Annotated in this window: 46 protein-coding genes (2 of these 46 cut by a window edge); 41 read left to right on the top strand and 5 right to left on the bottom strand. The window is 57.1% G+C overall.

All coding sequences use genetic code 11. The features are described from left to right. From RBI05_RS08330 to argH, 19 genes are all read left to right on the top strand, one after another. Positions 1 to 92 carry the 3' end of a glycosyltransferase family 2 protein gene (locus RBI05_RS08330; protein WP_150459470.1) on the top strand. 1,204 nt of this gene lie to the left of the window's left edge, so the window shows 92 of its 1,296 coding nt (coding positions 1,205-1,296); its start codon lies off the left edge, out of view; it ends in the stop codon at positions 90 to 92. A 1-nt stretch (position 93) separates the two neighbouring features. After that, positions 94 to 1,443 (top strand): glycosyltransferase family 2 protein, encoded by a 1,350-nt coding sequence (locus tag RBI05_RS08325; protein WP_310550750.1) that lies wholly within the window; start codon positions 94 to 96, stop codon positions 1,441 to 1,443. A gap of 30 nt (positions 1,444 to 1,473) precedes the next feature. Further along, the gene (locus RBI05_RS08320; RefSeq protein ID WP_310550749.1) at positions 1,474 to 4,308 is read left to right on the top strand and encodes a LicD family protein; all 2,835 of its coding nucleotides are present in this window, start codon (positions 1,474 to 1,476) and stop codon (positions 4,306 to 4,308) included. Continuing rightward, entirely contained in the window at positions 4,286 to 5,386 is a 1,101-nt protein-coding gene (locus RBI05_RS08315) for a CatB-related O-acetyltransferase (protein ID WP_310550748.1), read from the top strand. The genes RBI05_RS08320 and RBI05_RS08315 overlap by 23 nt, the downstream gene beginning before the upstream one ends. A gap of 15 nt (positions 5,387 to 5,401) precedes the next feature. Continuing rightward, a complete protein-coding gene (locus tag RBI05_RS08310; protein WP_150459467.1) occupies positions 5,402 to 5,827 on the top strand; it encodes an adenylyltransferase/cytidyltransferase family protein in 426 nt (141 codons plus the stop codon). Positions 5,828 to 5,838: 11 nt separating this feature from the next. Then, on the top strand, positions 5,839 to 8,151 hold the full coding sequence (locus RBI05_RS08305; protein ID WP_310550747.1) for an HAD family hydrolase: 2,313 nt from the start codon (positions 5,839 to 5,841) through the stop codon (positions 8,149 to 8,151). A 12-nt stretch (positions 8,152 to 8,163) separates the two neighbouring features. After that, on the top strand, positions 8,164 to 8,886 hold the full coding sequence (locus tag RBI05_RS08300; RefSeq protein ID WP_150459465.1) for a phosphocholine cytidylyltransferase family protein: 723 nt from the start codon (positions 8,164 to 8,166) through the stop codon (positions 8,884 to 8,886). Between the two features lie 242 nt (positions 8,887 to 9,128). Continuing rightward, positions 9,129 to 9,326 carry a cold shock domain-containing protein gene (locus tag RBI05_RS08295; RefSeq protein ID WP_150459464.1) on the top strand — a complete coding sequence of 66 codons (198 nt, stop codon included), beginning with the start codon at positions 9,129 to 9,131 and terminating at the stop codon, positions 9,324 to 9,326. A 185-nt stretch (positions 9,327 to 9,511) separates the two neighbouring features. Further along, entirely contained in the window at positions 9,512 to 10,063 is a 552-nt protein-coding gene (gene hpf / locus RBI05_RS08290) for a ribosome hibernation-promoting factor, HPF/YfiA family (RefSeq protein WP_150459463.1), read from the top strand. Positions 10,064 to 10,315: 252 nt separating this feature from the next. Then, on the top strand, positions 10,316 to 12,823 hold the full coding sequence (secA, locus tag RBI05_RS08285) for a preprotein translocase subunit SecA (RefSeq protein WP_150459462.1): 2,508 nt from the start codon (positions 10,316 to 10,318) through the stop codon (positions 12,821 to 12,823). A gap of 150 nt (positions 12,824 to 12,973) precedes the next feature. Beyond that, positions 12,974 to 14,087 (top strand): peptide chain release factor 2 gene (gene prfB, locus RBI05_RS08280; protein ID WP_150459461.1). Its coding sequence is split into 2 segments (ribosomal slippage): positions 12,974 to 13,045 and positions 13,047 to 14,087, totalling 1,113 coding nucleotides; the frame shifts between segments, so codons are not numbered across the junction. A 3-nt stretch (positions 14,088 to 14,090) separates the two neighbouring features. After that, positions 14,091 to 14,975: a YitT family protein gene (locus tag RBI05_RS08275; protein ID WP_150459460.1), complete on the top strand. Its 885-nt coding sequence runs from the start codon at positions 14,091 to 14,093 to the stop codon at positions 14,973 to 14,975. 106 nt (positions 14,976 to 15,081) lie between these two features. Beyond that, positions 15,082 to 16,131 (top strand): N-acetyl-gamma-glutamyl-phosphate reductase, encoded by a 1,050-nt coding sequence (gene argC / locus RBI05_RS08270; protein ID WP_310550746.1) that lies wholly within the window; start codon positions 15,082 to 15,084, stop codon positions 16,129 to 16,131. Between the two features lie 23 nt (positions 16,132 to 16,154). After that, the gene (gene argJ / locus RBI05_RS08265) at positions 16,155 to 17,381 is read left to right on the top strand and encodes a bifunctional glutamate N-acetyltransferase/amino-acid acetyltransferase ArgJ (protein WP_310550807.1); all 1,227 of its coding nucleotides are present in this window, start codon (positions 16,155 to 16,157) and stop codon (positions 17,379 to 17,381) included. Positions 17,382 to 17,409: 28 nt separating this feature from the next. Next, a complete protein-coding gene (argB, locus tag RBI05_RS08260; protein WP_310550745.1) occupies positions 17,410 to 18,243 on the top strand; it encodes an acetylglutamate kinase in 834 nt (277 codons plus the stop codon). Positions 18,244 to 18,318: 75 nt separating this feature from the next. Further along, a complete protein-coding gene (locus tag RBI05_RS08255; RefSeq protein ID WP_310550744.1) occupies positions 18,319 to 19,527 on the top strand; it encodes an aspartate aminotransferase family protein in 1,209 nt (402 codons plus the stop codon). Next, positions 19,524 to 20,483 carry an ornithine carbamoyltransferase gene (gene argF, locus RBI05_RS08250; RefSeq protein WP_310550743.1) on the top strand — a complete coding sequence of 320 codons (960 nt, stop codon included), beginning with the start codon at positions 19,524 to 19,526 and terminating at the stop codon, positions 20,481 to 20,483. The genes RBI05_RS08255 and argF overlap by 4 nt, the downstream gene beginning before the upstream one ends. Before the next feature lie 32 nt (positions 20,484 to 20,515). Then, entirely contained in the window at positions 20,516 to 21,760 is a 1,245-nt protein-coding gene (locus RBI05_RS08245) for an argininosuccinate synthase (protein WP_310550742.1), read from the top strand. 147 nt (positions 21,761 to 21,907) lie between these two features. Next, positions 21,908 to 23,323, top strand: a complete 1,416-nt coding sequence (argH, locus tag RBI05_RS08240; RefSeq protein WP_310550741.1) for an argininosuccinate lyase — start codon at positions 21,908 to 21,910, stop codon at positions 23,321 to 23,323. A 177-nt stretch (positions 23,324 to 23,500) separates the two neighbouring features. On the opposite strand, the gene RBI05_RS08235 is transcribed toward argH, so the two are convergent. Then, positions 23,501 to 24,286 (bottom strand): alpha/beta hydrolase, encoded by a 786-nt coding sequence (locus RBI05_RS08235; RefSeq protein ID WP_310550740.1) that lies wholly within the window; start codon positions 24,284 to 24,286, stop codon positions 23,501 to 23,503. Positions 24,287 to 24,397: 111 nt separating this feature from the next. On the opposite strand from RBI05_RS08235, the gene RBI05_RS08230 reads away from it, so the two are divergent. Genes RBI05_RS08230 through RBI05_RS08220 form a run of 3 tightly spaced genes read left to right on the top strand, consistent with a single transcriptional unit; the run spans position 24,398 to position 27,298 of the window. Next, entirely contained in the window at positions 24,398 to 24,940 is a 543-nt protein-coding gene (locus RBI05_RS08230) for a type IV pilus modification PilV family protein (RefSeq protein WP_310550739.1), read from the top strand. Next, complete coding sequence (locus tag RBI05_RS08225) at positions 24,924 to 25,445, top strand: PulJ/GspJ family protein (protein ID WP_310550738.1); 522 nt, start codon at positions 24,924 to 24,926, stop codon at positions 25,443 to 25,445. The genes RBI05_RS08230 and RBI05_RS08225 overlap by 17 nt, the downstream gene beginning before the upstream one ends. Before the next feature lie 11 nt (positions 25,446 to 25,456). Continuing rightward, a complete protein-coding gene (locus RBI05_RS08220; protein WP_310550737.1) occupies positions 25,457 to 27,298 on the top strand; it encodes a hypothetical protein in 1,842 nt (613 codons plus the stop codon). A 123-nt stretch (positions 27,299 to 27,421) separates the two neighbouring features. Here RBI05_RS08220 and RBI05_RS08215 read toward each other — a convergent pair whose 3' ends face one another. Then, positions 27,422 to 31,981 (bottom strand): DUF5057 domain-containing protein, encoded by a 4,560-nt coding sequence (locus RBI05_RS08215; RefSeq protein WP_310550736.1) that lies wholly within the window; start codon positions 31,979 to 31,981, stop codon positions 27,422 to 27,424. Between the two features lie 402 nt (positions 31,982 to 32,383). Between RBI05_RS08215 and gspE the strand changes: the two genes are divergently transcribed. The 8 genes from gspE (at position 32,384) to RBI05_RS08175 (ending at position 40,907) form a co-directional block, all read left to right on the top strand. Beyond that, the gene (gene gspE / locus RBI05_RS08210; protein ID WP_310550735.1) at positions 32,384 to 34,051 is read left to right on the top strand and encodes a type II secretion system ATPase GspE; all 1,668 of its coding nucleotides are present in this window, start codon (positions 32,384 to 32,386) and stop codon (positions 34,049 to 34,051) included. A gap of 21 nt (positions 34,052 to 34,072) precedes the next feature. After that, positions 34,073 to 35,128, top strand: coding sequence for a type IV pilus twitching motility protein PilT (locus RBI05_RS08205; RefSeq protein ID WP_223879944.1), 1,056 nt, complete (start codon positions 34,073 to 34,075; stop codon positions 35,126 to 35,128). Further along, entirely contained in the window at positions 35,115 to 36,323 is a 1,209-nt protein-coding gene (locus tag RBI05_RS08200) for a type II secretion system F family protein (protein ID WP_150459447.1), read from the top strand. The genes RBI05_RS08205 and RBI05_RS08200 overlap by 14 nt, the downstream gene beginning before the upstream one ends. Before the next feature lie 147 nt (positions 36,324 to 36,470). Then, entirely contained in the window at positions 36,471 to 36,932 is a 462-nt protein-coding gene (locus RBI05_RS08195; RefSeq protein WP_310550734.1) for a type II secretion system protein, read from the top strand. A gap of 127 nt (positions 36,933 to 37,059) precedes the next feature. Continuing rightward, a complete protein-coding gene (locus RBI05_RS08190) occupies positions 37,060 to 37,809 on the top strand; it encodes a prepilin peptidase (RefSeq protein WP_310550733.1) in 750 nt (249 codons plus the stop codon). A gap of 16 nt (positions 37,810 to 37,825) precedes the next feature. Continuing rightward, the gene (gene pilM / locus RBI05_RS08185; protein WP_310550732.1) at positions 37,826 to 39,433 is read left to right on the top strand and encodes a pilus assembly protein PilM; all 1,608 of its coding nucleotides are present in this window, start codon (positions 37,826 to 37,828) and stop codon (positions 39,431 to 39,433) included. Continuing rightward, positions 39,417 to 40,100, top strand: a complete 684-nt coding sequence (gene gspM, locus RBI05_RS08180; RefSeq protein ID WP_310550731.1) for a type II secretion system protein GspM — start codon at positions 39,417 to 39,419, stop codon at positions 40,098 to 40,100. Before pilM ends, gspM begins: the two co-directional genes overlap by 17 nt. A gap of 213 nt (positions 40,101 to 40,313) precedes the next feature. Then, positions 40,314 to 40,907: a DL-endopeptidase inhibitor IseA family protein gene (locus RBI05_RS08175; protein ID WP_310550730.1), complete on the top strand. Its 594-nt coding sequence runs from the start codon at positions 40,314 to 40,316 to the stop codon at positions 40,905 to 40,907. 136 nt (positions 40,908 to 41,043) lie between these two features. On the opposite strand, the gene RBI05_RS08170 is transcribed toward RBI05_RS08175, so the two are convergent. Next, positions 41,044 to 42,501 carry a VanW family protein gene (locus RBI05_RS08170; protein ID WP_310550729.1) on the bottom strand — a complete coding sequence of 486 codons (1,458 nt, stop codon included), beginning with the start codon at positions 42,499 to 42,501 and terminating at the stop codon, positions 41,044 to 41,046. Between the two features lie 268 nt (positions 42,502 to 42,769). Here RBI05_RS08170 and ftsE point away from each other — a divergent pair, with 268 nt between their 5' ends. The 6 genes from ftsE (at position 42,770) to RBI05_RS08140 (ending at position 50,126) form a co-directional block, all read left to right on the top strand. After that, positions 42,770 to 43,456 (top strand): cell division ATP-binding protein FtsE, encoded by a 687-nt coding sequence (gene ftsE, locus RBI05_RS08165; protein ID WP_150459441.1) that lies wholly within the window; start codon positions 42,770 to 42,772, stop codon positions 43,454 to 43,456. After that, on the top strand, positions 43,446 to 44,360 hold the full coding sequence (gene ftsX / locus RBI05_RS08160) for a permease-like cell division protein FtsX (RefSeq protein ID WP_150459440.1): 915 nt from the start codon (positions 43,446 to 43,448) through the stop codon (positions 44,358 to 44,360). Before ftsE ends, ftsX begins: the two co-directional genes overlap by 11 nt. Positions 44,361 to 44,403: 43 nt before the next feature. After that, positions 44,404 to 45,735: a murein hydrolase activator EnvC family protein gene (locus tag RBI05_RS08155; RefSeq protein WP_310550728.1), complete on the top strand. Its 1,332-nt coding sequence runs from the start codon at positions 44,404 to 44,406 to the stop codon at positions 45,733 to 45,735. 198 nt (positions 45,736 to 45,933) lie between these two features. Then, positions 45,934 to 47,394: a S41 family peptidase gene (locus RBI05_RS08150; protein WP_310550727.1), complete on the top strand. Its 1,461-nt coding sequence runs from the start codon at positions 45,934 to 45,936 to the stop codon at positions 47,392 to 47,394. A 76-nt stretch (positions 47,395 to 47,470) separates the two neighbouring features. Next, the gene (locus RBI05_RS08145) at positions 47,471 to 48,769 is read left to right on the top strand and encodes a PDZ domain-containing protein (protein ID WP_310550726.1); all 1,299 of its coding nucleotides are present in this window, start codon (positions 47,471 to 47,473) and stop codon (positions 48,767 to 48,769) included. Between the two features lie 166 nt (positions 48,770 to 48,935). Continuing rightward, positions 48,936 to 50,126 carry a cation:proton antiporter gene (locus RBI05_RS08140; protein ID WP_310550725.1) on the top strand — a complete coding sequence of 397 codons (1,191 nt, stop codon included), beginning with the start codon at positions 48,936 to 48,938 and terminating at the stop codon, positions 50,124 to 50,126. A 74-nt stretch (positions 50,127 to 50,200) separates the two neighbouring features. On the opposite strand, the gene RBI05_RS08135 is transcribed toward RBI05_RS08140, so the two are convergent. Both RBI05_RS08135 and RBI05_RS08130 read right to left on the bottom strand, forming a co-directional pair. Beyond that, positions 50,201 to 51,385 carry a copper amine oxidase N-terminal domain-containing protein gene (locus RBI05_RS08135; protein WP_310550724.1) on the bottom strand — a complete coding sequence of 395 codons (1,185 nt, stop codon included), beginning with the start codon at positions 51,383 to 51,385 and terminating at the stop codon, positions 50,201 to 50,203. An 88-nt stretch (positions 51,386 to 51,473) separates the two neighbouring features. Then, on the bottom strand, positions 51,474 to 52,655 hold the full coding sequence (locus RBI05_RS08130; protein ID WP_310550723.1) for a copper amine oxidase N-terminal domain-containing protein: 1,182 nt from the start codon (positions 52,653 to 52,655) through the stop codon (positions 51,474 to 51,476). Positions 52,656 to 52,946: 291 nt separating this feature from the next. On the opposite strand from RBI05_RS08130, the gene RBI05_RS08125 reads away from it, so the two are divergent. The 5 genes from RBI05_RS08125 to RBI05_RS08105 all read left to right on the top strand — a co-directional run. Further along, positions 52,947 to 55,946, top strand: coding sequence for an efflux RND transporter permease subunit (locus tag RBI05_RS08125; protein WP_310550722.1), 3,000 nt, complete (start codon positions 52,947 to 52,949; stop codon positions 55,944 to 55,946). 315 nt (positions 55,947 to 56,261) lie between these two features. Further along, positions 56,262 to 56,732, top strand: a complete 471-nt coding sequence (locus tag RBI05_RS08120) for a DUF5085 family protein (RefSeq protein WP_310550721.1) — start codon at positions 56,262 to 56,264, stop codon at positions 56,730 to 56,732. A 31-nt stretch (positions 56,733 to 56,763) separates the two neighbouring features. Further along, the gene (locus RBI05_RS08115; protein WP_223879942.1) at positions 56,764 to 57,042 is read left to right on the top strand and encodes a bacteriocin; all 279 of its coding nucleotides are present in this window, start codon (positions 56,764 to 56,766) and stop codon (positions 57,040 to 57,042) included. A 22-nt stretch (positions 57,043 to 57,064) separates the two neighbouring features. Beyond that, the gene (locus tag RBI05_RS08110) at positions 57,065 to 57,346 is read left to right on the top strand and encodes a class IIb bacteriocin, lactobin A/cerein 7B family (protein WP_150459431.1); all 282 of its coding nucleotides are present in this window, start codon (positions 57,065 to 57,067) and stop codon (positions 57,344 to 57,346) included. Between the two features lie 63 nt (positions 57,347 to 57,409). Beyond that, positions 57,410 to 57,671, top strand: the 5' portion of a protein-coding gene (locus tag RBI05_RS08105) for a hypothetical protein (RefSeq protein WP_150459430.1). Its footprint extends 83 nt past the window's final position; the window shows 262 of its 345 coding nt (coding positions 1-262); the start codon lies at positions 57,410 to 57,412; its stop codon lies beyond the right edge, outside the window.

Genomic DNA, 57,671 nt, shown 5'->3' with positions numbered 1-57,671 from the left:
TAATGGCAACTCTTGACACGTTGGGTTTTCAACAAATTTGGCCCATTGAGTACCGACGCTTTCAGTTATTTAATACTTCAAAGGAGAACTAGGATGAAATCCATTAGTGTCATTATCCCTGTCCATAATTCAGAACGATATCTGCGGGAATGCCTTGACAGTATAAGCCTTCAAGCGCTGCCTGACATGGAGTTTCTATGTATTGAGGATTCTAGTACAGATCAAACCCGGGAAATCATCAAGGAATATAAAGCAAAAGATGGACGTTTTTGTATGATTATCGATCCGGATAGCAGCTATGGACACAAAATTAATCGTGGAATTGAAGAGGCGTCGGGAAAATACATCGGGATCGTAGAATCTGATGACAAGGTCGACCAGGATATGTTCGCAACGCTTTTTCGGTATGCCGAAGATAATAAAGCCGACTATGTTAAGTCTGATTTCAAGCCGTTTGTTACCGAACGTAAAAGGGATATTCACCTTCAACTGCACATTGTGAACACCCCGTCTTTCTACAAGACTATATTAGATATATCCGCTGATCCGCTTTTTATAGTCAACGTTGATATTGCCATTTGGACCGGAATATACAATAAAAGTTTCCTTCAAAGAAATCAGATTAGATTAACAGAATCACCGGGGGCTTCCTATCAGGATACCGGCTTTTTCTTTTTTACTTCTCTGTATGCACAGAGAGCGTACTTCCTGGATGAAGCCTTCTATTGGTATCGTACAGACAATGCGGCATCCTCTACCAAGGACCTTAATAAGGCTTTTGCTATTATAGAGGAATTTAAACAGATCAGAGAGCAACTTCCCGAAGAATTGAACCAAGTGGCTAAAGTGCTTTCTGCGCTTGCGGTTAGAAAATATATCGCATATGAATGGAATCTCAGCAGATTGGAGGGGGAACTGCAAGAGGCGTTTCTCGAAGAAATTCGGGAAGAACTGATGCGTGACTGGAATGATTCTAATCTGGATATGAGTCTGCTTCCTGCTGATCTGAAAACCTTTTATGATTTGGTGGTTGCCGATGAAAAAGAGGCTTTGCTTAATTATAATGAGCGAAATAGAAAAGAAAAAACTCGCTCCCAAGAAATTGCGACTATTTTAAAGTCTAATAAAGATGTTGTTTTATTCGGCGCAGGAAATGTAGGGCGATATTTCATTCTGCTTGCGAAGACTCTGCAATTTCCTCATATACTAGCACTCTGCGATAATAATTCGAAACTTTGGAACACTGAGATTGAGGGGTATTCTGTGATTTCGCCAGCAGAGGCAGTAGCCCGCTATTCTAAAGCCGATTTTGTCGTAGCGGCGTTTAAACATACGGATGAAATGTCTGATCAGTTGGCGGGATTTGGTGTACCTAGTAATCGAGTAAGTATCTGTAATGCTTACGCTAATATTTATTATATTCTGGACTACATTAAAAGTTAGTTAACGTTTTGGAACAGGAGCGTATGATATATGGCCACGCTGCACAGAACCACGAAGGCAGATGTTTCTGCTGCAAACCCGACTGATCGCGATATACGCGCTTATCTGGAACAGTATCCTGCGGGCCGGTTTGATGAAGTGCTTCGCCAAGATTCCAGATGGGAAGTATTTTATCACCTGAGTGATATGAGAACATCGATTCTGAATTGGTATAAATTTGATGCAGAGGCGGAGGTTCTGGAGATTGGCGGCGAGTTCGGGGCACTCAGTGGTATGCTCTGTGAACGATGCGCACATGTAACAACTGTAGAGGAATCCTTGTTCCGGGCGGAAGCGATCTGTCAGCGTCATGCGAACCGCAGTAACCTGGATGTCTATGCAGGACATGTGATGGAACTGGAATTAGATCGATCCTTCGATTATATCGTACTGGTGGGAATGCTTGAGCAAGTGGGCGGCGGGTCCACGAGCCTGAATCCTTATATAGACTATCTGAGCAGACTTCTGCCCTTACTCAAGCCTCAGGGTAAAATTCTGCTGGCCGTAGAGAATCGCTACGGTCTTCGTTATTTTGCCGGTGCACCCGAACCGCATACCGGCAGGCCTTTTGACGGGGTGAATCATTATCCGAAGGGAACGAAGGGGTATTCCTTCAGCCGCCAGGAAGTGAAAGAAATCTTGAAGCTTGCGGGCTTAACCTATCATCAATTTTATTATCCGCTGCCAGATTACAAGCTGACGCAACTGGTATATTCCGAATCCTTTTTGCCGGAGAAGAATCTCCAGGAACGTCTGATCCCCTACTATCCTAATGCTGAATCGCTCGTAGCGTATGAACTGGACCTATACAATGATGTGATTGATAATGGTGTATTCGAGTTTTTTGCCAACTCCTTTCTCGTGGAGGCTTCTTTGAGTAAGAACTTAAGCCCAGTCATCTATTCGGCAATTTCAGGAGACCGGGACAGAGGGCGTGCCTTCGCCACAACCATTTATCGGAATAACCAGGTGAAGAAGACACCGTTATATCCCGAAGGTAGGCCAAGTATGGTGCAATTGTATAAGAATATGCTCGACCTCCGGAGTCATGGATTGGAGATTGTTCGACATAGTCTGGAGCGCATGTCCTTAGTCATGCCTTATATGTCTGCTCCGACACTGTCCAAATACTTGAAAGAGATCGTCTCTAGAGATTCTGCTGAATTCATTCGGCTCTTCGATCAACTCTATGGTTTGATTTTAATTTCTTCTGAACAAGTCTCCTCGGAACAAAGCGCATTCCGACCGGAGGGTGGAGACCAGGTGGACTTTGGCCCTGTGCTGCGCCGGGCTTATTTGGAATTGATTCCTTTGAACAGCTTTTATGAGAGCGGTCGAATTATTTTTTTTGATCAGGAATTTGTTGAAGAGAATTATCCGGCCCGTTATGTGTTGTTTCGGGCGCTTCATTATATGTATGCCTTTGCTCCAGATGCTGAATATGCGGTTCCATTGAACGGCCTGAAAGAACGATACGGACTTAAGGAGGCATGGAGTTTTTTTCTGGAGGAAGAAGGCCGGTTTCTATCTAATGTACGAAGACATGATCAGCATGAGCATTTCTACAGATGGACCCGGATCGATTACGAACGAATCTTGCGTAATACAGAAGAAATAGGGTCACCGAAGGGGGGAAATGAACCAGCCCCTGTTACCGATAAGATAAGAAAAGTACGCAGTGTGCAGCTGAAGTTGCTATCCAGCCTTCTGGAAGTCTGCGAGAAGCATGATTTGCGGGTATATGCCATCTACGGAACCCTTCTCGGAGCGGTTCGACATCAGGGCTATATTCCTTGGGATGACGATATCGATATGGCCATGCCCCGGGCGGATTATGATCGTCTGAAAGCTATCGCCGCTTCTGAATTTCCCGATTCGTATGTTTTGCAGACACCGGAAGAAAGTGTAGATAGCTTCTATGGAGGATTCATGCGGTTGCGTGACAGCAAAACTACAGGTATTAGCCGGATCGATCTGGGCCGGAGAGGTCATCAGGGTATCTGGATTGACATCCTGCCGATGGATAGCTGTACCCGAAATCCGCAGAAACTGAAAAAGAAGTTGCGAAGCATCCGGACCGCCCAGCGTCTGCTGTATAGCCGTGTCTACGGCCATGAATTCCGGCAGTTTCGGGACATGACGGGCTGGACCTGGAGAGGTTATCGTATGGTGGCAAGTCTGTTCTCGCACCGCCAGCTCGTCCAGAGACTGGAGCGGGCAATAACGCAATTACCGGATCCAACCTCTGACTACCTGGCGATCTTCACTCACTATAACTATTACCAACCGTTGAATCGAAGCGATTTTGAGGAAAGGGTTATGCTGGAATTCGAAGATCAGACAATTCCGGTGCCAATCGGCTATAAGCGTTGTCTGGAAATGACAATGGGTAAGGACTATATGAGCTACCCTCCGATGGAGCAGCGCAGGCCCAAGCACAAGGGAATTTATCATCCTGAAATTCCTTACCAGGAGTTTTATCGGTTATTCTTTGATTTGTTTGGAGGCAGTGATGGTAAGCAGCTGGTGATTTTTGGCGCGGGCCTTATGTTCGAACATTACATGGACAAACATGGGGAAAAGCACCGGCCGGATTTTCTCATAGATAATGATTCGGCCAAGTGGGGGACTTGCCGACAAGAAATACCGGTATGCTCTCCGCAGAAGCTTGCTGATATTGCAACTGACAACCTCCATCTGATTATTTGCAGTGTGCATTACCGGGCCATCGAGAAGCAGCTCCAGGAGATGGGAATCCAGGATTATCGGGTCTATGTCCAGGATGTGGATTGGATTACCAGAGATGAAGAAGGGGAAAGTCGGTGAGTCTGCTATGATCGTTAACTTGTCTGTAGCGATTGATGAAATTACGGAAGGTATATCTGAATATTTGATTGATATAGAAGAGGGAGGTCCCGGATTTCCGCTTGCAACCATCGGGAGATACAGCTACATCAGCAGAGATGGAGACCGGCCTGGAACGATCTCGTCAGGTCTCAAGTGGAGAATTCCCGCTGGTTGGATTGCCCATAATCTGCAAATTGGACAATTCACCTCTATTGCGTACGGTTCCAACTTCACGTTGGGTATGGCGCATAACTATGCCAATTTATCTACCGGAGTATCCCGTTTATTTGGAAGACAGGATGCTGTCTCGAATTTCTCGGAACTATGCAGATGCAAGGGGCAAATTCTAATTCAAAATGATGTTTGGATTGGTCATGATGTGACTGTTATGCCTGGCGTAACGATTCACAATGGCGCCGTCGTTGCAGCTAATTCTCATGTAGTCAATGACGTTCCGCCGTATGCTATCGTTGGTGGCAACCCTGCCCGGATCATCCGGTATCGATTTAGCGAAGACATCATTAAGAAGCTCCAGACCATTCAGTGGTGGAATTGGGATGATCGGAAAATTTCAGAGAACAGCGCTTTTTTTACAGATACGAACGTAGAACGCTTCTGCGAGCTCTTCTATGAGGAGGGGCTGAAAAAGAAAAGCCATGTCCCTGATATCCCCCTTCCGCAAGGTGAACTGAAGTACGTATTTTTTGGGGATTTTGCAGAACCCTTTAGTCTGTGGCAACGAATCATTAAAGAATTCGTTCATACGTTTAGGACCGATCAAGAACGGATGCTGATTATCCTAGTTGAGGAGCAGTTCGCAGCTGCATCGCCTCAGATTCTCTCCTTGTTGGCGACGTATATCGACAAGTTAATCCAAATGGAGAAAGCGACGTGCTCGGTGCAAACCTGCCTCTGCCCGGAAGAGCAGGAACGGGCGGTATTTCGAAAGGCAGACTATTGGATTACGAACCGGACGAAGAAAACCATCCTTCATTCGGAGTATGCTTATGAGAATGGAGTCAAGATGATCTCCGGCGTGGATTGCCCGGTATTCTAACAAGGAGGTACAACCATGAAACCGTACAAGACAGGGTATGTGCCCGGTGTATTTGACTTATTCCATGTTGGTCATTTAAATCTTCTTCACCAGTGCAAGGAGCTTAGCGAGTATTTGATCGCCGGTGTGCTGACGGATGAATTGGTCCTTCATTTTAAAGGAAGAGCACCATACATTCCATTCGAGGAACGTCTGGCCATTGTCGAGTCTATCAAGTATGTCGATCGGGCGGTTGCGGTATCTTATCACAACACGGTAAAGTGGGATGCCTGGCAGTTGTATCGCTACGACTGTCACTTTTCAGGCGATGACCATAAGGACGATTGGCAAGAGGAGCATGCCCAGTTACGTGAGGTTGGCTCGGATATGATCTTCTTTCCTTACACCCAAGGGACGAGTTCCACTCAGATCAAGAAATTGATTGACCAATCCCTGATTTAGCGGAGGCCCTTATGTACAGTTTTGACGTATTTGATACGCTGATCACCCGAGCTACTGCAACACCTAAGGGGATCTTCGCTCTGATGCAAGAGAAACTCCGGTATGAGAGCGAATTTGCGGATATTCCCGAATATGTTCGCAGTAATTTCTTTCTTCTTCGGAGTCATGCAGAGCAAATGGTTTGGACGATTCGGGAATCGGAATGGATAGAGGAAATCACGCTCATCCAGATTTACGATGCTTTATTGACGACCGGAAGCCTAACAGCAGAAATGGCGCTACGGTTGCAACAACTAGAACGAGCGATAGAGTATGAGTACACGCTTCCGATCCAATCACGAATAGAATGGCTGAAGACGCTTATCCGTCAGGGAGAACGGGTTATCCTAATCTCTGATATGTACCTCGACCACGAGCTTATACAAGCGATGCTGGTCAAGGCGGATCCGATCCTTGCCGATCTACCGCTCTATATTTCGTCGGATTACGGACAGGCCAAATGGACGGGCAAACTGTATAAGCGCGTCGCTGAACTGGAAAGAGTAGAGTTCAGCGAATGGACCCATTGCGGCGATAATCTGGAAGTGGATATTCAGAGGGCTGCCGAGCTGGGAATTAGAACCAAGCACCTACCTTTCAGTCCATTGACGACTTATGAACAAGCAGCGCTTGAGCGAAGCGAAGACGATGCCTATACACAATTGTCAATAGGGGCTTCCCGCTATGTTCGCGTATCCGAGCAGACTGCGGAGACGGCAAAGACCGCTGCGGCCATTGGTTCTTCCTTGGGTGGACCTATTCTGTTTTCCTATGTATGGTGGCTTCTTGAGGAGAGCTGCGATAAAGGAATCAGCCGACTGTACTTTATTGCTAGAGATGGTTACGTTCTAAAAGGCATCGCAGACCGGATTATCAGAGAGCGGCAGCTTGATATCAAGACCCATTACCTTTATGGATCTCGTCAAGCGTGGCGGATGGCTTCCTTCGGTCCGGGCAACGATGACTTATACCGGTTCATCGGCTGGTCTTATTCGCAAAATTTGCAGAGTGTCGCTGGCTTAGCAGATATATTGCAACTATCCTTTGATGAATTGGAGCCCTTCCTCCCTTTTGCAGCACGAACGGTCAAGAAGCCGTTATCGCAGATCGCCTTAGCTGAAATTGCTAAGAGATTGAACTCCAATCTGACTTTCAAAACGTTTCTGCAGAATAAACACCGTCCGAAGCGTGAGCTGGTTGCGCGTTACCTGCAGCAAGAACTGGATCTTACCAATAACCAGTTTGCCTTTGTCGATCTGTCCGGCGGAGGTTTTACACAAAGCTGCTTAGCCGTTATTATGAAGGATTTTTACCCAGAGACCATCCGTACTTTCTATCTACGAATGGACCGAATGAAGACAAGCGGTAGCTGTATCTATTACAATTTCTTGCCCAGCTATCTAGGGCCCTCGGGACTTCTGGTAGAAATGCTGTGCAGGGCTATGCATGGTCAAACTATAGGTTACAGGGAAGAAGGAGAACGCATCGTTCCGGTCCTGAATGATGCCGGAGAGGTGGATGCACTTTCGAAGCATGGATTTGTGGACTACGTGACCGGAGTAGAGAATTTCACCTCCCGGTTAGCGCATACGATTGAACAATTTGGACACCGCGGGGACCGGCTGGATATTGCAGTTTCTTATCTCAAATATGCTGCGGATACGCCAGATAATAATATTCGTGACTTCTTCGGAAAAATGCCAAATGGCGTCACAGGCCGGGAGTCGGAGCCGGTTGAGTTTGCTCCGATTTTAACTCGCCGCCAGCTTCGCCAGCTCTTTCTATACCGAACTGACGAGCCGATCGAACGTTACTATTCGGGCTCCTATCTGGATTACTCCATTATGCGGGCAAATCTAGCAGACAAGAGGCGAATTGCCTTTTATCGCCGCCAAAACGAGGCATGGTTAGGACGTCTGAACCGTTTTCTTAAGACTTGGCGAAGCGGCAAACGGTACCGCTTGGCAAGCTATTTTCCGGTAGAAGCGTTGGATGAAAGGATTGTCTTGTACGGCGCCGGAAAGATGGGACAGGAGATTAGAGATAAAATTCTGAAGTTCGGTAAAAGCCAAGTGGTGCTCTGGGCGGATCGGGATTATCTCAAATATCGGCAGATGGGCATGAATGTATCGAGTCCTGACGAAATATCGCAAATCAAGTATGATAGTATAGTAATCGGAGTGAAGGACCGCGGTCTGGCAGGAATTATCCGCAGGGACTTGGCGGACAGGGGCCTTCCGGAAGACTCGATCCGATGGGTGGAACCTTGGCCCACGTGGGAGTAGGAGGAACGACTCATGAAGGCGATATTATTAGCAGCGGGTAAGGGAACCCGAATCTCGCGTATGATTGAAAATGTGCCCAAAAGCACGCTGCCGATCAATGGTGTACCGCTTATCCGGCATACCGTCACAATGCTGCTTGAGCATGGCATGGAGATTTATGTCTGCGTTGGCTACCAGAATCATCTGATTCAAAAAGCGCTGCAGGGACTTGAAGTGACTTACTACCATAACCCTTTTTATGATGTAACCAATAGCATTGCCAGCCTTTGGTTTGCCCGGCAGGAGATCAACGATGATATGCTGATTCTAAATGCGGATGTCTTCTTCTCTCCGGAAATTCTCAAGCGAATTCTAAGCGACCGGCATGAGGTAGTTATGGCTATGGACACCGATAGGGTTGAAGTCGGAGACTACTTTTTTCAAACCGTCAATGGATGTGTCAAGAAATACGGGAAGGACCTTCCGCGGGAAGACCGGACCTGTGAGTATGTAGGCATTGCCAAGGTAGAGAAACGTTTCACCGAAACATTCTGTGATCAGATGGAGCAATTGATTCATGCACAGGAGCATGGGAAGTGGTGGGAAGATATTCTTTATACGATGACGCATAATCAGAATATTTATACGATTGACGTAAAAGGCTGCTTTTGGTCTGAAATTGACTACTTTGACGATTATGAGCGAATTTTGGAATATATTGACGGGAAGATCAAAGATTATGACTACGGGGGATAAACGGGGTTAATTATTTTAGAGAGTTTATTAAATATTAGGTTTCAGTGTAGGAGCAAACGGGTATTATATCTTGTCTGTTCCATTTCATATAACAAACGGCTGATATCAGAGGAAATTGTTTGTGGTAATTTATTGTATGTAATCATTTTCTTTTCCAATTGACAATGAAGAAGCCGGGGTGTTATAGTCAGAAATGTGAGCAAGGCTCGCGTTTAATTGATGACGAAGGGAATGTGTAATCAATGGAAGGTAAAGTAAAATGGTTTAACGCAGAGAAGGGCTATGGCTTCATCGAAACTGCGGAAGGCGGCGACGTATTCGTACATTTCTCCGCAATCCAATCCGAAGGCTTCAAGACGCTGGAAGAAGGTCAATCCGTAGAGTTTGACATCGTTGAAGGCGCACGCGGACCGCAAGCAGCGAACGTAGTCAAATTATAATCATCCGGCTTAGCCGACCTACATATAACGGTAGATGGTTAGCAAATGGAGACGACGCTAGCGTAAGAACCCGGGAGGAAATCCCGGGTTTTTTCTTTGTGTGCAGGGACGCCGTTTACACCCTTTTAATGTTTTTACATGTGCCTGACCTTTTGGTATAATAAAGGGGCAAAGGAGGAGTGCCCATGCAATTCAGCATTCGAGGTCAACAAATTGAAGTGACCGACGCTTTGAGAGACTATGTGGAGAAAAAGCTCAGTAGACTTGATAAGTATTTCGATGCACCCCCTGCCTCTGAAGGTTTCGTTACGCTGAGCGTACTGCGCGGCCTTCATACAGTGGAAGTTACGATCCCGCTGAACGGAGTGACGCTTCGCGCCGAAGTCCGCAGCGAAGACATGTACGCTTCCATTGACGGTGTGGCGGACAAGCTGGAACGCCAAATCCGCAAGCACAAGACCAAGCTCAACCGGAAGTTCCGTCAGGAAGGCAGCTTGAAGACCCTCTTTGTTGAAGGCGGTCCGAACAGTTCCGTCGCCCTGGAAGATACGGATGAAGAGCTGGAAGTTGTGCGCAACAAGCGCTTCACGCTGAAGCCGATGGATGTGGAAGAAGCGATCCTGCAGATGAATATGGTGGGACATAATTTCTTTGTATTCTCCAATATCGACACTTCGGAAGTCAGTGTTGTGTATAAGCGCAACGATGGCAAGTACGGATTGATCGAACAAGGCTGACAGCCGCTGCGGCAAGCCTGACTTATGAACAATAATGAATCGAGCCCCATCCGCGTGAGGCGGATAGGGCTCTTGTGCGTATATATCCCCAGAACGATATATCTTCGGGGAAAGCCCGCGAATATTGCGGCATCCCTTACAAACTGTTACAATTTATGAAGCAGCGGAATCGTATGTTCAGGCGCGCCCTTTCGTTCTGGTGGGGATGGGCTGAAAGGTTCCACCATCTGTGTTGCATGAAAGGGGTTAACCATGCTAGGACTTGTTAAAAAAATATTCGGCGACACCAATGAACGCGATGTCAAACGTCTGATGAAGACGGTCGATATCATCAATGGACTGGAGCCGGAGTTCACTGCGCTTACCGATGAGGCGCTGAAAGCCAAGACGGCCGAGTTCCGGGAGCGGATCGCCAAGGGCGAAACGCTGGAGGAGATTCTGCCGGAGGCATTCGCTACGGTGCGGGAAGCGTCCAAGCGTACGCTTGGCATGCGGCATTTTGATGTGCAGCTGGTCGGAGGTATGGCTCTGCACGAAGGCCGAATCGCTGAAATGAAGACGGGTGAAGGCAAGACGCTGGTCGGCACGCTGCCGGTCTATTTGAACGCGCTGCTGGGCAAAGGCGTTCATGTCGTTACCGTCAATGATTACCTGGCGCAGCGCGACAGCGCGCAAATGGGACAAATCTATAATTATTTGGGCATGACGGTCGGGGTCAACCTGAACGGCATGGACCATGCCAATAAACAGGAAGCTTATGCCTGCGATATTACGTACGGCACGAACAATGAATTCGGATTCGACTACCTGCGCGACAATATGGTGCTCTATAAGGAACAAATGGTACAGCGTCCGCTGTACTTCTGCATCATCGACGAAGTCGATTCCATCCTGATCGACGAGGCGCGAACGCCGCTGATTATTTCCGGACAAGCCGAGAAGTCGACCGAGATGTATTATGCGGCCGACCGTTTCGTCAAGAAGCTGAATCCGGAAGAGCACTATACGGTAGACATTAAGGTGAAATCCGTAGCGCTGACCGACAAGGGCGTAGCCCTGGCCGAGAAAGCCTTCGGCATTGAGAATCTCTACGATCACAGTCATGTGACGCTGAACCATCATATTGTCCAGGCGTTGAAGGCCAACGTGATCATGCGCCGCGATGTTGATTATGTTGTGACGGACGAAGAGGTTGTCATTGTCGATGAATTTACGGGACGGCTGATGGCCGGCCGCCGGTATAGCGACGGTCTGCACCAGGCGATCGAAGCCAAGGAAGATATTGTGGTGCAGAACGAGAGCATGACGCTCGCAACCATCACCTTCCAGAACTACTTCCGCATGTACCGCAAGCTGGCGGGCATGACCGGTACGGCGAAGACGGAAGAAGAAGAGTTCAAGAAGATTTATGGCCTGGAAGTGCTTCAGGTGCCAACGAACAAGCCCAACCAGCGTGAGGATATGCCGGACGTGGTCTACAAGAGCGAGAACGGCAAGTACAATGCCGTGGTCGAAGCGATTGTAGAGCGTCACCGGAACAACCAGCCGGTGCTGGTCGGTACGGTCTCGATCGAGAACTCGGAGCGCGTATCCGAGATGCTGAAGAAGCGGGCCGTTCGCCATCAGGTGCTGAATGCGAAGCACCATGCGGCCGAGGCGGAGATTATCGCCCAAGCCGGCCAGCCGGGTTCTGTTACGATTGCAACGAACATGGCCGGACGCGGTACCGATATTCTGCTTGGCGAAGGCGTGCCGGAGCTGGGCGGTCTGCATATTATCGGTACAGAGCGGCATGAATCCCGCCGGATTGATAACCAGCTGCGCGGCCGTGCCGGACGTCAGGGCGATCCGGGCTCCACGCAGTTCTACCTCTCCCTGGGAGACGAGCTGATGAAGCGGTTCGGCGCCGACAATGTGCTGAACATGATGGACCGTCTTGGCTTTGAAGAAGACCAGCCTATCGAGAGCCGGATGATTACGCGGGCCATCGAATCGGCCCAGAAGCGGGTCGAAGGCAATAACTTCGACGTCCGCAAGGTCGTCCTGCAGTATGACGACGTGATGAACCAGCAGCGCGAGATTATCTATAAGCAGCGCCGCGAGATTCTGGAATCCGAGAACATCAAGGATATTGTCGTAGAAATGATCCGTCCGGTCATCGAGCGGGTTGTCGAGGCGCACTGCAGCGACGATATTCCGGAGAACTGGGAGCTGCAAGAGGTGGCGGATTACGTCAATTCCAAGCTGCTGGAAGAAGGCGAAGTCACCCGCGACGATCTGTGGGGCAAGGAAACCGAAGAGATTGTGGAATTTATCTTCGGCAAGGTTATGGCCAAGTATGAAGCCCGGGAAGAACGGCTGGGTTCCGAACTGATCCGCGAATTCGAGAAGGTTATCGTGCTGCGCGCGGTTGACTCCAAGTGGATGGATCATATCGACGCCATGGATCAGCTTCGCCAGGGGATTCACCTGCGGGCATACGGCGGTACCGATCCGCTCCGCGAATACCAGTTCGAGGGCTTCGAGATGTTCAATGCCATGACGGCTGCGATTCAGGAAGAAGTCGCAACCTACATTATGAAGGCCCATGTCGAGACCAATCAGGAGCGCCAGTCGGTGGTCGACGAGAAGAAGATCTCGACGAACGGCGAGCCGGTTGAGAAGCGTCCGGTTACCGTGACGGCGACCGTAGGCCGCAATGATCCGTGTCCTTGCGGAAGCGGCAAGAAGTACAAGAACTGCCACGGGCAGAATGCCTGACCGGCAGACAGGCCGACAGCGTATATTTGGCGAAGAGTAATCGGATAAGGGAAGACGGCTGGGCCCCGAGGCTATGACTTGCGGCCCGGCCGTTTTTTGACTATTATAGGGCAGGAATGAAGCCAAGAGCAGAAAGGTGAAGTGATCAGCATGATCGATCCAAGCGTGAAGCAGGATCTTCGGGAAATCGGCAAGAAATTAACCAACCTTAGGGGGTCTCTTTGACTTAGATCTGAAGCAGGAGATGATTGCCAACTTCGAGGAGAAGATGGCGGCGCCGGATTTCTGGGACGACAATGAACGGGCTCAGGGCCTCATTGCCGAGATGAACGCCGTGAAGTCCGTTGTCGATGAATATACGAAGCTGCAGCAGGAATATGAGGATTCCTCCATGATGGCGGAACTGGCCGACGAGGAAGGCGACGAAGAGATGGCCTCGGAGACGGCGCAATCGATCCGGGGGCTGGTGGGACGGCTGGACGAATTCGAGCTGACGCTCCTGCTCAATCAGCCCTATGATAAATTGAACGCGATTCTGGAGCTGCATCCGGGCGCCGGCGGGACGGAGTCCCAGGACTGGGGCCAGATGCTGCTGCGCATGTATACCCGCTGGGCGGAGAAGCGCGGCTTCAAGGTGGAAGTGCTGGATTACCTGCCCGGCGATGAGGCCGGGATCAAGAGCGTTACGCTGCTGATCAAAGGCTACAATGCCTACGGATATCTGAAAGCCGAGAAGGGCGTTCACCGTCTGGTACGCATTTCTCCGTTCGACGCTTCGGGCCGCCGCCATACCTCCTTCGTCTCCTGCGATGTTGTGCCGGAGATCAATGAAGATATTGATATCGAGATCCGCACCGAGGATCTGAAAGTGGACACGTACCGGTCGACAGGTGCGGGCGGACAGCATATCAATACGACGGATTCCGCAGTGCGGATTACCCATATGCCGACCGGCATCGTGGTAACCTGCCAGAGCGAGCGCTCCCAGATCAAGAACCGCGAGCGGGCAATGACCACACTGCGGTCCAAGTTGTACGAGCGCAAGCTGGAGGAGCAGCAGCGGGAGCTGGACGAAATCCGCGGCGAGCAGTCCGATATCGCCTGGGGCAGCCAGATCCGTTCGTATGTGTTCCACCCGTACAGCATGGTCAAGGACCATCGGACTTCGGTGGAGACAGGCAATGTGGGCGCCGTGATGGACGGCGATCTGGATGCTTTTATCGACGGATATTTGCGAAGCCAGATCAAGACCGAGGCTGAATAACGCATGGAGAAAATCAATAAACGCGCCAAGCCGCCGCTGATTCCGCTGAACGGGCCACTCCGCCATACGGTGGATACGCTGCTGATTCTGCTGGGTTCCCTCATTACGGCGCTGGCGTTCAACTGGTTCATGCTTCCCAACGAGATCGCGTCGGGAGGCGTATCCGGCCTGTCCGTACTGGCCAAGGCCTGGTTCGGGGCCGAGCCGGCTTTTACTCAGTGGGCGCTGAATATTCCGCTCTTCGTGCTGGGCGTCTGGGTGCTCGGCAAGCAGTACGGTCTGCGGTCGCTGCTCGGCAGCATTGTGCTGCCGCTGTTCATCTACATCAGCAAGGACGGTCCGGTACCGACCCATAACCCGCTGCTGGCCTCCATCTATGGAGGGATCGGCGTCGGTCTGGGACTCGGGCTCGTCTTCCGGGGACGGGGTTCCACGGGCGGGCTGACCATTCTGGCACAGGTGATTCAGAAGCTGACCGGACTGACGTTCGCGGTATCGGTGGTGCTGCTGGATGCGACGGTGATCTCGCTGGCCGCATTCGTGCTCGGCATGGAGCAGGCGATGTATGCGCTGATCGGATTGTTCGTAACCGGCAAAGTCATCGACGCTCTGGAGGTCGGCTTCAGCTACACCAAGGTGGCGTATATCATATCCGATTACACGGAGGCTATCTCCGAGGCCGTGCTGCATGACCTGGACCGCGGCCTGACGAAGCTGAACGCCGAGGGCGGCTACACCGGCAACAGCCGGGTGGTGCTCATGGTGGCGGTCGGTCAGAATGAAATTACCCGGCTGAAGACGATTGTCCGCTCTGTCGATCCCGGGGCCTTTGTCATTATCAGCGATGCCCATGAAGTGCTGGGCGAAGGGTTCAAGAGAGAAGCGTAGTTTTCCGAAAGGGAAGCGCGCTTCTCTTTTTTATTGTATTTATATAAATCAAGACGTATAATAATACATATTTATGGGCACGGCACGGACAAAGGAGACGAGGGACATGGAGAGCAAGACCAGAGTCGCGATTGTCGGTTCAACCGGTTACGGCGGGGTAGAACTGATCCGGCTGTTGCAAAATCACCCGAAGGCGGAGATCACCTCCGTGATTTCATCCTCGAGCGCCGGTGCGGCGCTGGAAGAGGGATTTCCGCATTTGACCGGCGTCATGGACCGTCCCCTGGACGGCGTGGACGCGAAAGAGATGGCGCAGCGCGCCGATGTCGTATTCGCGGCAACGCCTTCGGGCGTTAGCGCGAAGCTGGTGCCCGGGCTGCTGGCAGAAGGATTGAAGGTCATCGACCTCTCCGGCGACTTCCGGCTGAAGGACGGCGCCGAATATGAGCAGTGGTACAAACACCCTGCGCCGCCGGCGGAACTGCTGGAGCAGGCCGTCTACGGGCTGTGCGAGGTGTTCGGCGACCGGGTGAAGGAGGCAGGCTTCATTTCCAATCCCGGCTGCTATCCGACGGCGACGCTGCTCGGTCTGATTCCGGCGCTCCAGGCGGGCTGGATCGACCCCGGCAGCCTCATCATCGACGCCAAGTCGGGCGTATCGGGCGCCGGGCGCGGAACCAGCCTTCAGGTGCATTATGCGGAGATCAATGAGAATTTCAAAGCCTATAAGCTGAACAAGCATCAGCACATTCCCGAAATTGAGCAGGCGCTGGGCGAAATTGCGGGAGAGCCGGTCACGGTAACCTTCACCACCCAGCTCGTCCCGATGACCCGAGGCATTATGGCGACCTGCTATGCGAAGATGAAGAGGAATTACAGCGAGCAGGAATTTATCGACTTGTACCGGAACTATTATACAGGTAGGCCCTTTGTGCGCATCCGCGGCGCGGGCATCTGGCCGGCGACGAAGGAAGTGGCGGGATCGAATTACTGCGATATCGGCTTTGCGGCAGACCCGAGGACAGGCCGGATCACGATTGTATCGGTGATCGACAATCTGGTGAAAGGCGCGGCGGGCCAGGCGATTCAGAACCTTAATTTGATGATGGGATGGGAGGAAACGCTCGGGCTCGGCTGCACTCCGGTGTATCCGTAAGCGTCCGTGCGGCACGAGACATGATTGGACAAGAGCGGTATACCGTCGTCGAAGGCGGAAGCGTAACAACACCGAAGGGCTTCAAGGCAGGCGGACTGCACTGCGGACTCAAAAAAACCGACCGCAACGACCTGGCGGCCATCCTGTGCGAAGTTCCGGCAACCGCCGCCGCCGTCTATACGACGAATCTGTTCCAGGCGGCGCCTCTCCAGGTGACGCGCGAGAGCCTGGCGGACGGACGCCTCCGGGCGGTCGTCGTCAACAGCGGCAACGCCAACGCCTGCACAGGCGAGCAGGGCGAAGCCGACGCCTATGAGATGCGGTCGGCAGCCGCCCGCCACCTTGGCGTAGCGGAGCGCGACGTTGCCGTCGCCTCGACCGGCGTGATCGGCGAGTTGCTGAAGATGGACTGCGTCCGCAGCGGGCTGGCGAAGCTGCCGGAGAAGCTGGACGGAGGCGCAGCGGGGGCCGAGCAGTTCAGCCAGGCCATTCTGACGACGGACCTCGTCAAGAAGGAGTGCTGCGTCCGCCTTACGGTCGGCGGAGAGGCCGTCACCATCGCCGGCGCCGCCAAAGGGTCCGGGATGATTCACCCGAACATGGCGACGATGCTCGGCTTCGTGACCACCGACGCGGCCGTGGCCGGGGAAGACCTGCTGGCGCTGCTTCGGGCGGCGACGGATACGACGTTCAACATGATTACCGTTGACGGCGACACCAGCACGAACGATATGCTGATCGCGCTGGCCAGCGGACTGGCGGGCCATGAGCTGCTGAACCGGCAGCACCCGGACTGGGCGGCTTTTGCGGAGGCGTTCACGCATGTGTGCCGCCATCTGGCCATGGCCATCGCCCGGGACGGCGAAGGCGCCGCGCACCTCATCGAGGTGCGGGTAAGCGGAGCCGCCGACCGGGACGCGGCCCGCGCGATCGCGAAGACGATCGTCGGCTCCAGCCTGGTCAAGTCGGCCGTGTTCGGGGCCGACGCGAACTGGGGCCGGATTATCGCGGCGGCGGGACGCGCGGGGGTTCCGATGTCGACGGACCGCGTAGACATCGCCCTGGGCGGGATCGAGGTGCTGAAAGGCTCGAGACCGGTCGCTTTTGACGAGGCGGCGGCACTTGCGTACTTGCAGGGCGATACGGTGGAGATTACGGTGAAGCTCGCCGACGGCGAGGGAGAGGCCACGGCCTGGGGCTGCGACCTCACGTATGATTACGTGCGGATCAATGCGGCTTACCGGACCTGAGCGGACAGAAGCGGGGGGAGCGGGCAGGATGCCACAGCAGACGGAAGGATTCGGGGCGGCTCGGGGCACAGCCCCCGGACGGTTCATTATGAAATGCGGAGGCAGCACGCTTGCGGCGCTGCCGGATTCGTTTTTTGCGGATTTAAAGAGTCTTCTGGAGCAAGGAATCCAGCCGGTCATCGTGCACGGCGGCGGTCCGGCGATTTCGGAGAACCTGGGCAAGCTCGGCATCGAGAGCGCATTCGTCAACGGCCTGCGGGTGACGACCGAAGAGGTGCTCGACGTCGTGGAGATGACGCTTGCGGGCAGCATCAATAAGGCGGTCGTCCGCCGCATTCTGCGTGCGGGCGGCCGGGCGCTGGGCTTATCGGGCGAAGATGGCGGCCTCCTGGAAGCCGCGCCGGTGGAGAACAGCGCCGAGGTCGGACTCGTGGGGCATGTCGTGAAGGTGAAGACGGACATTCTGGAAGGTATACTGAAGATGGGATACATTCCCGTCGTCGCGCCAATCGGCATCGACGGCTCGGGTCAGCGGTACAACGTCAACGCCGATACGGCAGCGGGGGCGGTAGCTTCCCATATGGAGGCGCCGACGCTGATTGTGGTTACGGACGTTCCCGGCATTATGGCGGCGGACCCGAAAGGGAAGAAGGCAGTGCTGCCGTCGGTAACGACCGGTCAGATTGAAGCGCTGATCGGCAGCGGCGAAATCTACGGCGGCATGATTCCGAAGGTGCGGGCGGCCATCGACTGCATTCAGGGAAGCGTGTCCGAGGTGATTATTGTGGACGGCAAGGAACCGCAGATCCTGAGCCGCGTGCTGTCGGGCGAAGCGGTGGGGACGCGGATTGCGAAGGAATAGCGGCGGGAGTCAAGCCGGAAGAATTCAGGCGGGCAGCCGTTGGAGCGCCGCCGCAGAGGGAGCGTGAATGCAGCAATGGGCAAACTGGAGCATATTTTTCCGTCCTATGCCAAGTACGATCTGACGCTGGTCAAGGGTAAAGGAAGCTGGGTGTGGGACGATCAGGGGCGGAAGTACCTGGATTTCACCTGCGGTTTGGCGGTCACCAGTCTCGGACATGCGCCCGAGCGGATTGCCGAGAAGCTGAAGAGCCAGATCGACACGCTGTGGCATGTGTCCAATCTGTTCCATCATCCCGGCCAGGACCGGGTAGCGGAACTGCTGACCGGGAACAGCTGCGCGGATCAGGTATTCTTCTGCAACAGCGGAGCGGAGGCGAACGAGGCCGCCATCAAACTGGCGCGCCGGTACCACCAGAAGGTCAGAGGCGAGAACCGCTATGAGGTCATTACGTTCGAGCAGTCGTTCCATGGCCGGACGCTGGCGACGCTGACGGCGACGGGACAGCAGAAGGTCAAGGAAGGGTTTCTGCCGCTCCCGCAGGGCTTTGTTACGGTGCCCCTGCATGATCTGCCGGCTCTCCGGGCGGCAATCGGCCCGAATACGGCGGCGGTGATGCTGGAGATGGTGCTGGCCGAAGGCGGTATCCTGGAGGTGCAGCCGGACTTCCTGAATGCGGTGGTGGAGCTGTGCCGGGAGCATGGCCTGCTGCTGGTGGTCGATGAGGTCCAGACCGGTATGGGACGGACGGGCAAGCTGTTCGCGCACCAGCATTACGGCATTGAGCCGGATATCTTCACACTGGCCAAAGGCATTGCGAGCGGCTTCCCGGCCGGCGTTATGCTGGCCAAGGGATACCTGCGCGAGGCATTCAGCCCGGGAGCGCATGCCTCCACGTTCGGCGGCACGCCGCTCGCCACCGCGGCGATGGCGGCTACGATCGAGACGATGCTGGAGGACCGGGTGCCGGAGCGGGCCGCGGAGGCCGGAGAATACCTGAAGGCGCGTCTGCGCGAAGCGCTGGCCGGCTGCTCCTGGGTGAAGGATATTCGCGGCAAGGGGCTGCTGATCGGCATCGAATGCGGGAGCCCAGTGGGCGACATCATTCTGGCGGGGCAGTCCAAGGGGCTGCTGTTCGTCCAGGCCGGGCCGCAGGTAATCCGCTTGCTGCCGAATCTGTACGTTACCCGGGAGGAGATCGACCAGGCGGTCGGCATCCTCTCCGATCTGATTCATACTTACGCCCGGGAACACGGGGCGGTTGCCGAGGAGGCCCAATTATGAGCAGCTTGACCGAGCATCCCCTGGCGGAATCGCTGAAGGGACGCGACTTTCTGGAATTGAATGATTTTACGGCGGAGGAAATCCAATATTTAATCGACCTGGCAGTGGATCTGAAGCGCAAGCAGAAGAACGGGGAAGCGTACCAGCCGCTGAAGGGCAAGACGATCGGACTGATCTTCGAGAAATCCTCGACCCGCACCCGGGTATCGTTCGAGGTAGGCATGTACCAGCTCGGCGGCCATGCGCTGTTCCTGAGCACCAATGACATCCAGCTCGGCCGCGGCGAGACAATCGCCGATACAGCCGGAGTGATGTCCCGCTATCTGGACGGCATTATGATCCGGACGTTCGGCCACGACAAAGTGGTCGATCTCGCCCGCTTCGCCTCGGTGCCGGTCATCAACGGGCTGAGCGACCTGGCGCATCCGTGCCAGGTGCTGGCGGATCTCCAGACGGTGTACGAGGTCAAGGGCCGGCTGAAGGGTCTGAAGCTGGCCTTCATCGGCGACGGCAACAACATGGCGCATTCGCTGCTCCTGGGCGGAGCCAAGATGGGGATGCATGTCTCCATCGCCGGACCGGAGGGCTATGAACCGGATGCCGCGGTCGTTGCCGAAGCGAAGGAAATCGCCGAAGAGACGGGCGCCGAGATTGTCATTACGCGCAGCCCCGAGGAAGCGGCGAAGGAAGCCGATGTGATCTATACGGACGTCTGGGCGAGCATGGGCTTTGAAGCCGAGCAGAAAGCGCGGGAAGCCGCGTTCCGGGATTATCAGGTGAACGAGGAGCTGGTGAAGCTCGCCAAGCCGGATTATCTGTTCCTGCATTGTCTGCCGGCGCACCGCGGCGAGGAAGTCAGCGAGGGCGTTATCGACGGGCCGAACTCTTATATTTTTGACGAAGCCGAGAACCGGCTGCATGCCCAGAAGGCGCTGATGGCAGCGCTGATGGGTTAATTCTTCAATCGAGAAAGGAAGTCGCTTGTTCCATGGCTAAAGAGAAAATTGTGCTTGCCTATTCCGGCGGGCTGGATACCTCGGTCATTCTGAAATGGCTGAAAGAGACGTATGATGCGGAGATTATCGCCTTCACGGCCGACATCGGCCAGAAGGAAGAATTGGACGGCCTGGAGGCCAAGGCGCTCGCTACCGGCGCTTCCAAGGTCTATATCGACGATCTTCGCGCAGAATTCGCGCAGGACTTCATCTATCCGATGTTCCAGGCCGGCGCTCTGTACGAAGGCCAGTATCTGCTGGGCACCAGCATTGCCCGCCCGCTGATCGCCAAGCGGATGGTCGATATCGCCATTGCCGAAGGCGCGACTGCCATCGCCCACGGGGCGACGGGCAAGGGCAACGACCAGGTGCGCTTCGAGCTGGGCGTTGCGGGGCTCGCGCCGAACATCAAGGTGATTGCGCCTTGGCGTCTGGAAGAGTTCCGCAGCCAGTTCCCGGGCCGGGCGGAGATGATCGCGTATGCCGAAGCGAACGGTATTCCGGTGCAGGCATCGGCAGCCAAGCCCTATTCGATGGACCGTAATCTGCTGCACATCAGCTACGAGAGCGGCGTGCTGGAGGACCCTTGGTTCGACGCGAGCGCGCCGGAGAACAAGGAGATGTTCCTGCTGACGAACGCGCCGGAGGATGCGCCGGACGAAGCGGAATACATTGAACTGGAATTCCTGAAGGGCGACTGCGTGGCGCTGAACGGCGAGCCGCTGACTCCGCTTCAGGTCATGGAGAAGCTGAACGAGCTGGGCGGCAAGCACGGCATCGGCCGGGTCGACATGGTGGAGAACCGCTTAGTCGGCATGAAGAGCCGGGGCGTCTATGAGACGCCGGGCGGGACGATCCTGTTCACGGCGCACCGCAAAATGGAGTCCATCACGATGGACCGTGAAGTCATGAACGTCCGCGACAGCCTGATTACGCGCTACAGCACGCTGGTCTACAACGGCTTCTGGTTCGCGCCGGAGCGCAAGGCGATTCAGGCGCTTGTGGCCGAGAGCCAGCAGAACGTGACCGGCACGGTGCGGCTGAAGCTGTATAAGGGCAACATTATTGCCGCCGGCGTCAAGAGCCCGGTCAGCCTGTACAATCCGAACATCGCGACGATGGAGGCGGACCCGACCCAGGCGTACGACCAGGGCGACGCAACCGGGTTCATCCGGCTGAACGCGCTGCGCCTGAAGGTATCGGCCGGCGTAGCGGAAAGCACGGAGCTGCCGGAATAGAGCGGGAGGGCTGCAAGGCCTGAAGGAAAGAAGGAACGGGAGATACCCGGGACGGGAGCGGAGGCGCTGCCGGCGGCCCGGGTTTTTCCATGAAGAACCAAGGCAAGGTCCGAAGCAGGGTAGCGGACTACAAAGGAGGAGACCGGCGTGAGCAAGCTGTGGGGCGGACGTTTTACGAAGGGAACGAACAAGCTGGTGGAGGAATATACAGCCTCGATCGGCTTCGATCAGGCGCTGGCGGAGGAAGATGTGCAGGGAAGTCTGGCGCATGTGACGATGCTGGGCAAGTGCGGAATTCTGCCGGAGGCGGATGTCGAGACGATCAAGGACGGTCTGAACCGGGTGCTGGAGAAGGTGCGGGCCGGCGAGATCGAGTTCTCGGTCTCCGACGAAGACATTCATATGAACATCGAGAAGAATCTTATTGAGTTGGTCGGGCCGGTCGGCGGCAAGCTACATACCGGACGGAGCCGGAACGACCAGGTGGCGACGGATATGCATCTGTATCTCCGCAACCGGGTGGTGGAGCTGACCGATCTGCTGTTCCACCTCCAGGAGGCGCTGATTGAGCAGGCCAAGGACAATCTGGATACGATCGTTCCGGGCTATACCCATCTGCAGCGGGCGCAGCCGATTCTGTTCGCGCATCATCTGCTGGCCTATGTCTCCATGTTCGGGCGGGATGCGGAGCGGCTGAAGGACAGCTACAAGCGAATCAATGTGCTGCCGCTGGGCGCCGGTGCGCTGGCCGGCACGACCTTCCCGATCGACCGCCATCTGGTGGCGGAGCAGCTCGGTTTTGACGGGGTGTACGAGAACAGTCTGGATGCGGTCAGCGACCGTGATTTCATCGTGGAGTTCCTGGCGAACGCTTCGCTGATCATGACGCATCTGTCCCGGCTCAGCGAGGAGCTGGTGCTGTGGAGCAGCACGGAATTCGGCTTCGTAGAGCTGGACGACGCATTCTGTACAGGCAGCAGCATTATGCCGCAGAAAAAGAACCCGGACGTTCCGGAGCTCGTCCGCGGCAAAACCGGCCGGGTCTACGGCAATCTGATCGGTCTGCTGACCGTTCTGAAGTCGCTGCCGCTCGCCTATAACAAAGACATGCAGGAAGACAAGGAAGGCATGTTCGACACCGTCGCCACGCTGACCGGCGCGCTGCAATTGTTCGCTCCGATGATCGCTACGATGAAGGTGAACAAGGGCCGGATGCGGGAAGCGGTAAATACCGATTTCTCGAATGCGACCGACATTGCCGACTTCCTGGTCGGCCAGGGTCTGCCGTTCCGCCAGGCGCATGAGGTGATCGGCAAGACGGTTCTGTACTGCATCCAGGAAGGCAAGTTCCTGTTGGATCTCAGCCTGGAGGAGTTCAAGCGGTTCTCGCCGCTGTTCGACGAGCGGATCTACGACGTGCTGCAGCCGGAAGCGGTGGTGAACGCCCGCAACGTCTACGGCGGAACCGCGACGCCGCAGGTGCAGGCCGCCATCGGGCGGGCCGAAGCCGCGCTGGAGCAGGCGCGGACCTGGACGGCCGCGCACGGGCCGGCGGCGCTGTAGCAGCAGAGCGCCAGGGGCGCGGGTGTGTCTCTACGGCGCTGCGCTGATTGCGCCGTTCCGCAGGGGCCGGGGCCCTACCGCCGGCCGGAGCCGCGGCCGGCTTCAGCCCGCACAAAAAAGCAGGATGCCTGGGAGCATCCTGCTTTTTTGCATACATTTGCGTACATCGGTATTGCCCTACTTCTTCAATGGCAGCCAAGCCAGCACGTCCTGAATCTTCGCGTCCCAGTAGCCCCATTCATGGTCGCCGGGGCCTTCTTCATAGGTCAGCTCCAGTCCGGCCTGCTCGCAGACCTGCTTGAAGCGCTGATTGTCCTCGTACAGGAAATCCTCGGTTCCGCAGCATTGATAGAGCTTCGGATTTGGTCCGGCCGACTGTCCCCGCTGTTCCGCCAGCCAGAGCAGATCGTTGGGCGTTCCGGCAATGTCAGCGGTTCCATAAATCAGCTCGTATTCTCTCGACTTGGCCGATGCGTTCGCCGGGTTCATGAAATTATGCGCCATATCGAGCGCTCCCGACAGACTCGCCGCCGCCGCAAAGCTCTCCGGCTTCCGCAGCGCCAGCTTGAAGGCCCCGTACCCTCCCATCGACAGACCTGCGACAAAATTGTCCTCCCGCTCCGCCGACAGCGGAAAGAACGAGCGCGCCAGCGCCGGCACCTCCTCGCTGATATAGGTCCAATACTTGCCGCCCCACTCCATATCCGTATAGAAGCTCCGGTGCACCTGCGGCATCACGACCGCAAGCCCCGTTTCGGCGACATAGCGTTCAATGGAGGTGCGGCGCAGCCAGACGGAATCGTCGTCGGACAATCCGTGCAGCAGGTAGAGCGTCGGGTGAAGTCCGCCGCGGGTGTTGTTCTGCATGCCGATCTGGGATGACGTCTGCTGCGGCAGAATCACAGTCATCGACGTGCTGAGGCCAAGAACCTCCGAATAGAATCTGCATTCCATGAGGGCCATTTCTTCTGTTCCTCCTTCTCTTCTAAAAAAACGATCGTGTCCAAGCCAAATGATAGCACAGGATTCTGCCGATATATAGGATAGAATGTGCCTTTTGAGAGGAGAAGAGCCATGCGGCGGGAGGATGGGTTTACACTGATCGAGGTCCTGGCTTCCATCGTTATTCTGTCCATCGTGTCTCTGGTGCTGACGGCGTACTTCACCAATGCGCTCAGCTACACGAAGTCGAACCAGAACAAGACGATTATGGTGAATTTGGCCCGGAATGCGCTCTTCTATATGGAGAAGCAGGATTTTGACCAGATGAAGGATTTCTTTGTGACCGGGAAGCACGCGCTGAAGGGAGACGACTGTAAGCTGAACTCTTGCGTCAAGCCGGAGTATGCGGCGCATTTCAATACGGGAACGCTGGCGTCGGTGCTGCATCCCAACGTGAACGGCATCGAATACAGCATTGATATCGAGTATCAGCAGGAATTGGCGGAGCCCCGTCCGTCGCCCTCTCCGGGTGCGGCAAGCCCGAATGCGATCGACCGGTCGGTGATCCGGCAGTATCTGGTTCCGGTCCGGGTGATGGTCCGTCAGGCGGAGAATGGGAGCGGCAGGGCTCCGGTAGTCGTGGAGGGGTATATCAGCGATGAAGAGATTCGTTAGGCGCGCCGGCGCCCAGGCCGGATTCACCCTGATTGAGCTGATCGCGGCCATCAGCCTGTTCACTATTGTGGCCGGCATTGTCGGTACAGTGACGATGTTCGGCTTCCGGAGCTATCACCAGATTGCGATCGAGAACACGCTGCGCGATGAAGCGGATCTGCTCATGTCGTCGATTATAACCGAGCTGTATACCTATGGGCCGGAAGAGATTGAGAATACCAAGTTCGGCATCCGGCTGATGAAGAGCGGCAGCGATCCGGTGCTGATTCAGATGAACGGCGAGCAGATGCAGGTCGGCGGCCAGACGGCAGGGAGAGATACGGGCGGCGCGCTGAACCTGCATTCCAGTCTGCTGGGCTCTTCGATCAGCGTCCTGCCTGCGGAACACCGAATGCGCGATACATACACCCGGTATGAGAGCGGGCTGATCTCGATTCAGTTGAAGCTGAGATATGCGGGCAGCAGCGAAGACGAGCTGGACGTCACCAGCCAGTTCGGATTTTAGGGGGATAAGGAATGAGGAAGAATCAAGCGGAAGTCCGGAAGACGCGCTCCCGGCGGGACCGACGGCTGTGTTCCGAAGAGGGTTCTGCGCTGGTGCTGGTCATGTTCATCGTGCTGCTGCTGACGATTCTCGGGATGGGCGTGCTGAGCGCGGCCATGAACGGAGCGATTCGCACCGAGACGCGGGAGAACGATGTGCAGAGCCTGCATTTGGCGGAAAAAGGGCTGGATGAAGCCACCGCCTACATCCAGGCCCAACTGGCTCCTCTGGAAGACCTGAATCCCGACGAGCTTCAGGATATTCTGAGCACCCTGGACAAGAAGGGGCTCCATGTCTCCACGGAACTGGGGGCAGGCAGCAGCGGGACGATTGAAGATATTCAATATTCAGGGAAGCAGAACGTTACCGATGCGAACCAGCAGACCCGCCAGTATTACATTGATGTCAAGGCGTCCGCTATGGTCAACGGCGTCAAGCGGACCCTGCAGCAGCGCATTACCATCGACAGCTATCCCGACTTTCTGAAGTATGCCTTCGGGTCGGAGCATGATGTCATTCTGAACGGAGCGCCGCTGCTGAAGGGGAATGTGTATGCCGGGAACGAGCTGATCGTCTCGGACACGGCCCATTATACGTACCACGGGACATCCGGCTTGTCGGAGCCGACCATCTACCCGAAAATCACGAAGCAGGATGAGGCAGCCGCCGGCGGCGGAGAGGTCCATGTCCAGTCCTTGTCGCGCATTCGCTACAAGGACGGGGTTAACGATCCGGTCAGCCTGACGGACAGCAAGGATATGGAGGATACGGCGAACCGGATTCTGGGCATCGATCCGGACCAGATCAAGATCCGGGAACAGAAGAAATTCGTCCAGATCAATGTCGAGGAGTCCGTAGTGGACAAGCTGGTGGAGGCCTACTCGCCGGTGCTGGGGCTGGAGAAATCCGGCGAGAAGTCGCTCGCCGCCGAACTCAGCGCCGCCTACAAGAACGGAAGCCTGAATGGCTGGCTGAATGCCGACTCCCATCTGCGGCAGCTGACCGCCGGTCCGCCGCCGCAGAAGCCGAAGCAGGGCGAGACGGAGAGCGACGACGATTACCGGAAGACCATTGATCGGTACAATGCCGAGCTGGCCGCCTACAAGAACACGTTCATGAATATCAGCCAATCGGGGCTGGTGAAGGGAAATGTTACGATTGACGGGGTGGATTACGCTGGCATCGGCTTTACCGATTCCGCCAAGGGAACCGTCGCGGGGACCTCGCCGAAGTGGTTGATCATCAACGGAGATCTGAACATCCGGAATGCCAAGTCTTCGTTCATCTCCGTGCGCGGCAATCTTCTGGTCACCGGCAACGTGAACATTGAGGGCAAGGTGGCCTTTGATTCCACCGTCTTTGTCCTCGGCCGTACCACCGTCCAGGACGCGGTAATCGACGGGATTGGAGCCGGGTCCGGCAAAAAGGAGCTGGTGCTCATATCCAAAGGCCCCGTGCTGGTGAACCGGATCGATTCATTCACCAACGTAGAACCCTCCGAGATGAACGCCTTCTTCTACACCGACGACACCGCCGATCTGTATGGCGTGGGCTCCATCTTCTGGCTGCGGGGCGGATTCTTCGCCAAAGGGAACCTGACCGTCAATGCCGTCCGGGGCAGCGCCCAGGAGCCGGTGCCTGCGCCTCAGGGTGCCTCTCTGATCTTTACAGAGCCGCAGTCGGCCAGCCTGCGCGAGCGGTTCCGGGTTATCTATAATCACGAGATATATACGCATCAGCAGTCCAGTCTGCCCCGTGTCCGCAAAGTAAATATTTCGGTAGGGCCGCTTCACCTGGTGCCCTCCGGGGAATAGACAAGGGCAGCGGGATTCAAGGCTGCCGCATCCCGGCCACCCGCCAAAATCAAAGAGAGGGCCCGCAGCTTCCGTTAAGCTGCGGGCCCTCTTCTTGTAGGGAAACGCTGAAGAACGAAGGGATCAGTAGCGGTCCCCGGTATTGCTCTGTACCGGACGCGCCTTGATGACGACTTCAAGGGTAGCGGTGATATCGGCCATTCCTGGTGCGGAGTACGTTACCGTTACCGTCGCGGTACCTTTCTTGTTGCCGGTGATGATGCTGCGATTGTCGGCTGTAACCGGGCTTGCGAAGGAGGCAACCGCCGGATTGTTGCTGGTCCAGGTTAACTGGTCCATTACCGATTCAATCGGCACCGTGCTTGGCAGCGTCCAGAGCAGAGAAGACAGGGTGCAGGTCTCGCCGACGAAGCGTTCCACTTTGTCGCTGCTGAACTGAAGGCCGGTCAGCCCGGTAATGCGTACCGGGAACGGCGCGCTGCTTATCTGGGAGCGTGTATCTCTGACGACCACCTGTACGGTACGTCCCGGTGTACGGCCTGCCGTGAGTGTCCCGAGGAGGCCTCCGCTGGACTGTACGGACGCATACCGGCTGTCGTCCTTCCCGACCAGACTCCACTCCAGGCTCGGAGCATCGGCATCGGCCGGCTCTGCCTTGACATTCAGTGCCAAGGAGTTGTTCATCAGAACGGTAGAAGCGCCCTCGATCGTCAGCTTGGTCGGCGGATTGGCGACGGTAATGGTCTTGCTGGCGGACAGGCCGATCAGGTTCTTCTCGCTTGTTACCACGACCTGAACCGTATAGATTCCGGAAGAAGGAGCGCTGAATGTTGCGGTGTTCCCGGCAGCAGTCCGGATATAACCGTTCACTTCCTTGCCGCTTGGATCGAGCACCTTCCAGGTGTATTGGATATTCCGCTCGAATACGGAATCATAGAGAGCAGTCAGAGCAACAGAATCGTTCGGCTTATAGACGCCGTCGCCGCCGGTAATCGACAGGGCGCGGTCTTTAACCGTTACCGTGGCCGAAGCTGTCGCCGGATTGCTGCGGTCAGTGGCGGTGGCTGTGATGACAGCCGAGCCAAGCTTCCTGCCTGTAACATCGCCGGTCATCGGATCGACGTAGACGACGTCCGGCTTGTCGGATGTCCAACGAAGGTTCTTGTTGGTGGCATCCTGCGGCAGAATGATTTCGCCGAGATCCTGAGGCGAATCGTTCAGCAGAATGGTGGTATCGTTCAGCGAGACGGAAGTGACCTTGACTACCGCTGTCAGCGTCAGCTCCTGCGGAGTGAACTGAACCGACCCGGGCGTTGCCTGGGTGCCCATATCAATTGTACCGGTGAACGGAACGCTGTAGAGCTGGGCGCTGGATACCGCCGCGACCGAGCCGGCAATGATCTGGCCGCGAATCTGGCCGTTATCGAAGCTGACCGCTGCCTGCGGGGCCAGAATGGTTCCGCGGAGCTCATTGCGCAGAGTGAGCGCAGCCGCCGACGGGAAGTTATACAGAATCTGTCCTGCCGCAACGCCGGTCAGCCGGGTGTCCAGAGCCATGCGCACATCGCTCAGATCTCCGCCTATGTTCACCACAACCGTTGAACCCGAGGGAACGTCTACAACTACACTGGTAGCGGAGGACAAGTCCTGCGCGCTGACCTGGAACACATACGTCTTGGCGCCGTCGATTCCGGTCAGCCGGATCGTGCCGTAAGCCGACTCGGTTCTTCCGTTGACGGGAAGGCCCGCAAGCTGTGCGGACAGGTTCAGCATATTCTCCTTCAGGGCCGTGAAATCGACCGGACTGGCATTCACGGTCTTCCCGGTAATGCTCGGCGTCGTTGTGCTGGAGATGAAGCTGCCTCCATACACGGCGTTGCCGTTGATTCTAATATTGTTGTTGTAGTACAAATTCTCTCCGGCAATGACCCCGTTCTGCGAGGGTGCGCCGGCTGTATTGAAGGAACCGCCGCCGCTGCTGAAGTCGATGTCGCCGCGGGCGGCGATACGCCCCTCGGACTGGAGATTGCCGCTGCTTGCAATGCTGCCGCTGACGGCAAGCAGATTATAATCGGCTGCCGCTCCAAGCGGGGAAGCCGCAGTTGCGGCATGCAGCTCGTCGAACGACAGCGAAGCTGCTCCAAGCTTGTAGTTATTGAAGCCTTCATCCGCTCTCTGCGGCGATACGGTAACGGTGAAGCGGACTTCCTGTCCCGGATCGGGAGTGAAGACCTTGACGCCGTTCTCGGACGTGAGCGTGTAGCGGATATCGCTGAGCTTCTTCGAGATCGAGTATCCGGCTTCCGGACTGCCGGTCTGATTCAGCTCCGTGGACGTGCCGACGATCTTCAGATAGGCCGGGATTGAATCCTTGAAGACCACATTGGAGATCAGCTGCTTGTCGCCGATGCTGGCCGCGGCAATGCCCGAATCGGAGAATGCGATCGGCTTCGGAATAATCGAATAGGTGATCGTGGTTTCTTTGCCGCGTTCCACTTCATTGTTGACCAGATCGGCCGGCAGCGAGCGGGTTGCGGTCAGACTGGCGGTTGCTTCCTTGACCTTGACGGTAACCGTCTGCGCCGCCAGGGCGCCGTGGCTGTCTTTGACCTGAATGACGATCTGCAGCGTGCCGTCCTCCACAGGCAGCGGGTTCTCGAAATAACGGCTCACCGTCTGTCCCGAGATAAACGACACATTCTTGACGCTTGAGGCGGTAACGAACTTATTGGTGGCCGGGTCCAGATAGTTGACGGAGATGGAAGCCGTCAGATCCCGGTCGTTCAGGTCATAATCCTTGGCGCTGAAATCGACGAGCAGCTTGTCCAGATAGGAGGGCATCGTACTCCCGTCGGTGGGCGAGTTCACGGTAATCTCCGGCGCATGGTTGGCGCCGACAAACGCGCGGTACATCGTATTGACGAACAGCTTCTGCTCCCAGTCCGGGAACCCGGAACTGGTATGGCCGGTACCCGAGAAGGTGATATTGCCTACCGAATACGTATAGAAATGGTTCCGGCTGTCGTTGGTATCCCGGCTGCTGCCGGAAATGTTGTACCACGGGATGACGTCCGTTCTCTCCAGATTCAGCGGGAAGAACTGGTCATGCGTCAGCGCAACCGCATAGCGGGATTGGTTCGAGGGCAGCTCGACCGATGCGAGGTTGAACGGATACTGCGTCAGCAGACCGTCGTTCACCGGCACGACCGTTTTGGAGGTTGCAACGGCGCTGCCTCCCAGATAGGTGCGGGGCATATCCTGGCCGACCAGATCATGGAAGTAATAGCTCCAATAGTTAACGCCGCCGTTGCTTTCCTTGGTCGGCTGCGCCGGATCATTGAAGATCGTATCGTGCGTCAGCATGATGCTCTGCTTGGTCTGTTCCGCAAAAGCCTTGACTGCCTTCGCAGCCGCTTCGGAAATCATCGGGGTCTTCACGCGGTCATACATGTCGCGGAAGCCGAAGACCACCATATCGTAGGTGCCGTTGAGACCGGAGGTCGGATCGGCCGGACTGACACGGGAAGCAATGTAGCTGTTGAACGCGCTCATGTCCTTGACGGTAATCTGCAACTCGTAGTCCTCATTGGAGAGGTACGCAGTCTTCATGTTGCCCGTGTTGAGCAGGCTGCTCTCCGTCAGACCGGCCGGCATGACCTGCAGCACCCTGACCACCGGCTTGAGGCCGCGGAAGCGGATCACGCCGCTGTCATAGTCCTTCAAGCCTGTTGTCGTATCGGTCGCTTCCAATCTCCAGTACAGGGGTCCGGAATAGGTAGCCGGAAGCGAGTAGGAGAGGGTCCCTGTCTGGGATTTCATGACGGCGCTGGCGACTACGCTGCCGCTAGTCAGCGGGAGCGAAGAATCAACGTTCATATACAATTGAACGCGGACCGGCCGGCTGCTTAAATTGGGCGTATTGGTCAGATTAATAGAGAAGTTCAGTTTATCGCCGGCATTATAGACAAAATCGGGAGAAGTCAGATAACTCTTGATCTCGGACTTGTTCGCAATGTCAATCCGCGGCCGCTGGGTAAGGCCGGCCAGATAGGGCGATGAGCTGTCGCTGATTCCGGAAGCGAGCGGACCGAGATCGGCCTCCTTCAGGAATACAACATTGGGCCGGTTGGCTGTTCCCAGATAGTAGGAACCAAACGTTCTGTAGAGGATCCCTTGCTTGGAGGCATCCGCTTTCTGGGCATCGAAAGTCTCTCCCCGGAAGAACACATACAGACCTCTGTTAATGTAATAGTCGGTAATTTCCTTGGCTTTCAGCGCGGTAATATCATTCTCGACAGCCGTTGTGTTGTGGGCCTTGTTCCGGCCGTCAGTGCTCATGCTTCCGTTGCTGTTCACCGCTGTCTTGGTAAAATCGCCGAAGCCGATATAGACGGCATCGTATTTACCGTCCCATGCTTCGCGGAGCGATACGAATTTCTTCATCGTTACCGTATCGACCTTGACATTGGGCAGCTTCTTCAGCGCGTCCAATTCGCTTGCCGAATCGGTCTTGTCTTTCGTCAGGCTGGCGCTGTTCGGATCCGTAATCTCCAGGATGCGGATGGTGTAGCTGTTCGTCGCGTCAACGGACATCGACAGGCCCTGCGTCAGCAGAACCGCCAGCAGAATCGCCAGCGCCGCTCCGCCGAGCGCCACCAGCTTCCTCCGTTTGAACCATTTCATGAGAATCTCCCCGCCTTTCAATAATGAAAATCGCCTGCATAACGATGCACAAAAACAGCCGCTGATAAGTGGCTGGCAAAAAGCATAGGACCGATTCTGTGAAAATATGGATTGTACTGTCTATTATTCTAGGATAATATTCTTAGATAGACAATAGAATTATGCGCTAATAGTCCTTAAAATGTGAAACTTCAGACCCATACCTATTTTTGTTGTTCTTCCACCTGGCAAGCTGTGCTTCCCAGGTCGCTTATATTAAGGACAACTAAGCTGATTTATCGGTTTTTCCTGCTGGAAAATGAATAGGGCCCGGAGGGCTTTTATCCTAAATTTCACAAGGGTCCCATCCGATATAGAACATAAGAAATTGCTACCATCACACGGCATGGAGATGAGTGGATCTTGGCTATTGTAAAAAAAAGACTCGGCGACCTGCTGGTCGAGAATGCGGTCATCTCGCAGGAGCAGCTGGAGGAAGCGCTGGTTGAACAGCGCAAGTCCAAGCGCAAGCTCGGAGATCTGCTGATTTCGCAGGGCTATATCACCGAGCAGCAGCTGATCGAAGTATTGGAGTTTCAGCTCGGGATTCCCCATGTAAGCTTGTTCAAATATCAGATCGACCCGGCCATCACACAGATCATTCCGGAGAGTATGGCCAAGCGCTACCAAGTGCTGCCCTTCATGAAGGAAGGCAGCAAGCTGATGGTGGCCATGGCGGACCCGCTCGACTACTACGCCATCGAAGACCTGCGCATGAGCACAGGCTTCAAGATCGAGCCGGCCATCTCCACGCGGGATGAGCTGCAGCGCGCCATCGCCCGTCATTACGGCATGCGCGACTCCATGACCCAGATGCTCGTGGAGCTGCCGACCCAGGAAGAAATCGAAGAGACGGAGATAACCGACGAGGACTCGCCGATCGTACGGCTGGTGAACCAGATGATTCAGCAGGCCGTCCAGCTCCGGGCTTCCGACATCCATGTCGATCCGGGTGAGAACAATCTGGCGATCCGCTACCGCATCGACGGAACGCTTCGGACCGAACGTCTGATTCCGAAGCAGATGCAGGGCTTCATCACAGCGCGTCTGAAGATTATGGCCAAGCTGAATATCGCCGAGCGGCGGCTTCCCCAGGACGGACGGATCAAGATGCAGTTCGACTACAAGATGGTCGATATCCGCGTATCTTCCCTGCCGACCATGCACGGGGAGAAGATTGTCCTCCGGCTGCTCGACCTGAACACCGGCGTCAAATCGGTCGATACGCTCGGCTTCAGCGAAGCGAATATCGAAGCTTTTAGAGACATGATCGGCCGCCCCTACGGCATTATGCTGATTACCGGTCCGACAGGGAGCGGCAAGACAACCACCCTGTACTCGGCGCTCAATCAGCTCAACCAGGAGAGCGTGAACATTATCACGGTTGAAGACCCGGTCGAGTATCAGCTGGAAGGCATCAATCAGGTCCATGTGAATCCCGCGATCGGGCTGACTTTTGCAGCCGGTCTGCGCTCCATTCTCCGGCAGGACCCCAACATCGTCATGGTCGGGGAAATCCGCGATACCGAGACGGCCGAAATTGCCGTCCGGGCTTCGCTGACCGGCCATCTGGTGCTGTCCACCCTGCATACGAATGATGCGGTCAGCTCTATCTCCCGTCTGCGGGACATGGGCGTGGAGCCTTATCTGATCGCCTCATCGCTGATCGGCGTCGTCGCCCAGCGGCTGGTGCGCAAAGTCTGCGCGGACTGCAAGGAAGAATACACGCCGTCTCCGCAGGAGCTGATCCTGCTGGAGAAGCACGGACACCGGGTGGACAAGCTGTACCGGGGCCGGGGCTGCGGCAGCTGCAACTCGACCGGGTACCGCGGCCGGATCGCGATCCATGAGGTGCTGGTCGTGAATGACCGGATTCGCCAATTGGTCACCGATTCCGCCTCGGTCGAAGAACTGCGGGCAGCGGCTTCGGGAAATGGATTGGTGCCGCTGATGGAAGACGGCCTGCTGAAGGTAACCCAGGGTATGACCACGCTGCAGGAAGTGCTGCGCGAGACGGTCTCGCATGGATAGGGAGAGGAGAGTGACTGTCGGTTGAATGCACGACGGATTATAGAACTTCTTCATATGGCTTATTCATCCGGGGCCTCCGACCTCCATATTTCGGTCGGTTCTCCGCCGGTCCTGCGGATCGACGGCAGGCTTCAGCAGGTGGACGGCGGACCGGTCGGTCCCGGCGAGGCCGAGGAAATGGCGCTTGATCTGCTCGGAGCGGAGCGGGAAGCGGCTTTTCGCGAGGCGGGGGAATGCGATTTCTCTTATCCGATTTCGGGCGGTGTGCGCTTTCGCGTGAACGTATACCGGCAGCGCGGCGGCATCAGCATTGCGGCCCGCAGCATTCCGGCCGTGATTCCAACGCTGGAATCGCTCGGAATGCCGGCCGTGCTGGCTGAACTGGCAGCTAAGCCGCAAGGGCTGGTGCTGGTTACCGGGCCGACCGGCAGCGGCAAATCATCGACGCTGGCGGCCATGCTGAACGATATCAACCGCCGGGAGCGCAAGCACATTGTAACGCTGGAGGATCCGATTGAATTTCTGCACGCCCATGGCACCTGTCTGGTCGATCAGCGGGAGATCGGAAGCGACACGGCCAGCTTCGCGCAGGGTCTGCGCGCCGCGCTGCGGCAGGACCCGGACGTCATTCTGGTCGGCGAGATGCGCGACCTGGAGACGATCTCGGCGGCGGTAACGGCTGCCGAGACGGGGCACCTGGTGCTGGCAACGCTGCATACCTCGGATGCGCCGGGGACGATCGACCGGATTGTCGATGCTTTTCCGGGCCACCAACAGAATCAGATTCGTCTTCAGCTTGCTTCGGTTCTGCTCGCGGTGGTCTCGCAGCGGCTGTTCCCCCGAGCGGAAGGCAAGGGGCGGATGTGCGCGACGGAGGTATTGATCAACACGCCGGCCGTAGCGAATCTGATCCGCTCGGAGAAGACGCATCAGGTGAAGAACATCATGCAGACCGGACGGGCGCTCGGCATGCACACGCTGGAGATGAGCATCCGGGAGTCACTGGCCCGGAATCTGATTCATCCGGCGGCGGCCAGAGCCTATCTGACGGAGGTGAGAAGCGATGCCTCTGTATGAGTATCAGGTCAAGACGATCGCCGGGAAGGCGATCAAGGGCTCGCTTACCGCGCTGGACAAGGCGACAGCAATGGAGGAGCTGCGCAAGCGCAATCTGACGGTATTCTCGCTGAACGAGCGGAAGACGTCGCTGCTTCAGATGGACATCTATATCGGGAACCCGGTGAAGTCGATTCACTTCATCATCTACTGCCGGCAGTTCGCCACGCTGATGCGGGCCGGGGTGTCCATCGTTGACGCCACCCGCATTCTGGCGGAGCAGACGGAGAGCAAGCCGCTCGGCAAAGCGCTGGCGGACGTCGGGTCCAGCCTGCTGCGCGGGGTCGCTTTTTCCCAGGCGATTCAGGACCACAAGAAGATCTTCCCTCCGCTGTTCGTCAATATGATCCGCGCCGGCGAAGAGTCGGGGGATCTGGAAGGTACGCTGGACCGGCTCGCCGTCTTCTTCGAGAAGCAGCATTCGACGACGGAGAAGATCAAGTCCGCGCTGACGTATCCGATTACGGTCGGTGTGATGGCCGTGGCCGCTGTCATCTACCTGCTCTGGGCTATCGTTCCGCAGTTCGTCTCCATGTTCGAGTCCATGAACGCCGAGCTGCCGGCCATTACCAAGATGGTGCTGGTCATGAGCAAAAGCATTCAGGGCCAGTGGTACCTGTGGCTGCTGGCGGTTGTCCTGCTGGTCGCAGCCTACCAGGTGGCTAAGCGCACCGAGAAGGGAGCCTACGCGCTGGATTACGCCAAGCTGAAGATTCCGGTCTTCGGCAAGCTGAACCAGAAGGGCTCCATCGCCCAGTTCACCCGCACGTTCGCTTCACTTTATGCCAGTTCCGTGCCGATTCTGCAATCGCTGGCAATTGTCGAGGAGATTGCCGGGAACAAAGTGATTGGGAAGTACATCCGCAGCGCCGGCGATTCGCTCCGGCAGGGCAAGCCGCTGTCGGAGCCGCTTAAGAGAGCGTGGGTCTTCCCGCCGCTGGTTACGCAGATGATTGCCATCGGCGAGGAGACCGGAGCGCTCGATACGATGCTGAGCAAGGTCGCGGATTTCTACGAGATGGATGTCGAGAACACCGTAGACCGGCTGAAGTCGCTGTTGGAGCCGCTGCTGATTGCTTTTCTCGCAGGGGTGGTCGGAATTATCGTAGCGGCGATTATGCTGCCGATGTTCAGTTTGTACAGCAATATGTCTTGATAAATAGTCAACAGCCTTGAAAGGGGTGACGCCGGGAAGGCGGGGAGAAGCAAGGTTCGCCGCCGGACATGCAATGATAGAGGGTGTCGGAAATTTCCGGGAGTCAGGCTTTTGCTTTGTACTACACATCATTTAGGAGGAAATCAAATGTTGAAAGAAGCGATTCGCAAGAGATTGAGCAAGGAAGAGGGGCAGAAAGGTTTTACGCTGATCGAACTGCTCGCGGTTATCGTAATCCTGGGGATTATCGCGGTCATTGCGATTCCGTTGATTGGGAACGTCATTAGCAATACAAAAGATAATGCAGACGTTGCTACAGCCCGGCAAGTATATGATGCAGCTAGACTTTATGTCACAGGCGAAAAAGGCGGGGATTTTAAAAGTGCAGGGGATATAAAATTGACTGATCTGCAGAGCAAAGGGTACTTGGATAAGCCGCTTACTTTACCAAGCTCAAAAGTAGAAATTACAGAAGCAATTATTCATTTTAATTCTCAAGGTCAGCTCGATAATAAGACAACGACTGGTGCAGATGCTATAACTTTTACTCCTGCGACAGGTTCGGCTATTAAGTATAGTGCTAAACAGGTACTGAGCGCTAAAAAATAACATTTTGTAAGCCAAGGGAATCGGATCATTCCGGTTCCTTTTTTAATCTTACCGAAAAACCGGTATCATCCGATATATAGACTAAACCCCAAGGATTGTTCATCCCATACAGATAGGAATTCAAGCTATGACGATTGCAATCGCCATTTACCTTGCGCTGCTCGGACTTGTGCTGGGCTCGTTCTATAATGTGGTCGCGCTGCGGGTGCCGGCGGGAGAGTCGCTGACTCATCCTCCTTCGCACTGTACGGCTTGCGGGAGACGGCTGACGGCCCGGGATTTGGTGCCGGTGTTCAGCTGGCTGGCGTCGGGCGGACGCTGCCGCCACTGCGGGGCCAAGGTGTCCGTCCTGTATCCATTGGGCGAACTGGCGACCGGACTGCTCTTCCTCTGGTCCTTCCTGACCTTCGGCCTGACCGGGAGCACGCTGACGGCGCTTGCGCTGTCCAGTCTGGCGGTCCTTGTAACGGTGGCGGATCTGAAATACATGCTCATCCCCAACAAGGTGCTGCTGTTCTTCCTGCCGCTGCTCGGTCTGCTGACCGTGCTGTTCCCGCAGGAGCCGCTGTGGTCGCACGGGCTGGGCCTGCTGGCCGGAGCCGCGATTCTTTTCCCGCTCGTCTGGTTCGGCGGAATGGGGATGGGCGACCTGAAGCTGTTCGCGCTTCTGGGCCTTGCGCTGGGCTGGCAAGGGACACTGCTGGCCTTTCTGCTGGCCTGTCTGCTCGGCACCCTGATTATGGGCAGCCTGCGGCTGGCCGGGAAGATCGGACGGAAGCAGCAGGTTCCGTTCGGGCCTTTTCTGGCAGTCTCCGCCCTGATCGCCTATGCCTACGGCCCGCAGATTATCGGCGGGTATCTCTCGCTCATTCGTTAGGAGGATATCGAACTACATGCTGGGATTACACACACCTGCGGGCGGTCTGACGATTGGGCAGACGGGCATCCGCTACATCAGCCTCAAGAACACTAAATCATGGGAGGTCCGCAAACGCCGGTATCTGCCGCTTCCGCCCGGCCTGATCGTGGATAACCAGGTGGCGGACGAAGCCGGCCTGCTGGCCTTGGTCAAGGAATGGGTCAAGCGCGACGGCCTGCGCGGCAGCCGGGTGGCCCTGACGATCCCGCCATCGCAGATTGTTATCCGCAAAATGACGATCCCCAGCGGCAATGAACGCCAGGTGGAGCAGCTCGTCAAGCTGGAGGTGGAGACAGGCCTTCACCTGCCTTTTGAGAATCCGGTCTATGACTATATTACGACCGAAGTGGAAGAGGACAGCAGCAAGCTGCTGGTCTTCGCGGCGCCGCGAAGACCGATTCAGAGCTATGTGGATGTGCTGGAACAGGCCGGACTCCGGGTCGCGAGCGTGGAATTCACGGCCACGGCGCTGGCCCGGAGCTTGTCGGTGGCTCTGGGTGAGAGCTTTGGCGAGACCATGCTGGTCAATCTGGAAGACCACGTGCTGGATGTCTTCATGTTCAAAGACGGCAATCCGCTGTTCATGCGTTCGATTAACCTGGCGGATCTGAACCGTCCGTTCGCAGGTGCGGCCGATCTGATGCCGGGCATGGAGGAAGCCGCAGCGGCGGCTGAACCGGCTCCGGAGCATTTGTCGCCGGAGCAGATGGTAGAGATCACCGCCGAAATCTCGCGGATGCTGAACTTTTACCAATACAGTCTCCATGACGGAAATACGCGGATTCGGCAGGTGCTGGTAGCCGGTTCGCCGTTTGTACGGGGGCAGCTCGTCGAGGAGCTGCGCCAGACCCAGGCGGAGATGGAAGTCGCCATGACGGGGGTCTACCATACGAGCACAGGTGAACCCGACCCCGAGCTGAACGATTACCGGGTTGCATTGGGAGCGGCGCTGCGCGCCCACGGCGTGCTTCCGATCAATCTGCTGCCCCGGGAAGACCGGGAAGCAAGGGTTTTTCCCTATGTGGCAGGCAGTCTCGCCCTCCTGTGGGTGCTCGGAGCCATCGGCGTATCCCTGCTGTTCCTGACGGACCGGGGCAAGGTCGATGAGGGCAAGGAGATGATTCAGGGCGCGGAGGACCGCGGAATCATGCTCCAGGCCGAGATGGCGAAGATGAACGGTACGGCGGGACAGTTGAACCGCAAGGCTGCCATCGGCGAGATCATGAAGTACAAAATGAATATCGTGAACGTGCTGAATGAACTGACCGACGGTCTTCCGGCGGGCAGCGTGCTGCGAACGATGGACTACACCTACCTGACTTCTCTGGATCTGACGGTGCTGGTGCCGTCGATGGAAGACTCGGCCCGCTACCTGGCGGCCCTGCGTGAAATGTCGTTCACGGTCGATGCCTCGATCACCAAGCTGTCCCAGGGCGATCCGAACGCGGAGCCGGGTTCGCCGGCTTCGGCGAGCCGCATGTATACGGCGGTGTATAAAGTCAACCTGGACAAGCGCGGAGCAGGAGACGCAACGGACACTGGCAGTCAGGAGGGAGGAACCGACAGTGGAACAGATCAATAAGTACCGTTCTCCGATTGTGCTGGGCATTCTGGTGCTGTTCCTGGCGCTGCTGGCCTTCTATCTGCTGGGGGCCCGTCCGCTCTCGGAGAAGATCGACCAGCAGCAGGAGGAGCTGGCGCTGCTTAACCAGCAGAACAGTCTGATGGAGAAGAAGATGGATGAGCGCAAGGCCGACGGCTCAGCCGATTCGGAGAAGGCGGAACTGCTGGCCCAGCTGCCCAAGGGCGACAATGCGGAGACGCTGATCCTGCAGCTGCGGCAGATTGAGCTTCATACCGGCGCCCGGCTGAAGGATATCGGATTCGCGGTGAGCGAGCAGAACCCGATCCAGGTCATGAAGGGAACGTCGGTGCCCGAGTACCCGACCGTCAAGCAGCTGACGATGACCGCCGTGGTCGAGGGGAATTACTTGAGCGTCAGCCGGTGGCTGTATGAGCTGTACACGATGGATCGGATTGTCAATGTGGATTCGCTGTCTTTTCAGAAGAACACGGCGAACGGGACATCGGCGGCGGAATCGGGCATTCTTACAGCCAATGTGACGTTCTCGGCGTACTTTGAGGAGAGCGACGAGCCGACGGGACCGGCACAGTCGCTGCCGCAGGCAGACCGCGGCGGGACGACCGACACCGCGCAGGCGGAAGCTCAAGGAACGACAGGAAGCTAATACTGCCGAATGATCATATCCGGATATAGCAGCAGGGGGCCGTCCTTTGGGACGGGCCCCTTTTTGGGCAGGTTGACGGAACTGCCGAAGGCCGCCCCGAATTTTCCGGACAGACCGGGATGATGGCGTTTTCGATCCTGGCCGAAACGGGTATTCATGGGTACGGAGTCCTGCTCCGCTACATAATTCCAATCATTCCAAGGAGGAATGGACATGAACAGAGTGAAATGGTGGATCGGCGCGCTGACGGCAGTGGTAGGCTTGACGGCGGCGGGAAGCGGGGCGCTGGCCGCGCCGGCGGCCGCAACGCAGAAGGCGGCGGCCACGGCGGCGGCCAAGGCGAACCCGGCGATGGTCAACAACCTGACCTCCAGTACGCTGATTCCGCTGGTGCTGTACGCGCGGGAGATTTATTTCTACACGAACCGGGGCGGAAGCCTGGCCCAGCTCGAGACCTTCACGCACAACGGCCAGGAATTCCGCTATCTCTCCCGGGATCTCGGAACCCGTCAGCAGCTGCTTCATTACGTCAAAAAAGCCTACACGCACAACGCAGCAGCGTTCTACGTGCAGACTCAGTTCCTGGAGAACCAGGGCCGCATGGCCCAGGTCAATGCCGACATCGGCAACCTGCTGGAGTTCCACAAGGCCCAGGCGACCATGCTGTCCAAGGATACGACAAAGGCCGCGTTTGAATTGAAGGTCCCGTACCCGAACAATACGCAGAACCCGGAGACCTTGATCGTGAAGCTGAAAAAGGTAAGCGGCTACTGGCGGATCGACATGTCGCCGGACACCTTGTTCTAGGCCCGGTTCAACCGGGCGGCCGGTAATCATCGGAATGGGCCGAATGTGCCTTATCTCTCGCATCAGGTCGGAGACGCTTGCGGCTCCGGCCTTTTTGCCGTTCTCGGTGACAAAAGAGGCCGCGGCTCCCCGGCGTCTACTCCCCGCTTACGCCATCCTCGACCAGCCTCCGCTGCGGCGCGGACGAAGGCGAGGGAGCGGCCGCGCTCCCCGGAGCGACGGCAACCACGCGCTGCTGCGGCCAGTAGGTGTCCCGCGAGACGAGCGTTTTGCCGGTGACCTGTCCGTCCTCCCGGCGGATCAGGTACGTCTCGACGACATAGCCGGCCTTGCCCCGGACGAGTGTCCGGGAAGCGCCGCGGGCGACGGAAGCGTCGATGACCCGCCGTTCGCCCGGCGCCAGAATGTCCACGGTGGAGGAGCGAACCTCATAGACAATGCCTCTTGGAAAGGTGCCGTACATTTTGACGGTCAGCGTCCGGCCCCGCACCTCGGACCGGATGAGCAGATAGTGTCCGGTTGTGTTGCGGAACCGGAAGTTGATCGAGCCCTGCGCGAAGGTCGCATCCTGGCCTTTGGGGAGATAGCTCACCGGCAGCGAGTGATTGCGTCGTTCCACGATGTCCAGACCCAGCCGCAGCGCCGCTCCGTACAAGGTGCTGGACACCTGGCAGATGCCTCCGCCGACCCCGGGCGTCAGCCGGCCGTTGACGATAACGGGGGCCTGGCGAAAGCCGGTCGTGCGGGCAGCCTTGTCGATGGCAAGTCCGTAATCGAAGATTCCGGCAGGGGGGATGAGCGTATCGTTCACCGCCCGGGCGGCCGATTCCACGTTGTATACTCTTCCCGGTCCGCTGGCTCCGAGCGGCGTGCTCATCGACACAATCAGGCGGGAGACGCCCTGGGCCCTAAGGCTCGCCTCGGTGACGGCCGGAGGCAGCTCCGCCAGAGGCAGGTCCAGGACCCGGGGAACGGCATCCTCCGGCCCTCCCGGCTGAGCTTCGGGTCCGGCGGGGGCGTCGATCCCCGGCTCCCGGGGCAGGGAGGCCAGCAGCCGGCTCTCCAGCGCGGTCCAGTCGATCTGGCGCGAAGAGCGTCCCGGCGCGTACGTGATCCGGTCGTCCGGGGTTATCGTCCGGACCGCATTGACCGCCTCGCCGTAGCGGCTGTGCTGCCACTGTGCATTCAAAAGGCCGCGCAGCTTCCCGGAGTTCCATTCGGCTTCAAGCCGCCAGGTTCGGGGGAAGGTCCACCGGGTACGGACACGTTCCCACAGGCCGCCCTCTCCGAGCGAGTCTAGCGCATGCAGCAGGGTGTCTGCGCGGTACACGACGCCGGCTTCCGCCAGGGTCAGGCGGGCGGCTTCGCCCTGGTCGTCCCGCAGCGACAGGGACAGCCGTTCCATCCGGGCCATCGTCCGCTCCAGCTCCGCCCGGGCTTCGGGCAGAGTCCGCCCGCCGAGCTCCAGGCCGGCAAGCCGGACATGCGAAGGGACGGTGCGCTGGCCTGTATATAGAACAGCGCCTCCGTATAGCAGGGACAGCAGCAGCGCAAGACCGGTGCCGGCGACCAGAGCGCCGTGCCATTTTCTCATATCGGGGCTCCTTTACAGCTCACTAATGAAACAGAATGGGCATTGAAGGTCTTTCTGGGGGAATCATCCAGCGTCCGGGCGAAACGGTGCTTTCAGCTGGCCGAGGCGGCGGATGGCCGGGCTATACCCATGTATATGCCGGTCTTCGCCCAAACTTTCGGGTACTCAACCGATAGGGGATTTGTTACAATGGATATGTTGTGGCAATCTTGCCCTGCCTTCATTCGCAATAATTCTACGGGATAAGACATAATCGGGAAGTGATACAGTGATCGAGATGCAGGATGTATGGAAGACCTATCCGAACGGTACCCACGCGCTTCAGGGGGTATCGGTCAAGATCGACCGCAATGAGTTCGTCTATGTGGTCGGCCCTTCGGGTGCGGGCAAATCGACGTTCATGAAGCTGATTTACCGGGAAGAGACGCCGACCAAGGGGCAGATCTCCGTGGGCGGGTTCAATATCGGCAAGCTGAAACTCCGTAAAATCCCGTACGTCCGCCGGAACATCGGCGTCGTGTTCCAGGATTACCGGCTGCTGCCGAAGCTGACGGCCTTCGAGAATGTGGCTTTTGCCATGGAGGTTATCGAAGCGCCGAAGAAGCAAATCAAGAAACGGGTGAACGAGGTTCTGGAGTTGGTGGGACTGCGTTCGAAGGCCAACCGCCAGCCGTCCCAGCTCTCCGGCGGAGAGCAGCAGCGCATTGCCATTGCCCGGGCGATCGTCAACAATCCGTCCGTTATTGTAGCGGACGAGCCTACCGGCAACCTGGACCCCGAGACGTCATGGGGAATTATGCAGCTGCTCGACGAGATCAATTTCCGCGGCACCACGATTGTTATGGCGACGCATAACCGCGACATTGTCAACAAGATGCGCAAGCGGGTGCTGGCCATCGAGCACGGACAGATAGTCAGAGACCAGTTGAGAGGGGAATACGGCTATGAATTTTAGGACCTTCTTGCGCCACATGCGGGAAGGCTTCAAGAACGTATTCCGCAACGGCTGGATGTCCCTGGCCTCGATCACGTCCATCGTTGTCTCCCTGCTCGTGCTCGGCGTGTTCATTCTGCTGGTGCTCAACGTCAACGAGCTGGCGGACAAGGCCGACAGCGCGGTGCAGATCAAGGTGCATCTGGAGCTGAACGTCGACGAGAAGCTGCGGCAGACGCTGCAGGCCGAGATTGGAGCCATGCCGGAAGTCAGCAAAGTGGAGTTCATCTCGAAGGAGCAGGGGATGAAGGAGCTGCGCGAGGACCTGGGGCCCGACGCCGAGACGGTACTCGGAAGCTTCGACGAAGCGAACAACCCGCTGAACGAGGCGCTGCTCGTCGAGGTGGTTAAATCGACAACCGTCGGGGAAGTAGCCGCCAAAATCGAAAAACTCAACACAATTCACCCGGAGAAGCCGATATATAAAGTGAAATACGGCAAAGGGACGATCGAGACGCTGTTCAAGGTGACGCGGACGATCCGAAATGTCGGCTTTGTTTTTGTAGCGGGGCTCGGCGTGATGTCGATGTTCCTGATCTCCAACACCATCCGGGTTACGATTCTGGCCCGCCGCCGGGAGATTGGGATTATGAAGCTGGTGGGAGCGACGAACTCATTCATCCGCTGGCCGTTTTTTGTCGAGGGAGCGCTGATCGGAGTATTGGGGTCGGTCATTACAGTGCTTGTTCTCTACATCGGTTACACCGGGTTGTCGGAGACGGTCAAGAGCGATCCGCTGATCGGCTCCAGCCTGATTCCGTTCTCTGATATCTGGCTGCTGCTGAGCGGTCTCATGATTGGACTCGGCGTCCTGATCGGCGTCTGGGGAAGCACCGTGTCGATCCGCAAGTTCCTGAAGGTGTGAAGCATACAATTCGATTCGGAAGATAAAGGATGGGGAGCGAGATTTGAAAAAGATTGTTGCCGCCGGGTTAGCCGCGTTGCTGCTGTCTGCCGTCATATTCCAGCCCTCTGACGGATATGCCAAGAAAACGACGGTTCAGGAAATCGACCAGCAGTTGAAGAAGCTGCAGGAAGAGGTCAAGAGCGCCAAGGTCGCCCAGGAGAAAGCTGCGGCGAAAGGGCAGGAAGCCCAGCACTACAAGAACAAGACTACGCTGAATCTTCAGACGGTTCTCGACCAGATCGCGGGTGTAAAAGGCGAAATGAATGAAATTTCGGCCCGGATCGACGATACCGAGGAATCGCTGCAGGCGACAGCCGCCGATCTGGATGCCGCCGAGAAGCGGATTGCTTCCCGGGAGAAGCTGCTGGAATCCCGGGTCCGTCTGATGTATACCGATGGAACGGTCTCGTATCTGGATGTGCTGCTCTCTTCGACAAGCTTCTCCGATTTCCTGGACCGGGCGGATTCGCTGATGTCGATTGTTGACCAGGATCAGGACCTTCTGGCGCAGGACAAGCGCGACAAGGAGACGGTGGTTGCCAAGAAGCAGGAGCTGGAGGGCCAGTACGCCATGGCGAAGCAGCTCTATACGGACCTGGAGACCCGCCGCAGCGAGCTGAAGGAGAAGGAAGCGGAGAAGCAGGAACTGATCGAGATGTATGACCGGCAGATTGCGGACGCGGAGGATATCAGCGAAGAGCAGAATGCGAAGCTCGTCGAATTGGCGTCCACCCGGGCCGCTCTGGAGCAGAAGAAGGACAAGATCAAGGCGGAAGAAGCCGCCCGGCGGGCCGCAGAAGCCAAGGCGGCGGCTGCGCGGAAGGCGGAAGCGGCAAGAAAGGCGGCTGCCGCAGCTGCCGCAGCAGCGGCAGCCAGATCGTCGTCCGTTGCGGTCTCAGCCAACGAGACCGAGAGCTCTTCAGGAAGTTATGCCTTCGGCAGCGGCCCGCTGCTGCTGCCGGTAGGCTCGGCGCCGATCTCCTCGAACTACGGCTACCGGATTCATCCGATTACGGGCGCGCGGAAGCTGCATACCGGCATCGACTTTGCGGTCGGGCAGGGGACGGCGATCCATGCCGCCGAATCGGGAACCGTCATTGTAGCCGAGTGGTGGAGCGGTTACGGCAATTGCGTCATCATCGACCACGGCGGCGGCATGTGGACGCTCTACGGCCATATCCGCGACGGCGGCATCAAGGTCAAGAACGGCGACCATGTCGAGCGGGGCCAGAAGATCGCCGAATCCGGATCGACCGGACAATCCACCGGTCCCCATCTGCACTTTGAAGTGCGAATCGACGGGAAGACCGTCGATCCGTCGGACTATTTGTAAGCACCGGACCCGGGAGGCGCATGCGCCGCTTTCTCCCGGCCAGCCGCGCAGCGCGGCGCCGCCTGTCGACAGGCGGTGCCGCTTTTTTGAATAAAAACGCCCGAACGGCATATACTGGAAGGCACAACCGTCCGCGCTGGCCGCGGCGGCTGTGTCTGGACATGCCCGACAATGGACAAGAAGGGTCGGTGAAACCGCATGAAGAAGAGCACGGCAGCCATTATGGTGATATTTGCTCTGCTGTTCGGCAGTCTGCTGACGCTGGCGGCGACCGGAAGCCTGTTCCCGGAACAGGCAGCGGGTCAATCCGCGGCGGCCGCGGTTACAGACGGCGGACTGGATTCCAAGGAATCGAAGAAGCTGGGAACGGCGATCAGTCTGATCGAGGATTACTATTACGCCGGGGTAGACCGGGAGAAGCTGATCGACGGCGCCGTTAACGGAATGATGGAGGCGCTGGGCGATCCGTATTCCAACTACATGGCCAAGGAGACCGCCGAGAAGTTCGAAGAGAGCATCGAAGGCTCCTTCACAGGGATTGGCGCCGAGGTGTCTTCCGAGAACGGGAAGATTACCATCGTCTCCCCGATCAAAGGCTCGCCCGCAGACAAAGCGGGGCTGAAGGCCAAGGACATTATCCTCTCGGTGAATGGCGAATCGCTGACCGGGATGGATTTGAACGATGCCGTCGCGAAGATCCGGGGCCCGAAGGGCAGCGTCGCGAAGCTTGCGGTCCAGCGTACAGGCTCCGGCCAGGCGCTGACGTTCGATATCGTCCGGGACGATGTGAAGCTGGAGACAGTGTACGCCAAGATGGAGGATGACCGCATCGGCGTCATCGAAATCACCCAGTTCTCCATGAACACGGCGGAGCGCTTCAAGGAAGAACTGAAGAAGCTGGAGAGCCAGGGCATGAAGGGCCTGGTCATCGATGTCCGGAACGACCCCGGCGGCGTGCTGCCAGTCGTCATTGATATTGCCGAGCAGTTCGTTCCCAAGGGCAAGACGGTCGTTCAGGTAGAGGATAAAGAGAAGAAGCGGGACGTGACCAAATCAAACGGATCGGGCAAACCGTACCCGGTTGCGGTGCTGATTAACAAGGGAAGCGCCAGCGCCTCGGAGATCCTGGCCGGAGCGCTCCAGCAGTCGGCAGGGGCCAAGCTGATCGGCGAGAATTCCTTCGGCAAGGGCACGGTTCAGACCAGCTTCGAGAAGCAGCTGGGGGACGGCAGTCTGCTGAAGATCACCATCGCCAAATGGCTGACCCCGAACGGAAGCTGGATTCACGGGAAAGGCATTCTTCCCGACATCGCGGTGGCTCAGCCGGCCTATTTCTCGGCGGCGCCGATCGACAAGACAAAGACGCTGCAATACAACAGCAACAGCGAAGACGTCAAGAATGCGCAGATTATGCTTCAGGGCCTCGGCTTCAAGCCTGGCCGCCAGGACGGCTACTTCGACGCCGGAACGAAGGCGGCGGTCAAGAAGTTCCAGGCATCGGTTAAGCTTGCGGCAACCGGAGAGATCGACGCCAAGACCGCGCAGTCGCTGGAAGCGGCGCTGATCAAGGCGATCCAGAATCCGGTGAACGACAACCAGCGCAACCGGGGAATCGCGGAGATCCGGAAGGAAATTGCGGCGCAGGCGTCGAAATCCTAAGAAGGCTGACTTTCAGCCTTCTTCTTTTTTTTGCACGATAGTCCGACTCTGATGGAACAAGGAGCTGATGATCGGTTTGAACGAATGGAATACCTTGCTGGCGGAATGGGGCTATGCTGCGCTGGACTTGCTGATCCAGCCCTTTTACTATATGGCGGTCTTGTTTATGTTTCTCTATTACTTGCGGCAGACCGCGGCGGAGCGGCGGCTGATTCATGTGAAGCTGCACAGCCCCGGCGCGGAGCTGTGGCGTTCTCTCTGGTCCGGTCTGCTGGCGGGCCTCGGGGTCTCGGCAGCCGGCGCAGCGCTCGGCATATCGCTCTCCCCTGCGGGCGTCGCCGCCATCTGGATCGTCAGCCTGCTGCTGCTGCTGCTCCGGGTCCGGGCGTTCTGCTTCGCTTATGCGGCCGGAACGCTCGGCGTGCTCCAGTTCGTACTCTCCTTCTTCCCGGATGCGCGGCTCCCCGGATGGGGCGGCGAGCTGCTGCAAGCCGTCCGGGACCTGGATATTCCGGCGCTCGTCGTACTCGCCGGACTGCTGCACCTGGCGGAGGCGCTGCTGGCCCGCCTGCAGGGTCCAAGCCTTGCGACCCCGCTCTACCTGGAAGGCAAGCGGGGCCGCACGGTCGGCGGCTACCGGCTGGATGCCTTCTGGCCGGTGCCGCTGTTCCTGCTGATCCCGGCGGGCTCCGCCGCCGGGGAACTGCCCTGGCCGACGCTGCTGGGCGGCGGCCTGGGGCTGGTCTCCCTTCCCGTCGTCATCGGCTACAGCGACTGGACGACGGGACGGCTGCCGCGCGTCAAGGCGGCCCGCGTCTTCGGGCGGCTGCTGCTGTACGCCGCCGCCCTGGTGGTTCTGGGCCTGGGCGCGGCCTGGTGGAGCCCGCTCACGCTGCCGGCGGCGCTGGCCGCGCTGCTGCTGCACGAAGGGCTGGTCTGGCTCGGCGCCCGCGAGGAGCGCCGGTCCAGCCCCTTCTTCGTGGACCCGCCGCACGGCCTGAAGATTATGGCCGTGCTGCCGGCAAGCCCGGCCGACGAGCTGGGCGTCCAGCCGGGAGAGATCCTGGTCCGGGTCAACGGAATGCCCGTGACCGGACGGGCGCAGCTGCACGAAGCGCTGCGCCTTAACCCGGCGTACTGCAAGCTGGAGGTGCTGAATGCCGCCGGGGAGAGCAAATACCTGCAGCGGCCGATCTATGACGGCGACCATCACCAGCTTGGCGTCATCCTCGCGCCGCTTCCCGACGAGGACGTAACGGTGCCGGAGAAGGCGCCCAGCCTGCCGGCCGTCGTTGCGCTCCGGACCGGGGCGCGCCGCCGCGGCCGGACGGAAGCGGAGCCTGCCGCCCAGGAGCACGGATCGGCCGAAGCGTAGGCGCGGCCCGCTAACTTGGCAGCGGGGCCTCATTCGGGTATAATGAAGAGAGTATAATGCAAACCGAATAATTCAGTGTTATCGGAGGAGCCTGTCACCAAGGGCTCCTCTTTGTCTTTTTTCGGACAATTGAAGCCATACTAGAATCGAAGGAGCGTATGCCGACATGGAAATGATTCTGACCTTACTGCTGATTATCTTCTTCACCAAAATTGCCGGACATGTCTCCGTACGCCTCGGACAGCCGGCCGTGCTCGGCGAATTGATTGTGGGCATTGTGCTCGGCCCGGCTGCGCTGGGCTGGATCGAGAGCGGCGAATTTATTCATGAACTGTCTGAAATCGGTGTCCTTCTTCTGATGTTCATTGCAGGCCTGGAGACCGACCTGGAGCAGCTGCGCCGCAACTGGAAATCGGCCTTTGCCGTAGCGGTGCTGGGCATCGCGCTGCCTTTCTTCGGCGGAACGGCCCTCGGGGAAGCATTCGGGCTGGATGGGCATGAGTCGCTGTTCCTCGGTACAATTCTGAGCGCCACCTCGGTCAGCATCTCGGTTCAGGTGCTGAAGGACATGAACCGGCTGAATTCCCGGGAAGGCTCGACTATCCTTGGAGCCGCCGTCGTCGACGATATTCTGGTCGTCATTCTGCTTGGTCTGCTGACGAGCTTCTTCGGAATGGGGGAGAGCGTATCCATCGGCGTATTGATCGGCAAAAAACTGCTGTTCTTCACCGTTGCCATCGCCGCTGCGTTCTTCGTCGTTCCGCGCGTCATGAAATGGATCGCGCCGCTGAAGGTGGCCGAGGCGGCGCTGTCGGCAGCGCTGATCGTCTGCCTGGCCTATGCCTGGTTTGCCGAGTGGACCGGCATGGCCGGCATTATCGGCGCATTTGCGGCGGGCATCGCCGTGGCGCAGACGCCGCTTCGCAAGAAGGTGGACCGCAAGCTGTCGCCGCTGGCTTACGGCATCTTTGTTCCGGTCTTCTTCGTCAGCATCGGGTTGAATGTTACCTTTGACGGGGTGCTGGACCAGATCGGCTTTGTAATCGCGCTGTCGGTTATTGCAATTCTGACGAAGCTGATCGGCGGCGGTCTGGGCGCCCGGCTGACCGGATTCAAATGGCGTTCTTCCTTGGCCATCGGTTCGGGGATGATCTCGCGCGGAGAGGTAGCGCTTATTATCGCCGCCTCGGGTCTGAGCAGCGGTCTGCTGCCCAAAGATTACTTCACCTCGGTCATTATCGCCGTGATTGTGACGACGCTGGTGACGCCGCCGATGCTCAAGGCCATGTTCCGCCGCCAAGGCGAGCACGACAAAGAGCCGGAGCATGGAGGAGAGGCTGCGGCAGACCGAGTATAAGGTTTATAAATACCACAAGGGTACCCGGCACCGCTTGAGCGGCTGGCCGGGTACCCTTGTGTTCGTTATGCCGGTTACAGCTTCTCGGCGTCCAGCACATAGGTCTGGAGCAGCTTCCATTCGCCGGCTGCATTCTTCTTGACGGTCGTTACCGTCGCGGCCCGGTTGTCCTCGAAGGCCGGACCCTTCCGCTTCTTGGCGGTCTGAATCGCATAGACGGCCGCGTTGGTTCCGTCGTAGGAGATGATTTTGGCCGTTTCCAGGCTGTACGTAAGATCATACGTCCGGAACAGGTCGCTGTACTTCTGCTTCATCTGCTCCAGGTCGGCGCTGCTTGCGTCCACGGTCGCCAGGAAAGCGGTCAGATCTTCCGCGTTGGCCGCATCGAAATTAGCCTTCAACTGCTGAGCGATGGCCTTCTGGTCAGCTTCGGGGACGGTCACGGAAGCTTGAAGCTGTTCATCGGAGACCAGGTACTGGATACCGGTAATCTGGGCATTGGCAATTGCCCAGCCCTGATCTCCCTGCCGGACAATCCGGTACGTATTCTCCGACCGGCTGTCCGGCTTGAACGGCCCGCTGGTAATATGCGTGTACTCAATCGTATGGACGATAATTTCATTGGCCTCCGCACGGACAATGTGAGCCTGTTCCAGCTTCAGCTGCTGTCCGTTCGCGGTCACTTGTTCCCGCTTCTCGGTCAGCGACCGGGCGAGATCGGAGCCGGGAACGAACAGGGAGAGAATGGCGTCAAAGTCATACCGGTTCACCGCGCCGGCGTACTTCTCGAAGAACGCCTTCATCTCCGGTTCCGCCTTCGCCGTATCCGCCGAGGTGATCAGAACCGCTCGGTCTTCGGCATCCCATTCTACCCGGCCGCCCCAGGTTTCACTGATGAAAGAGGCGGGGACATAGACGGCTCCCTTGATGGATCGGGGAGCAGCGGCCAGTTCCCGGACCTGGCCGTTCACGGTTCCCTGGGTACTGCCGATCTGGAGCTTGAAGGTCTGGGTGCCTTTGCTGCCGCGGATTGCTCCGGTAGCCAGGTCGTAGGTGACCTGAATGCCGAGCTTCTGCAGAACAGGACGAAGCGGTACAAATACGGTTCCGTTCGACTCTACCGGATTTCGTCCGGCCAGCTCCAACAACTGGCCGTCCACCTGGATCAGAATGGGCGCAGCGGGCGCGGCTCCGGCGGGCAGCGCAATGGCTCCCGACAGCAGCAGCGCGGCGAGCGCAGCTTGGGTTTTTTTCATCATCACAGCTCTCCTTGTCAAAGAATGACTTTCAGGAAATATTCACCATCCTGCATCATTCCGAAACGGCAAGGGCCTGTGCACCGCCTTCTCAGGGGTTGAGCGGGGTCGAGCCGATAACGAACGTTCCGCCGATCTTCCACTGCCCGTCGGCATTCTTCACCATGCGGAAGACGATTTCATTCCGGTTGTCCTTATAATCCGCACCCTTGACTTTCCGGATGGCGACGTTGAAGAGCAGTGCGCATTCTTTGCCGGAGTAAGCGATGATGCGGCTGTTCTCCACGGTATAGGCGAGATCATAGTTCTGAAAAGCCTGGGTATAGCCGGCCTGCTCCGAAGCCTGGGGCTCCTTCTCGAACAGACCGAACAGCGCGTCTGCCTGTTTCTTAGCGGCATAATCATAATAGTTCTTCAGAACAGTCTGAACCGCTTCTGCATCCTCGGCGGGAACGGTCAATTGAACATTGCGCTGTGCGTCGGAGAGCAGGTACTGAACGCCGTTGATGGTTACATCGCGGATCCGCCAGTTGTCCTTGGCGTAGATCAGATGATAGGTATTGGAGGAACGCTGGTCCGGTTCGTAGGGTCCGCTGATGTGAGAGGTGCTCTCCACCGTCTGCACAATGGCGTCATTGCCCTGAAGCTTCAGGATGGAGGCTTGTTCCACGGCTGTCTTCATGTCGGAAGCCGCCATTGCTGCCTGAATCTGGCTCCGTACCGCTGGTACGTTCAGAGGAGAATCGGAGGTGAACAGGCTCATGAAGCCCTCCAGGTTCTCCGTATTGGAATATTCGACGTATTGGCTGAGCAGCGTCTTGATGCCGGAAGGATCGGCGGGGCTTGTAATCGACACCATACTGCTCTTGGCATTCCAGGCAACCGAGCAGCCGAACGCTTCTCCGATCAGGCGGAGCGGCACATAGACGGTTCCGTTAATCTTCTGCGGGGCAAGGGAGAGCTGAACAGCTTGTCCGTTGATTGTGGCCCGCTTGCTGCCGAGCTGAAGCTGGATGCGCAGTCCGTTCTTGGCGCCGGTAATGACGCCGGTCTTGGCGTCAAGCGAAGCCTGGGCCCCGTATTTCTGGAACAGCGCGCGCATCGGGACCAGGACCGTTCCTTCTTGCTGAACCGGGGCCAAGTCTCCGAAAGAGAGCGCCTTCTGATCGATCTGAACGGTAATCGGCTTGGATGAGGCTGAAGCGGGAGAGGCGGGAAGGGTGCAAGCTCCGGACAGCAGCAGGGCGGCCAGCGCCAGTTGAAGTTTCTTCATCGTTTAACACTCCTTTAAGTGGTCATACCTGTTGAAAATTATAGGACGCCGGAGACGCACCCGGCAGGTCCAGGCAGGATATTGACAGCGGGACAAAATCGTGGGACGCTTCACAATTTTTCCTGATTTGGCGCCGGCCTCCGCCTTAAGACCGAGCCGCAAAACCGTTCGCTGGTCGGTTCCTTCTCTCTGCTCCAGGCCCTACACTGGAAAGCACGGGAACCATACATAGAAGAAATACAGCCAGAGAACGACCGCAAATTATTGGGGAGTGGAAGGAGAGATTGGCAAGTGGAACGATTAACGAGGTGGACATTCAGGAACAGGGCGGCGGCCGGGCTGCTTATCGTCATCGCACTAATTGCAGGGGTGATGAGCTACTTCAAGCTGCCGATGGAATTTATGCCGGAGGCGGACAATCCGCAGGTGACGGTAACCGTACTCGGACCCGGGCAGGATACGGCGGCAATGGAGGAACGGGTAACCGGGCCAATTGAATCGGCGGTATCGGCTGTCAAAGGCAAGACGGGCATCCTGTCGACGACAGGGGACGGTTACTCGCAGATCAATCTGAACTTCGACGGCAAGACGGACATGAAAGCGGCGTCCCAGGATGTGCAGAAGGCCGTCGATGCGCTGACATTCCCCGAGGGGGTCATGAAGCCGTTTGTGGTTCAGCTGAATACTTCCATGATTCCGGTCTCGCAGTTGACCATGGCCTTCGACGAGGGACTGACGGAGCAGGCTTTGCAGAAGGTGGAGAAGGAGATTCTTCCGGCGCTGGAGGATATCGACGGGGTTGCGAATGTGGCCCTTTACGGCCGGAGCGCCCCGGTGGTGAACGTCCGGATGGATCCGGCCAAGATGGCCGCCAGCGGCGTATCGCTGCCGCAGATCATGGGCGTTCTCCAAGGGCGCAGCGTCTCGGCATCCATCGGCGAGCAGACGATCGCCGGAGAGACGGGCAGCGTGAACGTAACGGCCCGGATCGACAGCGTGGAGACGCTGAAGCGGCTGCCGGTCGCAGACGGCGTCACGCTGGGCTCGGTAGCCGCCGTTGAAGTGCGGCACGACCAGGAGAGCGTCAGCCGCTCGAACGGCCGGGACGTGCTGGTTGCAAGCGTAACGAAGGAAGCGGGCGCCAATGCGGCGGACGTCGGAAGCAAAGTGGCCGATAAGGCCAAAGAACTGAGCAAGAGCGTCAAAGGCGCTCATGTGGAAGTGATATTCAGTACCTCGGATATGGTCGTCGATTCGGTCAACAGCATGATGCGCGAAGTGCTGCTCGGCGCGCTGTTCGCCACGATCGTCATCCTGATCTTCCTGCGCAATGTGCGGGCGACGCTGATTACAGCGGTCTCGATTCCGCTGTCGCTGGCCGTCACGCTCTATCTGCTCGATCTGTCGGGCATTACGCTGAATATCATCACGCTGGGCGGCGTGGCTGTAGCGGTCGGCCGTCTGGTAGACGACAGTATCGTCGTCATCGAGAATATTTACCGGCGGCTTCAGAGGGAAGCCTTCTCTGTAGACATGATTGTCTCGGCGACCAAGGAAGTAGCGGCAGCCATTACATCGTCCACGATTGCAACGGTGGCGGTATTCCTGCCGATGGGTCTGCTGCGGGGCAGCCTTCAGGCTTTTCTCCTGCCGTTCGCCCTCACCGTTACCTACTCGCTGCTGACTTCGCTCGTGGTCGCCCTGACGGTGGTGCCGCTGCTTGGTTCGGGCTTGCTGCGCAAAGGCGGGCTCCGGGAGCATAAGCCTTCGCGCTCGTTCCTGCGGTTCCTGAACTGGAACCTGAGCCATAAATGGGTCTCGCTGACGCTCGGAACGGTGGTGCTGATCGGGTCGATCGCCGCCTACGTCACGATGCCGAAAGCCGCGCTGGACGCATCCGACGCCAGCTATGTATCGGTCCAGCTCAAATATCCGAACGACAAGCCGGTTGCCGAAGTGCTGGAGCGGGGCAAGCAGCTGGAGGCGGAGCTTATCAAGCAGCCGCAGACCGGGGATGTCGTCATGCAGTCGGGCAACAGCGCCGATATGGCCAAGTGGGGCAGCGTCTCATCAACCGCGCTGGTCGATTATACGATTGTTATCAAGAAGGGCACCAATGCCCAGGCGCTGATCGACCATATTGAGAGTCTGGCCGGCGACTATAAGGGAGCGGTTCTCTCGGTCAGCGAGATGAGTCTGATGGGCTCGTCCGGCGCGACCGAGTATATCGACATTGTCGGCGATGATCTGGAGACGCTGAAGCCGGTAGCAGCCGAAGTTCAGAAGGCGATTCAGCCGGTGGAAGGCATCCGCAAGATTACGAGCAATATGGATGATACGAAGCCGGTCTTTGCCTTCAAAATCGACCCGGCCGTCTCCGGCGGCCAGGAGATTTCCCAACAACTGGCGGCGGTGCTCAACCCGATCCCTCTCGGAGAGATCGATCTGAACGGAGCGCCATCCAAAGTGATGCTGGCGCCGTCCTCTGCGCCGAAGACGGAGAGCGACCTGCGGAACCTGACCATTCTGACGGCGCAGGGTCCGAAGAAGATCGGCGAAATCGCCGAGCTTGAAACCACCCGCCAGCCGGCGATGCTCTATCACAAGGACGGCAAGCCGTACATCCGGATTACGGCCGATGTCGATCCGAAGCGCGTCTCGGAGATCGGCAAGGACATTGCCGCTAAGACGAAGGATATCAAGACTCCGGATGGCGTCAAGCTGTACGCGGGCGGCGCCTCGGCAGAACAGAGCGGAGACTTTGCCGACCTTGGCATGACGGCGCTGCTGTCGATCGGCCTGGTCTACCTCATTATGGTCCTGACCTTCCGTACCCTGCGCGCTCCGCTGGCCATCATGTTCTCGCTGCCGCTGGCGGCAATCGGCGCCGTCATTGCGTTGCTGATCTCCGGAACAACGCCGGACTTCACCGCGCTCTTCGGAGCCCTGATGCTGATCGGCATCGTAGTGACCAACGCGATCGTGCTGATCGACCGCGTCAAGCACAACGAGGACTCGATGAGCATCCGCGAATCGCTGCTGGAAGCCGCCGGCACGCGGATGCGGCCGATCCTGATGACGGCTGTCGCCACCATCTGCGCGATGGTGCCGCTGCTCTTCGGCCACTCCGAGCAGGGAAGCATTGTCTCGCAGAGCCTGGCCATCGTCGTTGTCGGCGGGCTGACGGCCGCGACGGTGCTGACGCTGGTCGTCGTGCCGGTCATCTACGAGCTGCTGCATTTCCGCAAGGCGGCGCGCCAGCGCCGGCAGAATGTACAGAAGGCGGCATAGCATAAGCCGTCCGTATAAGATCACGGCCCTGCGGCCGCACAGAATAAGCCCGGTGAGGAATCGCCGGGCTTTCGTCTGCTCTGAAGGCCGTGAACAAGGCGAAGGACGCATTATATCAGAACAGGAACCTGCCTGACAATATCCTGCTTGGACATTTCAGGTTATTCGTATTGCCTTCAGAATTAGAGGAGAGCTGGGGCTGAGGGAGCAGGCTGAAAGTCTCTCGGTATCAGCCTAGGGAGCTTAGAAGGATACTTTGCCAGATTGTAAGCGCTCTTAAAATATTCAACAGTTAGGTAAGGAGATGCAGATAGAATGAAATACCTCATTGAGTCCGGCACCACCCTGGAGTTTGAGAATGTGGTGGCATTGCGTAAAAAGGTCGTTTTCGAGCAAATGAATCAAGAAATTGATTCTTTTGTGGAGTACCTGAGAAGCTTGGGCTTGGTAAGAAAGGGGCCGTTTATAACGGTAACCTTTGCCGTGGAGAACGATGGGAATCAGCGGCAAGTTATTGATATGGAATTTCTGGTGGCTGTGGATCGGGGCGTCAAGCTTCATCCGGAGTACCGTTACTTGCCCAAGTTCTATCTCACCAATGCCTTGCTCTGTCGGTATAAAGGATCACCCGAAGAAGTGCATCTTGTTTATGAAAGTTTTGCCGAGTATATGAGTAAGAACGGCTTGCAGCCAATTACCGCTTATTACAACGTCAATCATGACTCCGAGACCGGCGGCGAGATTCAAATCGATATGTATGTTGCAGTTAATCCTTGCCTGCTTTGAGCAGAACAGCAACGAAAGGGGGTGAATGGGAATGAATATGGCGATTGGAGATCTCAAGGGCTTCACACTGATCCAGGAAGAGATGCTGCAGAGCATTAATGGAGGCATCGATTGGTGGAACGTAGCCAAGTCGGCTGCGATTGGAGGAGCTTCGGGCGCAGTTACAGGAGGACTGGCATTTGCCGGTGCCGGAACTGTGGTAGCGCCTGTGGTTGGCACTGTATCTGCCGGAGCGGCAGGTGCGGTGGTAGGCGGTGTTGTAGGCGCGCTTTCGGGCGCGGCTAAGAGTATCTGGAAACAAGTCTGGTAATGACAGGGGGAGAAAATAAAAGATGCAATATGCGCTGAGTAACGGTTTTGTTGAAATGAACAGTTCTGAACTCATGGAAGTTAACGGCGGTTCCTGGTGGAAAGATGCAGTCGTAGGTGCCGTAGTAGGAGGAGCTGCCGGTGTCATTCGAGGAGCGGCGATGGGAGCGCTGATCGGGGCAACGGCAGGCCCTGGCGGAGCGGTAGCCGGTGCTATTTCCTGCGCAGCTTATTACGGGGTCCGCGGCGCGGCTACCGGTGCTGTATTTGGCGGTTCGGCAGGAGCGGTAAGCGTAATTTTCTAGTATTCCATATACCTGGAGCTGCGGCTCCAGGTATTTTCGCTAACGTTAGACAGGAGGTGCACGATGAATAAACATACGAACGGGTTTACTCTTTCGGTTGCGGGACTCGCTTTGGTTGCTGTCTCTATCTATCATACTTTAACTGTATGGAATACCGTACTGTTCATGGTAGGTTTGTTTTTTTGTTTTATGCCGTTTGACCTTAGATTTGCTTGGGAAGAGAGGAAGGGGAACAGTGAAATGAAGCCCACGGTTTCTTTTGGCTTTTTGGTATTTGTAGTTGTCGGTTTTGCTCTTATCTTAACTTCTCTTGCGGATGATATGA

It is taken from the genome of Paenibacillus glufosinatiresistens (assembly GCF_031470375.1).
GTDB lineage: Bacteria > Bacillota > Bacilli > Paenibacillales > Paenibacillaceae > Paenibacillus_AQ > Paenibacillus_AQ glufosinatiresistens.
The sequence above is the reverse complement of the archived record's forward strand: the minus strand, read 5'-3'. Positions and strand labels throughout refer to the sequence as shown.

Coding starts and splice junctions, on each gene's coding strand:
- RBI05_RS08320 (WP_310550749.1), top strand. CDS start 1,474: ATGGCCACGCTGCACAGAACCACGAAGGCAGATGTTTCTGCTGCAAAC.
- RBI05_RS08115 (WP_223879942.1), top strand. CDS start 56,764: ATGAATATGGCGATTGGAGATCTCAAGGGCTTCACACTGATCCAGGAA.
- RBI05_RS08255 (WP_310550744.1), top strand. CDS start 18,319: ATGGGCAAACTGGAGCATATTTTTCCGTCCTATGCCAAGTACGATCTG.
- RBI05_RS08230 (WP_310550739.1), top strand. CDS start 24,398: ATGCGGCGGGAGGATGGGTTTACACTGATCGAGGTCCTGGCTTCCATC.
- RBI05_RS08150 (WP_310550727.1), top strand. CDS start 45,934: ATGAAGAAGAGCACGGCAGCCATTATGGTGATATTTGCTCTGCTGTTC.
- hpf (WP_150459463.1), top strand. CDS start 9,512: ATGCAATTCAGCATTCGAGGTCAACAAATTGAAGTGACCGACGCTTTG.
- secA (WP_150459462.1), top strand. CDS start 10,316: ATGCTAGGACTTGTTAAAAAAATATTCGGCGACACCAATGAACGCGAT.
- RBI05_RS08215 (WP_310550736.1), bottom strand. CDS start 31,981: ATGAAATGGTTCAAACGGAGGAAGCTGGTGGCGCTCGGCGGAGCGGCG.
- RBI05_RS08245 (WP_310550742.1), top strand. CDS start 20,516: ATGGCTAAAGAGAAAATTGTGCTTGCCTATTCCGGCGGGCTGGATACC.
- RBI05_RS08225 (WP_310550738.1), top strand. CDS start 24,924: ATGAAGAGATTCGTTAGGCGCGCCGGCGCCCAGGCCGGATTCACCCTG.
- RBI05_RS08175 (WP_310550730.1), top strand. CDS start 40,314: ATGAACAGAGTGAAATGGTGGATCGGCGCGCTGACGGCAGTGGTAGGC.
- RBI05_RS08110 (WP_150459431.1), top strand. CDS start 57,065: ATGCAATATGCGCTGAGTAACGGTTTTGTTGAAATGAACAGTTCTGAA.
- pilM (WP_310550732.1), top strand. CDS start 37,826: ATGCTGGGATTACACACACCTGCGGGCGGTCTGACGATTGGGCAGACG.
- RBI05_RS08170 (WP_310550729.1), bottom strand. CDS start 42,501: ATGAGAAAATGGCACGGCGCTCTGGTCGCCGGCACCGGTCTTGCGCTG.
- RBI05_RS08120 (WP_310550721.1), top strand. CDS start 56,262: ATGAAATACCTCATTGAGTCCGGCACCACCCTGGAGTTTGAGAATGTG.
- RBI05_RS08295 (WP_150459464.1), top strand. CDS start 9,129: ATGGAAGGTAAAGTAAAATGGTTTAACGCAGAGAAGGGCTATGGCTTC.
- RBI05_RS08220 (WP_310550737.1), top strand. CDS start 25,457: ATGAGGAAGAATCAAGCGGAAGTCCGGAAGACGCGCTCCCGGCGGGAC.
- RBI05_RS08275 (WP_150459460.1), top strand. CDS start 14,091: ATGGAGAAAATCAATAAACGCGCCAAGCCGCCGCTGATTCCGCTGAAC.
- argF (WP_310550743.1), top strand. CDS start 19,524: ATGAGCAGCTTGACCGAGCATCCCCTGGCGGAATCGCTGAAGGGACGC.
- argC (WP_310550746.1), top strand. CDS start 15,082: ATGGAGAGCAAGACCAGAGTCGCGATTGTCGGTTCAACCGGTTACGGC.
- RBI05_RS08305 (WP_310550747.1), top strand. CDS start 5,839: ATGTACAGTTTTGACGTATTTGATACGCTGATCACCCGAGCTACTGCA.
- RBI05_RS08190 (WP_310550733.1), top strand. CDS start 37,060: ATGACGATTGCAATCGCCATTTACCTTGCGCTGCTCGGACTTGTGCTG.
- RBI05_RS08310 (WP_150459467.1), top strand. CDS start 5,402: ATGAAACCGTACAAGACAGGGTATGTGCCCGGTGTATTTGACTTATTC.
- argB (WP_310550745.1), top strand. CDS start 17,410: ATGCCACAGCAGACGGAAGGATTCGGGGCGGCTCGGGGCACAGCCCCC.
- RBI05_RS08200 (WP_150459447.1), top strand. CDS start 35,115: ATGCCTCTGTATGAGTATCAGGTCAAGACGATCGCCGGGAAGGCGATC.
- RBI05_RS08140 (WP_310550725.1), top strand. CDS start 48,936: ATGGAAATGATTCTGACCTTACTGCTGATTATCTTCTTCACCAAAATT.
- RBI05_RS08300 (WP_150459465.1), top strand. CDS start 8,164: ATGAAGGCGATATTATTAGCAGCGGGTAAGGGAACCCGAATCTCGCGT.
- RBI05_RS08130 (WP_310550723.1), bottom strand. CDS start 52,655: ATGAAGAAACTTCAACTGGCGCTGGCCGCCCTGCTGCTGTCCGGAGCT.
- ftsX (WP_150459440.1), top strand. CDS start 43,446: ATGAATTTTAGGACCTTCTTGCGCCACATGCGGGAAGGCTTCAAGAAC.
- RBI05_RS08325 (WP_310550750.1), top strand. CDS start 94: ATGAAATCCATTAGTGTCATTATCCCTGTCCATAATTCAGAACGATAT.
- RBI05_RS08195 (WP_310550734.1), top strand. CDS start 36,471: ATGTTGAAAGAAGCGATTCGCAAGAGATTGAGCAAGGAAGAGGGGCAG.
- RBI05_RS08235 (WP_310550740.1), bottom strand. CDS start 24,286: ATGGCCCTCATGGAATGCAGATTCTATTCGGAGGTTCTTGGCCTCAGC.
- RBI05_RS08315 (WP_310550748.1), top strand. CDS start 4,286: ATGAAGAAGGGGAAAGTCGGTGAGTCTGCTATGATCGTTAACTTGTCT.
- RBI05_RS08135 (WP_310550724.1), bottom strand. CDS start 51,385: ATGATGAAAAAAACCCAAGCTGCGCTCGCCGCGCTGCTGCTGTCGGGA.